This window comes from Curvibacter sp. GW821-FHT01G03 (assembly GCF_059422285.1).
In genome coordinates this window covers 111,830-169,118 of sequence record NZ_JBWKWP010000002.1, presented here as the reverse complement: position 1 = coordinate 169,118, position 57,289 = coordinate 111,830, and the positions used below count along the sequence as shown (strand labels likewise).

Here is a 57,289-nt window from a genome sequence, read left to right as displayed (position 1 = left end):
GCCACACGGCGCAAATCTTCGATGCAGGTGATTTTGGACAGATCGGTCACGAGGCGTTCTCCTTGGGATGCGAAATGGTAGCGATTCGGCCCGGCGGCGCACGTGAAGATTTTTGATCCGCACCTCAAATTCTCTCAAGCGGCCTCAGACCGGCGCTTGCTCCGTCGGGCGACAACGGGCCTGCAATTCCGCCCAGGACAGCTGCTGCTCGCCCCGGGCATCCCGCACCCCGATGCGCACCGGCCCCTGCAACTGGCGCAGGTCCTCCGCCAGGCTGGACAGCTCGGCCAAGGCCAACGCCCCCGCCGGGCTGTCCAGGGTCACCTGCAGCATCCAAGGCGCGGCCGCCTGCTCCAACACGCAGCGCCACTCGGCCGCCTTGGCGGGGGTGGGCAATGCTGCGGGGCGGATCACCAGCGCCAGCGGCCAGACGGCCGGGGCCTCACCGGAGGCCCCGGCCCCGGCGTTTGCCAGCCCCAGGGCCCAAGACCCGGTCGGACCGGCGTCGTGCTGCCCCAAGGCCGTCAGGGCCTCATGCAGTCGCTGGCCCGCCGCCTGCAGCCCTGCCGGCCAAGCCGCACCGCGGCGCGCAGCACCGGCGCACCAGCGCTGCAGCAACTCGGCCGGCTGCAGGCAGGCCAGCACCTGAGGCGCCTCCACCCAGTCGGCATGGCGCTGGGCCGGCCCCAGGCCCTGCAACTCGATCGGCACCGCCCCGGCCGGCTGCGGGCCCTGGCGCACCAGCCCCCAGGGCACGGCCTGCAAGGCCTCCGCCAGCCAGACCGGCCCGCTGCGCGCGAGTCTGGCACAGGCGGCAGGCGCCAGTTGCAGCAGATCGTGGCTGCGAGGCGGCCACCGATGATGATGGGGGCCCCAGACGGAAGTGGGGTTCGGCAGGGTCAACATGGGCGATCTCCGCATCAGGCCGTCATTGGCAGATGCGATGCTGACGCGCCGCCAGCGAAGGAGATGAGCGAAGCGAAATCAGATGTTCGCGCCGAAGCAGGCGACAAAGCGGGCTGCGGTGGCCGCCAAGCGGCGCCAGCCAAGCCAGGGGGCGCCCTGGGCCCGCCAAACAGCAAGCGCCTTGAGCCCCAAGCGCCCGCAAGCCTGCATGCAGGTCTTACAAACTTTATCGGGGTGGGTGAGGGCTGTCGCGCTTCAGGAGATGCTCTGTATAAGCCAGGAAGTCGCCCAGAGGGTGCTCGATGATGTTGAGCGTGATCGGCAACTGCAGCGCTTGATAGGCCTCACAAGCGCGTTGAAGGTTGAGGATGGCCGCATCCTGGCGCGTGAAATCGGCCCCGAAAGTGGCTGGGCCCTTCTCGTACTCCTGCCGAACCCGCGCCACACAGCGTTCGACGGTGGAGGCCTTGTTCAATAGCACGTCATCGGCCATGCAAACGCCCCTCACGCAATATGTCCTGGACATACCCGGCACGGGCCACATCCAGATCAAGCCTGTCGCTCAAGACAGCGGCCTCCCAGACGCCCACCAGGGGGTCAGCCACCCAAAGGCGCTGGCCCAGGGTCAGGATCTGGTACTGCAACACCGTGGAGGCGGCACGCATGTCCAGCAGATCGACATCGCAACCCACCTGGTCAGCCCCCTCACTGGCCAGGTGCCACAAGCCCGCCACATCGGCATAACCCGACACCAGAACGGCCAGGTCGAGATCGCTGTCCGGCCTGGCCTGCCCTGTGATGCGGCTGCCAAAGGCATCAACGGACAGCAGCCCAGGCAAGCGCCGCCTCAGCAAGGGCACAACCTGGGCGACAAGTTGGGCATGAAGTTCGGCCGACCTGGGTGAAAAAGCGACAAGCCCCGCACCAAGACGGCGCGGGAACCCTGCCATGCTAATAGCCGACCGGCGGCCCCACCTCAAGCGCGCTTGGCCACCAGGGTCAGGATGTCGTAGCTGGCCACCAGCTCGTCGTGCTGGTTGGTGACCTCCACATCCCAGGCCACCACGCCCTGGCCGACGCCGTTGGCGTCCTTCTTCTGGCGGTCGATCTTGCGCTTGGCGGTCAGGCGGGCACGGATGGTGTCGCCGATGCCCACCGGCTTGACGAAGCGCAGCGTGTCCAGCCCGTAGTTGGCCAGCACCGGGCCGGGGGCCGGCGAGACAAACAGGCCGGCCGCGGCCGACAGCACAAAGTAGCCATGGGCGATGCGCTTGCCGAAGGGGCTGTCCTTGGCGGCGATTTCATCGAAGTGCATGTAGAAGTAGTCGCCCGACAGGCCACCAAAGGCCACGATGTCGGCCTCGCCCACCGTGCGGCGATGCGTGAGCAGCGACTCGCCGATCTGCAGGTCTTCGAAATGGCGGCGGAAGGGGTGCACCTCGGTCTCGATGCGGCGGGCGCCGCGCACGTACTCGCCGGTGACTGCGGCCAGCATGCTGGGCGAGCCCTGCACCGCGGCGCGCTGCAGGTAATGCTTGACGGCGCGGATGCCGCCCAGCTCTTCACCGCCCCCGGCGCGGCCAGGGCCGCCGTGCTTGAGCATGGGCAGGGGCGAGCCATGGCCGGTGCTCTCGGCCGCGGCCTCGCGGTCCAGCACCAGCAGGCGGCCATGGTGGGCGGCGGCCACCGGGATCACGCGGGCGGCCGTGGCCGGGTCCTTGGTGACCAGCGAGCCCACCAGGCTGCCCTTGCCCCGGGCGGCCAATTGCAGAGCCTCGTCCAGGCCGTCGTAAGGCATCAGGGTGCTGACCGGGCCGAAGGCCTCGACATCGTGCACGGCATCGTGGCTCAGGGGCTGGCGGCTCAGCAGCAGCGTGGGCTGGAAGAACGCGCCCTGGGCCGTGCCCTCGCCCAACGGGGCGAAGTCGGCTGTACCGCCGCCATAGACCAGTTCGGCCCCTTGGCGCAGCAGGGCCACCCGTTCGGCCACGTCGGCCTGCTGGGCCTTGGAGGCCAGGGCGCCCATGCGCACGGCCTCCAGGGCGGGGTCCCCGACCACAGTCTTGGCCAGGCGGGCCTTCAGGCGCTCGGCCACCGCATCCAGGTGCTGGCGCGGCACGATGGCCCGGCGGATCGCAGTGCATTTCTGCCCGGCCTTGACGGTCATCTCGCGGGCCACTTCCTTGATGAACAGATCGAACTCTTCGTCATCGGGCGTGACATCGGGTGCCAGGATGCAGCAGTTCAGCGAGTCGGCTTCGGCATTGAAGGGGACGCTGTGGCGCACCAGGTTGGCGTTCACCCGCAGACGGGCCGCGGTATCGGCCGAGCCGGTGAAGGTGACGAAGTCCGGCCCTTCCAGGCGGTCCAGCAGGTCACCCGTGCCGCCGATCACCAGTTGCAGCGAGCCAGCCGGCAGGATGCCCGACTGGTCGATCAGGCGCACCACGGCCTCGGTCAGGTAGCTGGTGGCCGTGGCCGGCTTGCCGATGCAGGGCATGCCCGCCAGGAAGCTGGGGGCGAACTTTTCGAGCAAGCCCCAGATGGGAAAGTTGAAGGCATTGATGTGCACCGCCACGCCGCCGCGCGGCACCAGGATGTGGGTGCCTGCGAAGCTGCCTTTCTTGCCCAAGGGCAGGGCCGGGCCTTCGTGGATCAGGTTACCGCTGGGCAACTCGCCACTGCCCATCGAGGCGTAGGCAAACAGGGTGCCGGTACCGCCTTCGATGTCCACCCAGCTGTCGGCGCGGGTGGCGCCGGTGTGGGCCGAGATGGCGTAGAGCGATTCCTTGTGCTCGTTGAGGTACTTGGCCAGCGCCTTCAGGCGCGCGGCGCGCTCCTGGAAATCAAGCGCCATCAGGGCCGGCAGGCCGGTGCCGCGGGCAAAGTGCAGGGCCTCGCCAAAGTCCAGGGCCTCGGCATGGGTGTGGGCCACGGTGGCGCCGTTGACGGCGCTGTGCAGCGCTTGCGCCGCCTGTTGGCCGATCCAGCGGCCGCCGATGAAGCTTTGTAAGGTCATGATTGGATACTCCCGAAAAGTGAAAAGCTCAGCGCAGGCTCAGTGCTTGCCGCCCAGGCCCAGGTAGGTGTCGATGATCCGACGGTCGTGCAACAGGTCGGCCGCGGCGCCGCTCAAGGCCACGGCGCCCATTTCAAGCACGTAGGCGCGGTCGGCCACCTGCAGCGCGGCGCGGGCGTTCTGCTCGACCAACAACACCGACACGCCCAGATCGCGCAGCGATGACACCACTTGCAGCACCTCACGCACGATCAGCGGCGCCAGGCCCAGCGAGGGTTCGTCGAGCATCAGCAGACGCGGGCGGGCCATCAGGGCGCGGCCGATGGCCAGCATCTGGCGCTCACCGCCCGAGAGCGTGGCCGACAACTGGGCTCGCCGCTCTTTCAGGCGAGGGAAGATGGCGAACACCTCTTCCATGCGTTGCTTCTGGTCTTTCAGGCCCTTGCGCCAGCGCGAGAAGCCGCCCAGCAAGAGGTTGTCCTCGACCGACATCTCACCGAACAGTTCACGCTTTTCGGGCACCAGGGCCACGCCCCGCGCCACCATGGACTCGACGCTGAGGCGGTCGATGCGCTCGCCCGCCAGCGTCAGCACGCCTTGCGACGGCAGCAGGCCCATGGCCGCCGACAGCAGCGTGGTCTTGCCCGCGCCGTTGGGGCCGATCACGGTGACGATCTCGCCCTCGCCCACCGTCAGGTGAACCTGATGCACGGCCTCGACCTGGCCATACGAGACGCTGAACTGCTGCAAGTCGAGCAGCGTGGGTTTCACGGTCGCGCTGCTCACAGGCCACCTCCATTGAGTTCGCCGCCGAGGTAGGCCTCGAGCACGCGGGGGTTGGCCTGCACTTCGGCGGGCGTGCCTTCGGCGATCACTTCACCGAACTCCAGCACGGTGATGCGGTCGGCCAGGTTCATCACGAACTCCATGTCGTGCTCCACTACCAGAATGCCCAGGCCTTCGGAGCGCAGTTGGTCCAGCAAGGTGGCCAGGGCCTGCTTCTCAAGGTGGCGCAGGCCGGCGGCGGGCTCGTCCAGCAACAGGGCGGCCGGTTGACCGGCCAGGGCGCGGGCGATCTCGACCACGCGCTGCTGGCCCAGGGCCAGCGAAGCGGCCGGCCGTTCGGCAAATTCGGCCAGGCCGCAGCGCTCGATCTGGCGCCGCGCCTCGGCCAGGATGGCGGCCTCTTCGGCGCGGTCCAGGCGCAGCATGCTGGCGATCCAGCCCTTGCGGCCACGCCGGTGCGCGCCCAGGGCCACGTTCTCGAGCACGCTGCGCTGCCCCAGCAGGCGCACGTGCTGGAAGGTTCGGCCCAGGCCCAGCGCCGCAAAGTCGCGCGATGGCCGGCCCTGCATGGGCTGTTCCATCAAGCGCACCTCGCCTGAGGTGGGCTCGTCGACGCCGGAGATCATGTTGAAGAACGTGCTCTTGCCGGCGCCATTGGGACCGATCAGGGCATGCACCTCGTGCGACTTCAGGTTCATGTTGACGTTGTTGTTGGCCAGCAGGCCCCCAAAGCGGCGGCTCACCTGGCGGGCGTCCAGCAACACCTGTCCGGCGGGCGGCAGCACGCGCTGGTGCAGCGTCACGGCAGCGCTGGGCGCCACGGCACGGCGCGCCTCCGGTTTGAGCCAGCGGCCCGAGGCGGCCTGCAGGCGCGGCCACAGGCCGTCGGCAAAGCGCTGCAGCACAAACAGCATCAACAGCCCGAAGACGATCACCTCGAAATTGCCGCTGGCGCCCAGCAGCTTGGGCAGCCAGTCCTGCAATTGCTCCTTGAGCAGGGTGATCAGGGCCGCCCCCAACACGGCGCCCCACAGGTGGCCGGCGCCGCCGACCACGGCCATGAAGAGGTACTCGATGCCGATGTTGATGTTGAAAGGCGTGGGGTTCACAAAGCGCTGCAGGTGGGCATACAACCAACCCGAGATCGCGGCCAGCAGGGCCGCCAACACGAACAGCTTGATGCGGTAGTGCGCCGTGTCCACGCCCATCGACTCAGCCATCACCCGGCCGCCCTTGAGCGCCCGGATGGCCCGGCCTTCACGCGAGTCCAGCAGGTTGTGCAAGGCCCACAGGCAAAACAGCAACACGGCCCAGATCAGCGGCCCCAGGTACAGCGGCGAGGCCAGCGAGATGCCTGCCAACGTCAGCGGCGGCAGGCCGGACACGCCGGTGAACCCGCCCAGCACGTCGAGGTTGCCGAACACGTAATACAGGCTCAGGCCCCAGGCGATCGTGCCCAGCGGCAAATAGTGGCCGGACAGGCGCAGGGTCACCGCACCGAGGAAGCGGGCCACCGCATAAGTGGCGACCAGACCCAGCACCAGGCCCACGAAAGGCAGCAAGGCGGGCGGAAAGCCGGCCGGCAGCCAGGCCGCGGCCAGGGGCGAGGTGCACACCCAGGCCGTGGCGTAGGCGCCCAGGCCCACAAAGGCAGCCTGGCCGAAGGAGGTCATGCCACCCACGCCGGTCAGCATCACCAGGCCGGCAGCGACCATCGCGTACAGGCCGATGTAGCTCATCACCGTGAGCGTGAATTCAGGCAGGAAACCCCAGGCCAGCGCCAGCGCGGCGATGCAGGCCAGGGTGAGTTGACGCGCGCTCATTCTTCGTCCTCCACATGGCGGCTGTTGAGTGAGCGCCACCACAGCACGGGAATGATCAGGGTGAACACCAGCACCTCCTTGAAGGCACTGGCCCAGAACGATGAAAACGCTTCCAGCTGGCCCACCATCACGGCGCCGGCCAGGGCCAGCGGGTAACTGCCCAGGCCGCCCACGATGGCGGCGACAAAGCCTTTCAGGCCGATCAGGAAGCCGGTGTCGTAATACACCGTGGTCAGGGGCGCGATCAGCAGGCCCGACACGGCGCCGATCAGGCCGGCCAGGGCAAAGCTGAGGTCACCCGACAGTTCGGTCGGGATGCCCATCAGGCGGGCCCCGACCCGGTTCATGGCGGTGGCACGCAGCGCCTTGCCGATGATCGAGCGTTCAAAGAACACGAACATGGCCACCACCAGCACCGCGGCCATGGCCACCACCACCAGCGACTGGCCGGTGACGGGAATGCCGCCGAGGTCGAAGCGGGCCTCCGAGAAGGCCGGTGTGCGGTACCCCTCAGCGCCAAAGAACAGCAGACCCAGGCCGACCAGCACCCCGTGCAGGGCCACCGAGACGATCAACAGGATCAGCACGGTCGCGTGGGCCAGCGGGCGATAGGCCAGGCGGTACAGCAGCGGGCCCAGGGGCACGATCAGGGCCAGGGTGGCCACCGATTGCAACAACAGCGACTCCGGCTTGACCAGCAGCACCAGGGCCGCGGCCAGCGCCGGCAAGGCCAGCGTCCAGACCGCCGTGGCAGCCCATTCGACTGGCTGGCCGCGCTGATGACGCCATGCCTCGACCACCAGGGTGGCCACAGCCAGCGCAATCAGCAGCCACAACGTGGCCGGCACCTTGCCCGCCTGCATCATGGCCATCGACAGTGCGCCAAAAGCCACAAATTCGCCTTGCGGGATGAAGATCACCCGCGTGACCGAAAACACCAGCACCAGGGCCAGCGCAATCAGTCCGTACACCGCGCCATTGACGACGCCGTCCTGCCCCAGGATCAGGGCGATCTGAAGATCCATGTTGAAAATCCCGTTCAGGCCGACCCGAGGTCGGCGACAAAAAGGCAGGCTGGCGCCCCAGGTGTCATCCACCCGGGGGGCACACAAGCCCGCTCAGGGCAGGGTTCAGGGCTGGTATTTCCAGGCGCCGTTCTCGATCTTGACCATCACGCGACCGCGCTGGTCCAGGCCCAGGTGGTCGGCCGCCGAGGTGCTGAACACGCCGTGGGCACCGGCCACTTCCTTGACCTTCTCAAGTTCATCGCGCAGGGCGGTGCGGAAGGCCGGGGTGCCGGGCTGGCCCTTCTTGAGCGCGCCGGGCACGGCGGCATTGAGCACCAGGCCAGCATCCCAGGCGTGGCCGCCAAAGGTGGACACATTGGCCTGCCCGTAGGCGCCGGCATAGGCGCTCACGTAGGCCAGGGCCGATTTGCGCACCGGGTGGTCCGCAGGCAGTTGGTCCGCCACCAGCACCGGGCCGGCGGGCAGGAAGGTGCCCTCCACATCCTTGCCCCCCACGCGCAGGAAGTCGGCGTTGGCCACACCGTGGGTCTGGTAGAACTTGCCGGTGAAGCCACGCTCCTTGAGCGTCTTCTGGGGCAGCGCAGCGGGGGTGCCCGAGCCGGCGATCAGCACCGCATCAGGCTTGGCGGCCATGATCTTCAGGGCCTGGCCGGTCACCGAGGTGTCGGTGCGCGAGAAGCGCTCGTTGCTGATGATCTGCAGCTTCTTGAGTTCAGCGGCCTTGACGAACTCCTTGTACCAACCTTCGCCGTAGGCGTCGGAGAAGCCGATGAAGGCCACGGTCTTGATGCCGTGGTTGGCCATGTGCTCAGCCACCGCCAGCGACATCATGATGTCGTTCTGCGGGGTCTTGAAGACCCAGCGCTTCTTGGCGTCCTGCGGCTCGATCAGCATGGCCGAGGCCCCCAGGGTGATCATCGGGGTCTGGGCTTCAGACACGGCATCGATCATGGCCAGCGAGTTGGGCGTGGTGCTGGAGCCGATCACGATGTCGACCTTGCTCTCGGCGATCAGCTTCTTGGTGTTGCTGACGGCTGCGGTGGTGTCCGAGGCATCGTCAAGCACGATGTAGTTGACCTTCTGACCCGCCATGGTCTTGGGCAGCAGGGCAATGGTGTTCTTCTCGGGGATGCCCAGCGAAGCGGCCGGGCCGGTGGCCGACACGGTGACGCCCACATTGATGTCGGCATGGGCCATCAGGCTGGCCAGCAAGGCGGTGGCCAGGGCCACGGGTTTGAGCAGTTTCATGGTTTGTCTCCTTCAGTTTTTGGGGCCCTTGGCCCCGCTTGATCCGGCAGTTTGATCGGTTAGTTTCAGACCAGCGATAGGTTAGTCCGACGTACGGGCTACGGGAGGCTTGACAGCAGTCAATCCACCCATGAACAAATCCGCCACTATCGGAGCCATGGCATCGTAGTCGAGTTCCCCTTCGGGCTTCATCCAGGTAAACATCCAGTTGATCATGCCGAACAACAGCATGGTCAAAGGCTTGCTCAGCTCGGCCTGCAAGGACTCGCCACGCACCTCTGCAACGGCTCTGGCGAAGCCGCTGACCACGTCGCGTTCATGGTCCAGAACGCGCTCGCGATCGGCCTCGTCGAGAAACTTGACGTCTTCGGTGAGCACGCGATGGGCGTCCTGGGCGTCGGCGTATTCCTCGACGATGCGGCGGATCAGCTCACGCAGGCGCTGCTCGGGCGCCAGGGGCTCGGCTTCAACGTCGACCACCAGCGCCTGCAGACGCGACACATGGCCTTCGGCAATGCTCACGAGCAGGCTGTATTTGTCTTTGTAGTAGTGGTAGAGCGTGGCCTTGGACAGGCCACAGGCCTCGGCCACCTGATTCATCGAGGTCGAGGGGTAGCCCCGCCGCGCAAACAGGTGCGCTGCCTGCTCCAGAATCATCTCGCGCTGGTCGTTGTAACCAGCAGCCCGTCCTCGGCCCATCGGTGTGTCCTTGTGTCTTGTTCAGTTCAACGTTCGTCGAATGATAGGACGACCCGCGGGGTCAGCGGATGGGCCTGGCAGGACAGCACAAAGCCGGCCTCGACCTCCGCCTTGTCGAGGGCGAAATTGCGCTCCATGCGCACCTCACCTTCGAGCAGCTTGCAACGGCAGGTGCCGCACACGCCCGAGGTGCAGGAGAAGGGCACTTCGAGCCCGGCCGCCGACGCGGCATCGAGGATGCTGGGCTGGTCCTTGCTGAAGCTGATCTCGCGGTGCAGGCCGTCGCGCACGATGACCACACGGGCGGTCTCGGCGTCGCCCGGCTGGGCCTGGTGCACCACGGCCCCTGCGGCCGGGCCGGCGCTGGCCACGCCGAAGCGCTCGATGTGGATGCGCTCCTCGGGCACGCCAGCCGCCTTCAGGGCCACCTCGGCCTCGTCGTTCATCTGGAAGGGGCCACACACATACACATGGTCGATGCCCGCCGGGTCCAGCACCTTGCCCAGGAAGGTGCCCAGCTTGCCACTGTCCAGCCGCCCCGCGTACAGAGGCGCATCCACATGCTCCTGAGTGAACACGTGGTGCAAGGACAGCCGCGCCATGTAGCGGTTCTTCAGGTCCTCAATCTCTTCCTTGAACATGGTCGAGGCCGGGGTTCGGTTGCTGTAGATCAGGGTGAACTGGCTGTGCGGCTCCCGCGCCAGCACGGTCTTCATGATGGACAGGATGGGGGTGATGCCGCTGCCGCCCGCAATGCCCACGTGGTGGCGGCGGGAAGCCGGCTCGATGGGCACGAAGAATCGACCTTGCGGCGCCATCACCTGCACGCTGTCGCCCACTTTGAGGTGCTGGTGGATCCAGGTCGAGAAAGCCCCACCATTGACGCGGCGCACGGCCACGCGCAATTCGCCGTCGTCCACGCCGGCACAGATCGAATACGAGCGGCGCAGGTCCTTGCCGTCGATGGTGCTGCGCAGGGTCAGGTACTGGCCCTGGGTGAAGCCGAACGCTTCGCGCAGGCTGTCAGGTACAGAGAAGGAAACGATCAGGGACTCGGGCGTGTCTGCCTCGATGGCCTTGACCGGCAGGGGATGGAACATGACGCTCATGGCGATCTCGCTTGAATCTGGTTGTTGTAGGAATGGACGGCTGGAGGGCGGGTTCAGATCGGCTTGAAATGCTCGAAGGGTTCGCGGCAGCTCATGCAGCGGTAAAGCGACTTGCAGGCGGTCGAACCGAAAGCGCTCAGACGTTCGGTCTGCAAGCTGCCGCAGCGCGGGCAGGCCAGGCGTTGCCCCGAAGGCGAGCGCCCCACAAAGTGCATGGGCACCCCTTCGCTGAGATCCACCGGGCCCGGCGGGGCAATGCCGTAGTCGAGCAGTTTCTGCCGCCCTTGTTCGCTGATCCAGTCCGTGGTCCAGGCCGGGGCGCGGCGCATCGTGACACGCGCCGCGCCCAGGCCGGCCGCGGCCACCGCCGCCAGCACGTTCTGCTCGATCAGCTCGGTGGCAGGGCAGCCCGAGTAGGTGGGCGTGAGCACAATCTCCAGCCCATCCTCATGGGCCAGCACCTCGCGCACCAGGCCCAGGTCGACCACCGACAACGCGGGCACCTCGGGGTCGAGCACGGTGCCCAGCACCTGCCAGACCGGTGCCAAGATGCCGCTGGTGGGGACCACGGCAGCCTGGTTCACCACACGCCCCCGGGGAAGGCGCGCTGCAGGTACTGCATTTCAGCCAGGATGAAACCCATGTGCTCAGAGTGCACACCACGCCGGCCTGTGCTGCGGTACACCGAATCGGCGGGCACCGGCAGCTTCACAGCAGCCAGCAGCGCCGTCATCTCGGCACGCCAATCGGCCTGCAGCTCGGACCACTTCGGGCCCAGGCCACTGGCCGCGGCCTGCTCGTCAATGGCGTCGTCTTCAAACAGCTCGGCGCTGTAGCGCCACAGTTGGGCCAAAGCGGCCTTCAGGCGCCGGGCCGACTCGTCTGTGCCGTCACCCAGGCGCACCACCCAGTCGCAGGCGTGCTGCTGGTGGTAGCGCGATTCCTTCAGGGCCTTGCCGGCAATGGCGGCCAGCTCGGCATCGCTGGAGGCCGACAGGCGCTGCCACATCAGCTTCAAAAACGTGGCCACCATGGCATTGCGCAGCACGGTGAAGGCGAAGTCGCCGCGCGGCAGTTCGACCAGGGTGGGGTTGAGGTAATCGCGCTCGTCGCGCAAAAAGGCCAGTTGGTCTTCATCATGACCCAGGCCGCTGATCTGGCCCGCATGGGTCAGCAGCGCACGGGCCTGGCCGATCAGGTCGAGCGACATGTTGGTCAGCGCGATGTCTTCTTCGAGCACCGGCGCATGACCGCACCATTCGGCGATGCGCTGGCCCAGGATCAGGCAGGTGTCGCCCAGGCGCAGCACGTACTGGGTGGCCGCATCGCGGCCGGGTTGGATGGTGGCTTGCATGGCGCGGCTCACATGTGGTTCACGGATTCGGGCAACTGATAGAAGGTGGGGTGGCGGTACACCTTGTCTTCCATCGGGTCGAAGAACATGCCCTTGTCGCCGGGGTCGCTGGCCACGATCTGGTCCGAGCGCACCACCCACACGCTCGTGCCTTCCTGGCGCCGGGTGTAGACGTCGCGTGCCAGCTGGATCGCCATCTTGCTGTCGGCGGCGTGCAGGCTGCCGCAATGCTTGTGGTCCAGGCCGGCCTTGGCGCGGACAAACACTTCCCACAGGGGCCATTCGTTCTGGGTTGTCATGGAGGTCTCCTTGTCTTGCTTGAATCAGGCAGCCTGTTGCTGCGGGGTGTGCTTGGCGGCGTGTGCGAGGGCAGCTTCGCGCACCCAGGCACCGTCTTCCCAGGCCTTGACGCGGGCGCCCAGGCGCTCCTGGTTGCAGGGGCCGTCACCGCCCACCACACGCCAGAACTCGCTCCAGTCGATGGTGCCGAAGTCGTAGTGCTGGCGGGCTTCGTTCCACTTCAGGTCGGGGTCGGGCAGGGTCACGCCCAGCACCTTGGCCTGCTCGACGGTGGCGTCGACAAACTTCTGGCGCAGCTCGTCGTTGCTGACGCGTTTGATGCCCCAGCGCATCGACTGCGCGCTGTTGGGTGACTGGTCATCGGGCGGGCCGAACATCATCAGGCAGGGCCACCACCAGCGGTTGACCGAGTCCTGCACCATGGCGCGCTGGGCCTCGGTGCCGTTTTGCATCATGGTCAGCAGGGCGTCGTAGCCCTGACGCTGGTGAAAGCTCTCTTCGCGGCAGATGCGGATCATGGCGCGGGCGTAGGGGGCGAAGGAGCAGCGGCAGATCGGCACCTGGTTCATGATGGCCGCGCCATCGACCAGCCAGCCGATGGTGCCCATGTCGGCCCAGTTCAGCGTCGGGTAGTTGAAGATCGAGCTGTACTTGGCCTTGCCCGTGTGCAGGGCATCCAGCAGTTCGTCGCGCGACACGCCCAGGGTCTCGGCCGCCGCATACAGGTACAGGCCGTGCCCCCCCTCGTCCTGGATCTTGGCCAGCAGGATGGCCTTGCGCTTGAGTGTCGGCGCACGGGTGACCCAGTTGCCCTCGGGCAGCATGCCGACGATCTCGGAGTGAGCGTGCTGGCTGATCTGGCGCACCAGGGTCTTGCGGTAGTGCTCGGGCATCCAGTCTTTGGCCTCGATGAAGTCGCCATCATCGATGCGGGCCTCGAAGCGCTCTTCGAGCAGGGCCTCCTCGGCAGAGCGGACCACTTTGGGCCCGTCACCGGGCTCGCGGGCCATGGTGTCCATTGCTTGGGTGTACATGGTGGAGTTCCTCTTTTTGAAAGTGGCCTCAACGGGGCCGGGTATCGATCACACGCCGGGCCTTGCCGGTGAGCGTGCGTTCGATGGTTTCGGGTTCCTGCACCTGGACGCGGGTCGAGATGCCGACCAGGGTCTTGATGCGGTGCTTGAGCCAGTCGGCGATCTCCTTGAGCTCGACGGCGCTGAGCGGGCCAGCGGCGGGTTGCAGCTCGCAGCGCACCTCGACCTCATCGAGGTTGCCGTCGCGCTTGACCAGGATCTGGTACTGACCCGAGAGCTTGGCGTGCTGCAGCACGATCTCTTCGATCTGGGTCGGGAACACGTTGACGCCACGGATGATCAGCATGTCGTCGCTGCGGCCGACGATCTTGCCCATGCGGCGGAAGGCACGCGAGGTGGGCGGCAGCAGGCGGGTCAGGTCGCGGGTGCGGTAGCGGATGATGGGCAGCGCCTCTTTGCTCAGCGAGGTGAACACCAGTTCACCCTCGGCACCGTCGGGCAGCACCTCGCCGGTCAGCGGGTCGATGATCTCGGGGTAGAAATGGTCTTCCCAGATCACGGGGCCGTCCTTGCTCTCGATGCATTCGCAGGCCACGCCGGGGCCCATGACTTCGGACAGGCCATAGATGTCGACCGCGTCGATGCCGGCCTTGGTCTCGATGTCGCGGCGCATCGCCTCGGTCCAGGGTTCGGCCCCGAAGATACCCACCTTGAGCGAGCTGGCCGCGGCGTCCAGGCCCTGGCGCGCAAACTCTTCGACGATCACCTGCATGTAGCTGGGCGTGACCATGATGATGTCGGGCTTGAAATCGGTGATCAGTTGCACCTGCTTCTCGGTCTGACCACCCGACATCGGGATCACCGTGCAGCCCAGGCGCTCGGCGCCGTAATGAGCGCCCAGGCCGCCCGTGAACAGGCCATAGCCATAGGCCACATGCACCGTGTCCCCCCGGCGGCCGCCGGCCGCACGGATCGAGCGCGCCACCAGGTCAGCCCAGGTGTCGATGTCATTCTTGGTGTAGCCCACCACGGTCGGCTTGCCGGTGGTGCCCGACGACGCGTGAATGCGGGACACCTGCTCACGGGGCACGGCAAACAGGCCGAAGGGGTAGTTGTCGCGCAAATCGGTCTTGACCGTGAAGGGGAACTTGCTCAGGTCACTGAGTTGCTTCAGGTCATCGGGGTGCACGCCCTTGGCATCGAAGGCCTTTTTGTAATGCGGCACGTTGTCGTAGGCGCGCTGCAGCGTGGTGCGCAAGCGGCTCAGTTGCAGGGCAGCGATCTCGTCGCGGCTGGCGGTCTCGATCGGGTCGAGCTCTCCGGGGGCGGGGGTCTTGGCGGTCATGTGGGTCTCTCCTGATACTTCAGCCAGCGACAGCCGGCTTGCCTTTGAGGGTGTAGGAACGCCCGCGGAACACCGCGATGCGCTCACCGTTCTGGTTGCTCACTTCTACGTCGTAGACGCCGGTGCGGCCGGCCTTGGACACCTCGGTGGCTCGGGCCGTCAACACGTCGCCCGCGCGGGCCGGGGCCATGAAGTCGACGCTGAAGCCCGAAGCCACCGTGAGTTCGTTGTATGAATTGCAGGCAAACGCGAAGGTCGAGTCGGCCAGGGTGGAAATGAGCCCGCCGTGACAGGTCTTGTGGCCGTTGAGCATGTCTTCACGTACGGTCATGCTGAGCACGGCGCCACCGGGTGTCACTTCGTGGATCTGCATGCCAAAGCCCAGGGTGACGTTGTCGTTGGCCAGCATGCCCACGCGCACCAGGTCGGCCGTTTGTTGAGGGGTGAGTTCAGACATGGTGGGCTCAACGATCGGTGAAGACGGGGGCGCGGCGCTGGCCAAAGGCGGCCACACCTTCCAGGTAATCGTGGGCAGCGCCCAGCTGGCTTTGCAGGCGGGCCTCCAGGGCCAGTGCGCCATCGAGCGAAAGGCCTTGCGCCTCATCCAGGGCCTGACGGGTGGCCACCAGCGCGCGTGATGGCTGGACAGCCAGGCGCTCGGCCAGGGTCTGGGCCTCAGCGGCCAGAGCCTCATCGTCGACACAGCGCCAGATCAGGCCCATCTGCTCCGCCTCGGGGGCCGGCAGCTTGTCGCCCAGCAGGGTCAAGCCCAAGGCCTTGCCGCGGCCCACCAGGCGCGGCAACAGCCAGGTGCCCCCGGTGTCGGGCACCAGGCCGATCTTGCTGAAGGCCTGAATGAAGCTGGCCGAACGTGCGGCCAGCACCAGGTCGCAGTTCAGTGCCAGGTTGGCACCCGCACCGGCGGCCACGCCATTGACCGCCGCCACCACCGGCACCGGCAGACTGCGCAGGCGCTGCACCAGGGGACGGTAGAAGCGTTCAATCACCTGACCCAGGTCTTTGGGCGCCGCACCGGGCGTGGTGTCGGGGGCCACGCTGGGGTCGACCAGGTCCTGCCCGGCGCAGAAGCCTCGCCCCGCGCCCGTCAGCACCACACAACGCACACTGGCGTCGGCGGCCACTGCATCGAGGGCGGACAGCAACTGGGCATGCATTTCGCCAGTGAAGCTGTTCAGAGCCTGCGGGCGGTTCAGCGTCAGGGTCCGGACCGCACCGCTCTGGTGGGTCAGGATCAGGTCGTCGCTCATCGTGTCTCCTTGGGTGGGGGTGAGCCCCGTCTTGGCGCGGGCGTCCAGTCATTGCTTGCGCTGGCTCAAATCTATGTTTGACCGTCCAGTCGGTCGATAATACTATCGGGACTCTTTCTGATGCAAGTCAAAACCCCCGGTGGAAACCCTAGGCCCTGCCCAGACGAACCGCCCAGATTCCAAGGAGACCCTTTCATGCCCTGCTACGCGATCGACGGTGTTGTCCCTGTCATCCACCCCAGTGCCTATGTGCACCCCACGGCCGTACTGATCGGCGATGTGATCGTGGGCCCCGACTGCTATGTGGGGCCCTGTGCCGCGTTGCGTGGTGACTTCGGGCGCATCGTGTTGCACCGCGGCGCCAACGTCCAGGACACCTGCGTGGTCCATGGCTTTCCCAATCAGGACACTGTCGTCGAGGAAAACGGCCACATCGGCCACGGTGCCGTGCTGCACAGCTGTGTGGTGCGACGCGACGCCCTGGTGGGCATGAACGCGGTGGTGATGGACGAGGCCGAGATCGGCGAACAATCCATCGTGGCGGCCAGTGCCTTCGTGCCGGCTGGCACCAAGGTGCCTGCGCGCACCCTGATGGCAGGTGTGCCAGCCAAGGCCCTGCGCCCCTTGCGTGACGAAGAGATCGCCTGGAAGCTCGAAGGCACGCGCACCTACCAGGCCTTGACCCGCCGCTGCCTGGCCTCGATGGTCGAGGTCAGCCCTCTGACGGAACCCGAGGCCCAGCGCCCTCGCCTGCCGGCCACCGACGTGCACTCGCTGATCGCTACCCGGCGCCAGGAGGCCCCACCGGCTGTCTGATTCAAAGGGGCTTGAGCCCTGCCCTTTCAAGCCCCAGAACGAGCACATACGGTGCCTAGATGCCGATGATCGGCTCAGTGAATACCGTCTAACACTGATCATCAACCGATCATCAAAGTCATCGCCACTCGTCGCCCAACGGCGGCTGACAAGCCCGCGACAGCGGCTTGCAAACACTTACAGACCCGTCTGCACCGCTCCCGTGATGCTAGGCGGCGCCTCGCCCGCACGGCCCCGATGTTGGGCCGGGGGCCGCGCCGCGACGACATCACAACAAGGAGACAAGCATGACCCCTGCCCCCAACCGGCCTCCCTTGACAGGCTCAGCCCCCGCTGCCGAGCTTCCAGCCGCCACAGCGGCCTTCACCCAGGCGGTGTTCCGAAAAATCAATTGGCGACTCATGCCGCTGCTGCTGATCTGCTATGCCGTGGCCTACCTCGACCGCATCAACATCGGCTATGCCCAGTTGCAGATGCGGCAGACCCTCGACTTCAGCGATGCGGTGTACGGCCTGGGCGCCGGCATCTTCTTCATCGGCTACCTGCTGTTCGAGGTGCCCAGCAACCTGATTCTCGAAAAGATCGGCGCCCGCAAGACCCTGCTGCGCATCATGGTGTGCTGGGGCGTGGTGGCCGCGGCCATGGCCTTTGTCAGCACGCCAACCCAGTTCTACGTGGCGCGTTTTCTGCTGGGGGCATTCGAGGCCGGCTTCTTTCCCGGCATCATCCTGTACCTCACCTACTGGTATCCGGCCGACCGCCGCGCACGCATGATCGCGATCTTCATGTGCGCGACCACGCTGGCCGCCCTCAGCGCCGGCCCCTTGAGCGGCGCCATCATGAAATACCTCAACGGACACGGCGGACTGGCTGGCTGGCAATGGCTGTTCCTGGTCGAGGGCCTGCCCGCCGCGGTGCTCGGGGTGGTGGCCTTTGTGGTGCTGCGCGACACACCCGAGCAGGCGCCCTGGCTCAGCGAGGCTGAAAAGCGCTGTGTGCGTGAGGCCATGGCCCGCTCGTCCAGCACCGTGGGCAGCGCCGCGCACGGCTCGCTGCGCCACATGTTGGCCGACCCGCGCATTTACCTGCTGTCGCTCGCCTACACCTGCCTGCTGGCCAGCACCATGGGCCTGACCTTCATGGCCCCCTCGCTGATCCGCTCCTGGGGCGTGCAAGACCTCGTGGAGATCGGTTGGTACACCGGGCTGCCCAACCTGCTGGGCCTGGTCGGCATGATCGTGATCGGCGGGCACAGCGACCGCCACGGCGAAAGGCGCTGGCACTATGCCTTCTGCATCGCGCTGGCCATGCTGGGGGTCGGCCTGAGCACCCTGGTGGAGGGCTCGCCCCTGCTCAAGATGTCGGTGATGGCGGTCAGCTACATCGGCATCGCCGGCGCCACGCCGCTGTTCTTCACCAGCGTGACCGAGTACCTGCCCAAATCAGTGGCCGCTGGCGGCATCGCGCTGATCAGCAGCCTGGGCAACCTGGGCCCGGCCGCCAGCCCCAGTGTGATGGCCTACCTCAACACGCAGTCCGGAGGCATGACCCACAGCCTGTACTTCGTGATCCTGAGTTGGCTGGCCTCGGGGGTGCTGCTGACACTCACCCTGCGCGCACCGGGCGCCAAGGCACCGGTGCCAGCCACGGCCTGACCGAGGCCCTCAGGCCACGCTGTCAGCGCCTTGACACTGGCACGCCGCGCCGCAGCGCAGCTCGTCGGCGACGTGTTCTTCGGGCACGGCCTCCGGCGGAGCCGCAGAAGCGGCAAGCGGCAGCGCTGCGGGTGCAGCAGCCGAGGCGGGTGCGGCGGCCGCCGCCTGGGGCCCAAAACGCTCCAGCGCCCAATCCACCAGCGCGGCCAGGGCCGGCGACTCGGTTTCGTCGCAACGCAGCAGCAGACCCAGCGGCTCCACCCCCAGGTTCAGGCCGGGCAGCACGGCCACCAGGCGCCCTGCCGCCAGGTCATCGGCCACCAGGGCCTGCGGCAGCACCGCAATGCCTGCCCCGTGGAGAGCCAGTGCATGCAGGGCCAGCGCATTGTTGGCCTGCACCACCACACGCGGCGCCAAGGGGGCCTCTACATCGGCATCGGCATCGGCCTCTGTCTCGAAACAGTCTTCGTGCCCACTGAAGGGGCCATCCCAGTCCTCGTCCTCGTCCTCCTGCCAGCAGGCCGGTGCCTCGGACAAGTGCGCGTCATCCCGTTCGTCTTCGCTCAGCTCATCGGAGGTCAGGAAGCCCAGGCATTGATGCCGCACCAGTTCCTCGGCACGCTCGGGGCAGCCCTGGCGTTCCAGATAAACCGGTGAAGCCACCATGCTGAGTACCTGCTCACTCAGAGGTAAGCATTCGATACGCGAATGGTCCAGGGGCTCGCCACGGTGAAAGACCAGATCAAAGTCATCGTCCACCGGATTGGCGGCACGATCGTCCAACACCAGCGACAGCTGTACCTTGGGATAGGCCTGCAGGAAGCCGGCCAGGGCCGGCGCCAGGTCACGGGTGCCGAACAGCACCGGAGCGTGCACGCGCAATGACCCGCTGGCCTGCCGGGCCGTGGCCTGCAAGCCAGCCTCGGCACCCCGAACCATTTCGAGGATGCTGCGGCATTGCTGGTGGTAGGCAGCGCCCGCCGCGGTCAGGCGCTGCCAACGGCCATGGCGCTCGAACAGGGGCGTGCCCAGTTGTTCTTCCAAAGACTGGATCTGTTGGCCGATCAAGGCCGGCTGGAGCTCAAGGGCTCTTGCAGCGGCCGCCATGCTGCCGGTCTCCACCGTGGCAACAAAGACGGCCATGCTCTGAAATCGATCCATGTGTGCAATGCGTCATTTTTTTGTGAGGCGCTGATGGTAGGCGATTTGAGCGGCACAGCCGCGGGCCCCAAGGGACCGTAAACCGGCCTCGGCGACAAGAAAACTTACACACGAGCGGTTTTGAATCTGATTTGTTTCATTTTTTATCATTAAATTGATAAAAAATATCATTTTATAAATCAAATAAAGCCGTCATCATGCTCCCGACCCCGCGCACCACCGCCTTCAGGTCCGTGGTCGCTGACCACATCCGCCCCCTTCCCCACTTTCGCAAGCGCGGCCCCCCCTCGCACGCCCGCACGCTCCGGCACCGGGCTGGCCTGGGCCTGATCGGGATGCTGTGCCTGTGCTCAAGCTGGGCCTCGGCCCAGATCATCGGTCTCACGCGCTATCCCCTGGGGCCCGACACCCTGCCCCGGCAGATCGTTGCGGGGCCCGACGGCCACATGTGGTTCACCCAGGACCAGGCGATGCAGAACAAGACCAGCGTGGTGCAGATGAGCCTCGATGGGGACATCCGCGCCACGCACGAGACCGCGTCCTGGGGCGCCGTTCCGTCCCGGCTCGGTTCAGACGCCGACGGCAACATCTGGGTCACCGTCTGGGACGCCTCCGTGATCCGGGTGGCGCCCGACGGCACGCAGACCGCTTTCATGGCCCCCTCCTCCATCTGGGGGCAGTATGGCGGGGCCAGCGGGATCACGGCAGGCCCCGATGGTCACATGTGGGTGGTGATGCAAGGGGGCGTAGCCCGCATCGCGCCCGATGGCAGCATGACGGCTTACCCCATCGCCAGCAGTTCCTACTTCGGCCTCTATGGATCCATCGTCCTTGGACCGGATGGCCAGTTTTGGATTGCCGATGGCGGCACGGCCCGGATCATCCACCTCGACCCCGACACGGGCAACAGCGTGTCGTACCCCCTGCCCGACCCCTATTCCTACCCCGGCGGGCTCACAATGGGCCCCGACGGGCAGGTGTGGTTCACCGTGCCCGCGGCGCAGCAGATCGGGCGCATCAACCCGGTCGACGGCAGTTCGCAGTTCTTCACCACGCCGACCACCCACCCTCGCTCGATCACTGTGGGCCCGGACGGCAACCTCTGGTACGTGACCGGCAATCCCTACGGGACCAACGTGATCGGCCGCATCACCCCGCTGGGGCGCATCACAGAATACCCCGTGCTCAGGGGCAGCAAGGGTGAGGGCATCACCTTGGGGCCCAACGGCAAGCTGTGGCTCATCGAAAACTTGATCGACCCCGCCACCGGCGGCATCTCCACCAGCAACATCGCCAGCTTTGCCCTGCTGGCCCGGGTGATCGGCCTGGCCACCGGCCCGGGTGGCACGGTCACCCCCGCTTCGCAAGACCTGCACATGGGCACGTCGGCCACGCTGACGATCAACCCCGACCCGGGTTACCTGGTCGACACCGTGGAGGCCGACCGTTGCGGCCCCGTCAGCCTCAGCGACCAGGGCACGGTCAGCACGGCCGTGTTGAGCAGCGACTGCACTGTAAGCGCCCGCTTCACGGCCCCGCAGTGCAGCGCCAGCCCGCCGCGCGGCTTTGCGGGCGACACGGTGAGTCTGCTCTGCCAAGGCCTGCCGGCCGTGGGGCAGTTGGACATCCCCGGCGCCACCTGCGGCGACACCACAGACGGCCAGGCCACCTGCCTGGGCACGATCGGCCAGACCGACGGCAGCGGGAACGCGGGCGACATGATGGGCCATGGCGTCGACCTGCCTTCGCTTTTCTCCCCTTTGGTACCCGCAAGCTGCCTGGCCGTGCCCGACATGGGCTTTGCGAATACCCCGGTGGAACTGGTGTGCAGCGGCTTGCCGCCACAGGCATCACTGACAGTGAACGGTGCCCTCTGTACAGCGCCTGAGCCCGATGGCAGCCTGCGCTGCCAAGGACTGCTGATGGGCGGCGACATTCCCGCCCCAGATGCCGTCACCGCCCTGGTCGAAGGCAGCGAAGCCCGCCAGCCCATCCACTTTCAGACCTTGCCTGGCCCGATCTGCCATGCTGAGCCCAACCCGGCACGCAGCGGCACCCCAATCGACATCCTCTGCAGCGGCGTTCCCGAAGACACCACGGCCACACTCGCCAACGGTCTGTGCCAACTCGACAGCGACGGGCAAGCCCATTGCCAGGGCATGGCCGGGCTGGGGCCTGGTGAACTGGGGCTGAACCCCGCGCTCACGTTTGAACTGAACGGCGCCACGGCGCGAATCGTCACCCCGTTGGCGCTGCTCAGCGACCCGCCTCCCCCCGACGGCGACGGCACGCTGGCCCCTGTGCCGACCCTGGGCACGGCTGGCCTGGGCGGACTGATCACGTTGCTGCTGTTCGGCACCCGTCGCCACAGCCGTCGCGGACAGCGCCGGGCCCAACGCTGAGACGCCAGGCTGAGCCCCTGGGCTGAAGGGCCACGTGCTCATGGCCGCGCAGGCCGCACTGCGTCAGGGTTCGTCCGCAGTCCGGCGCCGCGTACTTCCAGCCGGATCTCATCGAGCACCTGCCCCTGTGCATTGGTGAGTTGCATCCGATGCCGTCCGGGCCAGGGCAACCAGGACCACACCGGGCCCCGCCCAACGGGCTGGTCATCCAGGCGCCAGCGCAGGTCGGCTTCGGCGCCGTCCGCCGATGCGACGGCGGTGGCACGAAAGTTCAGCCGTTGATGGGCCGGCGGAATGTCCGGGTCCAAGGCCACGATGGTGCCCGTGGCCGGCTCGGCAATGCGGGCCTCCAGCACAGGGAGCGCCGCCGCGGGGCTGCGCCGCCGACGCTCGGCGGTCTGCCCAGAGACCGTCGGGTGGCCAGCAGGCCGGTCCACTGCCGAAGGCGCCCGCGCCTGGAACACCGCCTGCTCGGTGCCGGCCAGAAACCATTCGCGGCGTGGCGCCTCCAGCCAGGCCGACGAGCCGCCCCAGACCGCGTCGTCGCGCCCCTCGGCCCGGACCTGGGCAAAACGCACCTCGACCTGCACCAGGCCGGGCGGCGGCTTGGCCGGCAGGCTGGACTGGCGGGCGTGCAGAAAGTTCATCACCTCGGCCCACACCGGCGCGGCGCCGGTGGTGCCGCTGACATCATGCATGGGCTTGCCGCTGGCATTGCCCACCCACACCCCCACGGTGTAGCGCTGCGACCAGCCCACAGCCCAGTTGTCGCGCATGTCCTTGCTGGTGCCGGTCTTGACCGCGCTCCAGAAGCGGGTGGCCAGCACGCTGTCGGTACCGAAGGTGCGGGCCCGGGCGTTGGGATCGCTCAGGATGTCGCCCACCAGCCAGGCCGCCGCGGGGTCCAGCGCGCGGCGCGAGGGCCTGCTGACGGGTGCGACGGGTAAGCCCGGCAGCACAGGCGATGCCAGCTCGCCGGCCTGGCCCGCGTTGGCCAAGGTGCGGTAGGCATTGCTCAGATCCAGCAGGGGCAGTTCCGGGCTGCCCAGGGCCAGGCTGTAGCCGTAGTAATCGCCGCTTTCACGCAGCGGCAGGCCGGCTGCGCGCAATTGGCGGTGCAGCGCATCGGGCGACACCAGGGCCAGCACGCGCACCGCCGGGACGTTGAGCGAGGCGGCCAGCGCGCTGCGCGCCGAGACCCAGCCCTTGAAGTGGTGATCGTAGTTCTGCGGGATGTACAGCCCGCCCGGCGTGGGGATGTAGGCCGGCGAATCATCGAGCAGCGAGGCCGCAGTCAAACGCCGTTCGGCCAGGGCCTGGGCATACAGAAAAGGCTTGAGGGTGGAGCCCACCTGGCGCCGAGCCAGCACACCGTCCACCTCACGGGCCCGGCTCAGCGCCCCCGACGAGCCCACCCAGGCCAGCATCTCGCCACTGGCGTTGTCCAGCACCACCAGGGCGCCGTCTTCGACATGGCGGCCAGCCAACTCGCTCAGATGGCGTTGCAGGGTCTGCACCGCAAAGCGCTGCAAGGGGGCCCGCACGGTGCTGCGCACGCTGGCCAGGCCGCGCCCGCCCGCGGGCAGACGCTTCAGTACCTGGCGCGCCCAGTGCGGGGCCACGCCGCTGCTGCCCTCCAACGCGCGGCGCTGCAAGGCCCCGGCCACCAGCAGGTCAAGGGCCTCGCAATCTGGCTTGTCTGGCTTGAGCGCTGCCTGCACCGCCCCCAACACACCGCAGGCGCGGCGGGCCACCTGGGCCTCGGGCGCATTGGGGGCGCGCACCAACGCCGTGGCGATGGCGGCTTCGCGCAGGTCCAGGCCCTGCGCGGCCTTGCCGAACAGGGTGCGCGACAGGGCGTCGATGCCCACCAACTCGCCCCGAAACGGCAGCAGGTTCAGGTAGGCCTCCAGGATCTGGTCTTTGCGCCAACGCCGCTCCAGCACCTGGGCGGCCACCGTCTGCCCCAACTTCTGCACCACGCTGCGCCCACCGCTGCGCTGCCGCCAATCACCATCGAGCAGGCCGGCCAGTTGCATGGTCACGGTGGAGGCCCCGCGGGTGCGGCCGTGCCACAGCTGCCCCCAGGCGGCCGCCGAAACGGCCGGCCAGTCCACCCCGCTGTGCTCGTAAAAACGCTTGTCTTCGCTGAGCAACAGGGCCGTGCGCAGCGCAGGCGACACATCTTCCAGGGCGATCCAGGGGCCCCGGCGCACCGAGGGGTCGGTGCGCACGGTCTGCAAGGGCTCACCGTCGCGGTCCAGCACCAGCAGGTCGCTGGGGCGATGGCTTTGCCGCACCTCCTCAAAGCTGGGCAAGGCCAGGGCGGCCGTCGTGGTCAGCAGCAAGACCCCGCTCAGGGCCCGGCGCAGCAGGCCCCTCATGGGGTGGGTTCCACCTTCAGCACCTCGTTCGGAGCCTCGCCAAACATCTCGGGCGCGTACAGGGCCTCCACGCGGCTGGGCGGCAGGGCAAAGCGCCCCACGTTGTTCAGGCGCAGCGTGTAGTCCAGCTTGATCGTGCCCTTGGGCAGGTACTCGTAATAGCTGCGGAAGGCCTCGAAGCTGCGCTCTTCAAAGGCCGGCCAGGCATTGCCCTGCCGCCTTTCACCCTGGGTGGCGATCTCGGAATCGCGCCCCAGACCGCTGCCCAGCACGGTGGCCCCAGCGGGCACCGGGTCGCTCAGCACCACCCAGCTCATGTCGGCGCTGGCCGTCACCTCCAGCGTGACCCGCAGCACATCGCCGCGGCTGTAACGGCCTTTGACGGCCTGCTCCAGGGGCGTGACGGTCTTGCGGATCTGGTAGCCGGCGTTGACCGGGGCCTTGAGCGGCACGGCCGCCAGGGCTTGCACCGTGAGCCAGGGCTTGCCGCTGCCCACCTGGCTGACCGCCAGCGCAGCCTGGGCGCCCTTGGTGCCCTCTGCCGGCCAGGGCAGCTCCAGGGTGTTGTTGCGCCAGCCGCCCGGCGCCGCGGGGGCCCCGAAGGCCGTGGTCTGGTGGGGCGCACCGGCGCTGTCAGCAGGCTTGGCCCGTTCGACCCGGGCCCAGTCCACGTTGCCGCTGGCGGGGCCCAGGCTGGCCCGGGTGCTGCCGGTGACCGGAGCGGTCTCGAATCGGGCCGAGAACTTCTCCAGCGCCAGGCCGCCCCACAGATTGGCGGTGGTGGTGCGCCAGGCGCCGTTCTGCTGACGGCCGATGAAGCCGGCGGCCAGACGCCCTAGATCGTCCTTCCAGGCCGGGTCGTCCTGCACGGCCAGCAAGAGCCGGGCAGCGTTCACGTCGCCGTTTTGCATCATCCACCACCAGGCATCGTCGGCCTCCGTGCTGAACACCACCTTGCTGCCCTGGTAGGACAGGCGGGCACGCAACACCTGGCTGGCCTCGGCCAGGCGCTGCTCGCGCTGCGGGATGTCTTTCACGCGACGCAGGATGTTGAACCAATCGATGACGGTGTGGGTGGGCCACTGGTTGGGGGCCACGGTCACGCTGCCCAGCAGCCGTGCCGGGGCCAGGCCGTAGCGCGACAAGGCCTCGATGGCGGCGATCTTGCGCATGTCCAGGTCCTTGCGCGGGCTCCAGAAATCACGGCTGATGCGCCCCTCGACAAAGGCGGTCAGACCGCGGGCCAGGGCGTCGCGCAGCGCGTCGGGCAGCGCAAAGGCGGGGTTCAGCCCGGCGGCCTCATCGGTGGCTGCCAGCAGGTAGGCGCTCAGCACATCGCTGCCACGCTGGGCATCGCCATCGCGCGGCGGAAAGTAGCTGGCCAGGCCGTCGCTGTCGAGGTAGCCAGGCATCTGGGCCAGCACGGTCTGCCACAGGCGGGCATCACGCAGGCCCACGGCCTTGCTGGTCTTCTGCTCCAGGCAGATGAAGGGGTAGTTCGCAAACCAGTCCCGCACACCGGGCAAGCCGTCGGCCAGCCGTGGCTGCAAGGCCAGCTTGAGGCCGCCGCGGCCCGGCAGGGCCCCGGCCGGCAAGGCCACGTCCAGGCTGTAGGGCCCGTCGAGTTGCACCAGGGTGGCCTGGCGCACCGTGAGCGGGGTGACCGGGATCAGGCGCTGGCTGGCCTTCAAGGCGTCTCGGGCGCCGCTGAGGCTGTCCTTGACCTCGATCTCCCACAGCAGGGCCTGGGCGCGGGTCTGGCCCAGTTGTGCAGGGGCCGTCACCGTCCAGGCCACTTCGCGCGCCTCGCCAGGCGGGATGTCCAGGGACTGAGGCGGCGGTGCCAGCAAGGTGGCGCGTGCGCTGACCTGCACCTTCATGGGCTTGGCCGTGGTGTTGCGCAGGGTGAACTGGGCGCGGAACTGGTCGTCCTCACGCACCAGCGGCGGCAGGCCACTGATGATCTGCAGGTCTTGCGTGACGCGGATCGCCGCCTGGCCAGTGCCGAACAGGCCAGCGCCAGCATCGGCCACCGCCACCACCTGGAAGGTGGTGATGGCGTCGTTCAGCGGTACCTTGAGCGTGGCCTGGCCCTGCGCATCGAGCTGCACCCGCGGCTGCCACAGCAGCAGGGTGTCCAGCAGTTCGCGCGTGTTGCTGCGCCCCCCACCGCCGCCCGCCGCCACCGCCTTGCGGCCGTAGTGGCGCCGGCCCACGATCTCCATCTGGGCAGTGGACGTCTCCACCCCCCAGGCGCGACGCTGCAGCATGGCGTCCAGCACGTTCCAGCTGGTGTTGGGCATCAGCTCCAGCAGGGCCTGGTCCACCACGGCCACGGCGACTTCGGCGTTGGCGGCGGGCCGGCCATCCGGCAACGTGGCGCGCAGCGTCACCTGGGCCTGGCCACGCACCCCGTAGCCGGCCTTGTCGGTGCTCACCTTCACATCGATGCGATGGGCCGCCGTGCCCACCCGCAGTTCGGCCAGGCCCAGGCGGAAGGCGGGTTTGCTGAGATCGACCAGGGCCGAAGGGGCCACGTACTCGCGGCCCTCGAACCAGAACGCAGTCCACCACTCGCGCGGGGCCTTGTAGCCCCAGGAGAAAAAGCTGTACCAGGGCACCTCGCGCAGGCGCCCGCGCAGGGCCAGCACGCTCACATAGACATTCGGGCCCCAGCCCGGCTGCACTTTGAGCTGCACCGTCGGGTCCTGCCCATTGAGCTGCACCACCTCGGAGTGCAAGACCCCCTCACGCTCGACCGACACCAGGGCGGTGGCATAGCGGAAGGGCATGCGCACTTGCAAGCGTGCGGTCTCGCCGGGCTGGTAGCTCTTCTTTTCGGGCAGCACATCGATGCGGTCGTGGTTGTCGCCACCAAACCACAACTCGCCCTGGCGCGTGATCCACACCGTGCCGGCGGCCTGGGCCTCGTGGCCCTGGCCGTCCTTGGCGGTCACCACCAGCTCGATCTCGCCCCCCTCGCGCAGCGTGGTCTCGCACAACAGCAGGCCCCGCCCGTCACTGCGCCCACTGCATACCGTGCCCAGCTCCTGGCGGCTGCTCTGGTTGTCATAGGCATAAAAGCCACCCACCATGCGTTTGCGGCTGGTGGTGGTGCGGCGCGCCACGGCACGCACCTCCAGTGGCACATCGGCCTGGGCCCGGCCGGCCGTGTTCAGTGCCAGGGCCTGGAAGCGCAGGGTCTGGCCGCTGGCCACCCAGCCTTCGGTCTTGAGGCCCGGCACCACCGCCGCCGGCCACAGCACCTGCTGGCTGCGCAGGGTCTGCACCTCGCCGTTGGGGTCGGCGTAGCGCGCCTCCAGCAGCAGGTCCTGGGCCTGGCGCGAGGCAGGCAGCTCGGGCAGGGTCAATCGCCCACTGCCCTGGCGATCCAGCAACAGCGGCAGCTTGTCGGCCACCACCCGCTGGTCCTGGGCGGCTTGGGGTTGTTCTTCGTCCGCCTGCTCGCTGGCCACCTGGGGCCCGCGCGGCGGGTTGAAGCTGAAATCGTCGTAATCGGCAAAGGCCGTGGCGTGCGGGCGCACCAGCGCCGACACCCGCACCGGCAACTGGGCCGCCGGCCCGCCCGAAACGTAGCTGATCTGTACCTGTGTGGGCAGGCTGTCCAGGTGGACCAGCGGGCCCTTGCCCACGGGGCCGATCTGGCCTTGCAATACCGGCAGCCGGAACTCTTCCACCCGGAACTGCCCACTTGGCTGACCATTGAGGCTCACGCTGTAGACCCCCAACTTGGCCGCGGGGGGAATGGCGAACTCGCTCTCGGCACTGAAGCCGCCGCTGGCTGTCTGGCGCCAATGCAGCGGCAGGCTGAACTGCTGGCCACTGCCCTCATGGGTGATGACCACGGTGGCCGGCCCCTGGGGGGGCAAGCCCAGGCCCTGGCGGGTCTCCGTGCGCAGGAAATGCTTCATGGCCACGGTCTCGCCGGCCCGCAACAGCATGCGGTCGAACACGGTGTGGGCCCGCACGTCGGCCTTCGCCTCCTGGCTGGTGGGCACATTGAAGCGCCAGGATTCGATGCCCCGGTTCCAGTCGCTCCAGGTAAAGGCCAGGTCTTCCACACCGTCGGGGCCCTTGGCACGGGCGCTGACGAAGTAGGCCTCGCGGTAGTCGGCGTCATCCGACTCTTCGCCGTCCCGGGTGCGGGGGCCGCGTTGTGGACAGGCCGGGGGCTTGGGCGCCAGGTTGCCAAAGTCGATCAGCCCCTGGGCATTGGTGCGGCCCTGGGCCAGCTCACGGCCCGCGCAGTCCGACACCCGCACCAGCGCACCGGCCACCACCGTGCCTTTGTCGAGGGTGGTGACCCAGGCCTGGGCGTTCTCACGCCCCAGCTTGAAATGCACCCCCAGGTTGGTGACCAGGGCAGAGGTGCGCACCACCATGCTGCGCCCAGGCCCATAGCCTTCGGCCAGCAGCTTTTCGCCCAACCGGCGGGACTGGATCTCGACCACGTGGAAGCCCGGGCTCAGCGGAATGCCCACCACCTCGAAGGGGCGCGGATCGGGGCCCTCGGTCTTGGGCAGGTCCAGCGCCTTCACGCCCGCAAGGCCGTCGATCAGCGACAGCATGCGCGACTCGACCTGGCCACGGGTGTCGGGCAAGACCTCTTTGGGCAAGGGGCCCTTCACGTCGCGGGCCGCCCGGCTGCGGGGCACCCAGAAGGCGTCGTAGGCCTGCACCTTGCGGTACCAGGCAATGATGTCAGCGTCGTTCTTCGGCTGCAGATCACGCACCTGGCCCGGGCTCAGGCCCTTCACTTGCAAAGCGGGTTCGACCTGGCGCAGCGTGACCGGCAGCAAGGCCGGGCCGCCGGGCTCGGCGAGGCGCTCGATCACCCCAAACGGGGCGGCAGCAAACTTGGCCAGCGGCGGCATGGCACCGGTGGCCACCGCCAGCGGAAAGGTGGCGGCATTGCTCAGCGGCCGCCCCGAGACATCGGCAAAGCCACCGGGCAGGGTCAATCGGTAATTCTTGCGCTCCGGGAACAGCCCGTTGAAGCTCAGTGAGGTGACCGCGCCGTCGGCGCCGTCCTCGGCCGGGTCCAGGCTGGGGCTCAGGCTGCCGCCGTCGTGCTGCAGACGCACCCCCTCGGCCAGGCGCCGCGGCACCGCCGCATTGAAGCGCAGCGTCATGGGCCGGATCGGCAGGCAGGCGGCCTGCGCGTTTTCGCGCTCACAGCTGAAACTGGCGGTGAAGGCTTCACGCACCTGGTAGCGCCAGCGTTTGCCCTGACTGCTGAGCACCCCCCCCGGGGTGGCCACGCCTTGACCGACGACCAGATCCAGCGTCGAACCGGAGGCCATCTGGCGCGGGCAACGCACCGTGTGGTATCGCAAGGGCTCGGCGGCAGCCGCCTTGCTGAGGCCCAGTGCCTGCAACAAGGCCGTGCGATCCGGCGCGTCCAGCGGCTTCACGGGCATGCGCTCACCCAGGCCTTGCATCTCACAGCTCACCCGGGCCTGCACACTGGCCGCTGTGGCCGGGCCATTGAATTGCAAAAGGAAAAACTGCCCCTCATCGATGGGCGCATAGTTCCCGGGCCGGATGCTCTGCACAAACGGTCCACCCGTGTTGAAGCGGAAGCGGTTGCGCCCACTCAGGGCCACGCCCTTGGGCGAGGTGAAACCGGCCCGGGCCTGCAGCTCACAAGCCACGCCGGGCGGCAGGTCGCGCTCGAAATCAAACGCCCATTCGCGCTCACTGAGCCAGCGTCCGCTGCCCTTGCTGGTGGCGCTGTCGTCACAGACCAGGCTCAGGGGGGCCGACGCAGCCGGGTCACCAAAGGTGACGGCAGGCTCATCAAAGCGCGCCAGCACCTGGCGCACCTGGGCCACCTCGCCCTGGGGTGAAAGCTGGCTGATCTGCAGCGCCTGGGCGCCGCTGGCCAGCAAGGCCATGCCGGCCCACAGCGCAACTCGCGCCTGTCGCAAGGCCTTCTGTATGGGGGATTTCTTGTTCATACGCACCTCCTCGACCGGCTCTGGAGGACAAAAGCATCCCCCCGAGCCAGCTCCGGATCGCATCGTATGAGAAACAGGTGGCCATCGGCCAGTGCATGGATCACGATCCATCCGATCAGGGCCTCAATGCAACAAGCCCCCGCGCTGCGGGGGCTTGTGTTCAAGGGCGTGGGGGCACCCAGGCCCCTGGCCGGTCAACCCAGCCGGATCGGCACAAAGATGCGCTGCTCACCGCGCTGGATCAGCAGGGCCACCGACTTGTCGGATTTGGCCACCGCCTCACGCACCTGATCCACCGAGCGGACGTTGGTGCCATTGACGGCCAGCAGCACGTCGCCTTGCTGCACGCCGGCCCGCGCCGCAGCACCCCGGGCGTCCTGCACCAGCAGACCGCTTTCAGCGCCGATCTGTTCGCGCTCCTGCGGTTGCAGTGGGCGCAGGGCCAGGCCCAGCTTGCCCTGGTCCGCAGACTTGTCGCCCTCGGCCTTGGCGGTCTTGTCGCCCACCTTCACCAACTGGGCCTGCAGCTTTTCGGTGCTGCCCTTGCGCCAGACCTCGATGCTGACCTTGTCGCCCGGCGAAGCCAGGGCAATCAGAGCCGGCAGATCCCCCGAAGAGACGATGCGCTGGCCATTCACCTGACGGATCACGTCTCCGGGTTGCAGGCCGGCGCGCTCCGCCGGGCCCCCCTTCTCAATGCTGGACACCAGCGCACCCTCAGGCCGGTCGAGCTTGAACGAATCGGCCAGGGTCTGGTTGACCTCTTGCACCACCACGCCGAGGCGAGCATGTTCAACCTTGCCAGTGGCCACGATCTGGTCGCGGATGCGGATCGCCACATCCACCGGAATCGCGAAGGACACGCCCTGGTAGCCGCCGGTGCGGCTGTAGATCTGCGAATTGATGCCGACCACCTCGCCTCGGGCATTGAACAGCGGCCCGCCGGAGTTGCCGGGGTTGATGGCCACGTCGGTCTGGATGAAGGGCACGGCCGTGTCGTCCGGCAGCGAGCGGCCCTTGGCGCTGACCACGCCAGCCGTCACGGTGTTCTCGAAACCGAAGGGCGAGCCGATGGCCAACACCCATTCGCCCACCTTCAGATCGGCCATGCGGCCGAACTTGACCACCGGCAGGTTCTTGGCATCAACCTTGATCACCGCCACGTCGGTGCGCGGGTCAGAGCCCAGCACCTTGGCGCGAAACTCACGCCGGTCGGTCAGCTTGACCGTGACCTCTTTGGCGCCCTTGACCACGTGGGCATTGGTCAGGATCACACCATCCTCACTGACGATGAAGCCCGAGCCCTGGCCCCGGGTGGGGGTTTCCTGGGCACGCGGACCCTGACGTTGGCCGGGCATGGGGCCACCGAAGCGGCGGAAGAACTCGGCAATCGCCGGGGGCATGTCCTGGGGCATCCCCTGGGCGTTGGCCTCGTCGTCATCGTCATTGGATTCATTGCTGACGCGGGTGGTGCCCACGACGCTGATGTTGACCACGGCCGGGCCGTAACGCTCGGTGATGACCGAAAAGTCGGGCGCCTGCACCGCGCCGACCGGCGCAGTGGCCGCAGGGCCGGCAGCGGCCACCAGCGCCGGGGGCGTCTGGGCATGGGCCAAGCCCATCTGCACGGCCGAAACGCCAGCGCCCCCAAGGGCGCCCGCCACCAGCAGGGCCATGACCAGGCGGGATGCGGGCCATTGAACGGTGTTTTTCATCGAAGACTCCTGACCAAAACGGTGTTGCGATGAAAGCACTGTGCCCGGCCAGTCTTAGCGCTGTCTTAAACCGCCCGCCTTGAAGCCGTCCGGCCTCATCTGAAGCCAATCAATGCAAGCGCGAAGGGTGTTGTAAGCCACGTCATCAATGGTTTCAAACAGGCCTTCTGGCTACCCATTCGCCACGTCCAGCCAGTACATCCGCGCCGGATTGCAGGCCCCCTCCTCCACTGCAGTCCCCTTGGACCGCCCTGCACGACATGAAACTCCAGACCCGCCTGATTGACCTTGAAATCCGTGACCAGGGGCCCGCCAAGGCCCCGGTGGTGCTGTTGATCATGGGCCTGGGCATGCAGCTGATCTCCTGGCCCTCGCGCCTGGTGGACACCTTGCTGGCCGAGGGCTACCGAGTGATCCGCTTCGACAATCGCGATGCAGGCTTGTCGCAGCGCTTTCCGGAACTGGGCGTGCCCGGGCTGCCGTGGGCCTGGCTGCGCCGCTCGGTGGGCCTGCCGATCCGCCCCCCGTACTCGCTGCAGGACATGGCCCAGGACACCGTGTCGCTGCTGGATGCACTGGACATCGAGCGCGCCCATGTGCTGGGGGTGGACCTGGGAGGCATGATCGGCCAGCACATGGCCTTGTTGGCCCCGGGCCGGGTGCGCAGCCTTTGCAGCGTGATGAGCAGCAGCGGCGCCCGTCACCTGCCAGGCCCCGAACGGGCCGTGCGCACCGCGCTGCTGCGCCCCCCCGCCAGCCTTGACACGGCCAGCCTGCTGGCGCACCAGCAGGCGCTGTTCCACCTGCTGCGCAGCCCCAACTTTCCGCAAGACCTGGAGGACCAGCGCAAGCGGCTGCTGGCCGGCATTCACCGGGCCGTGTACCCCGAAGGCGTGGTACGGCAACTGGCGGCAGTGCTGGCCGACACCCAGCGGGCTCGCGCGCTGGCCCAGTTGCATGTGCCAACGCTGGTGGTGCATGGTCGGCAAGACCCGTTGCTGCCGGTGGCCTGCGGCGAAGACACCGCCCGCCGCATACCGGGGGCCAGGTTGCTCACCATCGAGGGCATGGGCCACGATCTGCCACCGGGCGTGGTGCAGGCCTTGCTGGCGGCCCTGCTGCCGCACCTGAAGATGCACTGAGCGCGCTCAGAACAAACTCAGACCAGGCCGGCGTCAGCCGGCCATGGCCCCGAAGGCCACGGTCACCTTCAAGCCGCCCAGGCGCTCCGACTCATCCAGGTTGACCCGGGCGCCGTGCTGACGCGCCACCGCCTCGACGATGGCCAGCCCCAGGCCGCTGCCTGGCACCTCGGCCACGCCCTCGCCACGCTTGAAGCGGTCAAACACCCGGGCACGATCGGCTGCCGGGATGCCAGGCCCACTGTCCTCAACCACCCAGGCGACCGTGCCATCCGCCTGGCGCAGCAGCGAGACGTCAATCGTGCCCGGGCCCGGCGTGTATTTGATCGCGTTGTCCACCAGGTTGCGCAGCAGCACGCGCAAGGCCTCGGCCTGGCCGGGGACTGTCAGCGCATCGGCCTGATCGACCCCCAGGTCCAGACCCCGCGCACCCGCCAGCGGCAGGCATTCGGCCAGTACCTCGCGGGTCAGGGCCAGCAGGTCAACCGGCTGGGCCTGGGCCTCGGGGGCCGACTCCTGGCGCGCCAGCAACAGCAACTGGCCAACCAGGTCGATGGCCCGCTCGATGCCCTGGCGCAGACGCTGGGCCGCCAGCTCGCGCGTGGGTTCGTCGGCCGCGCGCTGCAGGGCCTGCATCTGCAGCCGCAACGCCGTCAGGGGTGAACGGAGTTCATGCGCGGCATCGGCCACAAAGTGCCGCTGGGCCTGCAGCGTGCTCTGCACACGCGCGAACAGCGCGTTGAGCTCGCCCACCAGCGGGCGCACCTCGTCGGGCAGGCCCTGCTCGGGCAGGGGCGACAGGTCGTCGGCGCTGCGCCTGGCCACCTGGCGCTGCATGCGCTGCACCGGGCGCAGGGCGCGCCCGATGATCCAGCCCACCACCAGCATCAGCATCGGGGTGATGCCCAGCAAGGGCAGCACGGCCCGGAAAGCCAGGGCCCGGGCCCGCGCATCGCGCGCACTCATGTCCTGCGCGATCTGCACCGTCTGCAAGGCCGTCTGCAAAGTGTAGACACGGTAGCGCACACCGCCACTCTGGATGTCTGAGAACCCCAGCACGGCTCGCCCCGGCAGCACCGAGCGTGGTGAGCGGAACAGTGAATCGCCATCGGCCCCCCAGATCTGTACCTCGATGCCCGCGTCTTCGCTGGCTTCTTCGGGGTTGATCCAACCCAATGGCACGCCTTGCTGCACCGCCTGGGCCATCTGGCGCAAGTGCTCGTCAAACAGGGCATCGGCCTCGAACAAGGCATTGCGGTAAGCGGTGGCGGCCAGCACGGCACAGGCCAGCAAGATGGTGCCGAGCACCAGTGCCTGCAGGCGCGCCCGCAGCGAATGCCGCGCCGAAACCCGCCAGCGCCACCTCATTCGCGCGGCACCAGGTAGCCCAGGCCGCGCACGGTCTGGATCAGGCCGGCGCCGAGCTTTTTGCGCACGCCATGGATGTAGACCTCGACCGCGTTGCTGCTGATGTCTTCCTTCCAGCTGAAGAGCTTTTCTTCGAGCTGGGCACGCGAAAAGATCACCCCGGGGCGCGAGATCAGCGGCTCCAGCACGGCCCACTCGCGGGCCGACAGGGTCACCGGCTGGCCATTGAGTCGGGCTTCATGGGTGGCCGGGTTCAGGCTGACCCCGTGCTGTTCAAACACCGGGCCGGCCTGCCCGGCCTGGCGCCGCAGCAGGGCCCGCACGCGGGCCAGCAGCTCATCGGTGTCAAAGGGTTTGACCACATAGTCGTCAGCACCCGCATCCAGCCCCGCCACGCGGTCGCTGACCGCATCGCGGGCCGTGGCCACCAGCACCGGCAGAGTGCTGCGCCGCGCGCGCAGGTCGCGCAGCACCTGCAGCCCGTCGCGCCGCGGCAGGCCCAGGTCGAGCAACAACAGGTCGTAGCTGGCGCTGCGCAGGGCCGTGTCGGCCATCTCGCCATCGCGCACCCAGTCAACCGCGTAGTGCTCGGCGCGCAGCACGTCGAGCACGGCCTGGCCGATCATGGGGTCGTCTTCAACCAGCAACAGACGCATCTCGGAGCCCTCCGTTCACTTGGACCCACCCAGCATGGCCGGGCTGGCTTAGACCAGGCTGAAACCGCCGACGGTCGCTCAGGCCAGGCGGGCGCGATGGCGCTCGATCTGGGCGCGAACCTGATCCGGGGCGGTGCCACCCAGGGTACTGCGGGCGTTCAGCGAGCCGCGCAGGCTGAGCACCTCGTACACGTCCTTCTCGATGCTGGGGTTGAACTGCTGCAGCACGGCCAGCGGCAGTTCGGACAGGTCCACGTTGTGCGAGATGGCCGCCTTCACGGCATGGGCCACCGTCTCGTGGGCGTCACGGAAAGGCAGGCCCTTCTTGACCAGGTAGTCGGCCAGATCGGTGGCGGTGGCGTAGCCGCGCTTGGCCGCGTCTTCCATGGCCTGCGGGCGCACGGTGATGCCTTCGACCATCTCGGCAAAGATGCGCAGCGTGTCTTTCAGGGTGTCCACCGTGTCGAACAACGGCTCTTTGTCTTCCTGGTTGTCCTTGTTGTAGGCCAGCGGCTGGCCCTTCATCAGCGTGATCAGGCCCATCAGGTGCCCCACCACGCGGCCGGTCTTGCCCCGGGCCAGTTCGGGCACGTCGGGGTTCTTCTTCTGCGGCATGATCGAGCTGCCGGTGGTGAAGCGGTCGGCGATCTGGATGAAGCCGAAATTCTGGCTCATCCACAGGATCAGCTCTTCAGACAGGCGGCTGATGTGCACCATGGCCAACGAGGCGGCGGCGGTGAACTCGATGGCGAAATCGCGGTCGCTCACGGCGTCCAGGCTGTTCTGGCACACGCCATCCATGCCCAGCGTCGCAGCCACGCGGGCGCGGTCCAGCGGGTAGCTGGTGCCAGCCAGGGCGGCGGCACCCAGGGGCAGGCGGTTGGTGCGGCGGCGCACATCGGCCATGCGCTCAGCGTCGCGGCTGAACATCTCCACATAGGCCAGCATGTGGTGGCCAAAACTCACCGGCTGGGCCACCTGCAGGTGGGTGAAGCCCGGCAGGATCACTTCGACATTGCGCGCGGCGATGTCGAGCAGGGCTTTTTGCAGGTCCACCAGCAAACCGCTGATCAAGTCGATTTCACCGCGCAACCACAGGCGCACATCGGTGGCCACCTGGTCGTTGCGGCTGCGGCCGGTGTGCAGGCGCTTGCCGGCATCACCCACCAGTTGGGTCAGGCGGGCCTCGATGTTCAGGTGAACGTCTTCCAGGTCCAGCTTCCAGTCAAACGTGCCGGCTTCGATCTCGGCCCGGATCTGGGCCATGCCGCGCTGGATGGCGGCCAGGTCGTCCGCGCCGATGATGCCCTGGGTGGCCAGCATGTCGGCATGGGCCAGCGAGCCCGTGATGTCCGCCAGCCAAAGGCGCTTGTCGAAAAACACGCTGGAGGTGTAGCGCTTGACCAGATCGCTCATCGGCTCGGAAAACAGCGCCGACCACCCTTCCGACTTGTTGTCGAGTTGGTTGACGGCGGTTTGGGGGGCTTGGGGGGCTTGGGCAGCCGGGTTGGCACCTGGGTTGGCGTTGGAGCTGGTGGTCATGAAAAGCAATAATCCGTGTCGAGGGGGCCACTGGGCCGCTGCCCAGGAGGTCGCCGAATAGGCGAAAGGCCATGAAAGATTCGCAAATTTTATCGACCTTCGGTCCGACCGCGGCGCAAACCGCTCCCAAGCCCCCCGCCAGCACCGCTGCGCTGGTGTTCGACGCCTGTCATCTGGGGGTGGTTCTGCGCGCCGTGATGTTCGTCGAAACCGTGATGGGTGTGGCCGCGTTGTACGCGGTCGACTCCTTCATGGCCTGGGTCGGCCTGACGGGGGTGCTCACCTGCGCCGCCTTGCCCGGAACCCTGGCCTGGCTGGTTTCGGCCTGCCTGCTCAAGCACCTGCTGGCCCGGCTGCCGGCACCCGCCCAGTACGCGGTTGGCAGCCTGCTGGGCGCCGCCACCGGCCTGTATGGCTGCGGCTTGCTGGCCCTGACCGGTTTCATCGAGCATTCGCCCTGGCTGGCCAGCGCCTGCACCGGCGCCCTGCTGGCCGGGCTGCTGGTGGCCAGCCTGGTATGGCGTGCCCGCGCACGCACCCCGGCCGCGACCACCGCCCGCCTGGCCGAGCTGCAGTCGCGCATCCGGCCGCACTTTCTGTTCAACACCCTCAACAGCGCCATTGCCCTGGTGCGCGCCGAGCCCGCCCGTGCCGAAACCCTGCTGGAAGACCTGAGCGACCTGTTCCGCGCCGCCCTGATCGAACACGGCGAGACCGCCACCCTTGACGAGGAGGTGGCGCTGGCCCAGCGCTACCTGGCCATCGAGCAGGTGCGCTTCGGCGAGCGCCTGAGCGTGCAGTGGGAGCTCGACCCCGAGGCCGGGCAGGCCCGGCTGCCGCCTCTGTTGTTGCAACCCCTGGTGGAGAACGCCATCAAGCACGGCGTGGAACCCAGCGCAGTGGGCGGCGAGCTGATCGTGCGAACCCGCATTCAGGGGACGCGAGTGCGTCTGGATATCATTAACTCACTACCACCGGAAGCCCAAAAAACGACCGCTCAGACAGCTGGTCACGGGATAGCGCTCGCCAATGTAAGCGACCGCTTGCGTTTGTTGCACGACGTCGAAATTGAGTTCAGTGCTGGCGTGAGGGACGACCGCTACCATGTCCGAATCACGTTTCCGACGTGAGTCGAGGCATGGAGACAACCTTGCCGCATGGATTCAATCAACGTCTAGAAAGCACCATGGAGCTTCACCTTCTGATCGTTGACGACGAAGCATTGGCACGCTCCCGTCTGCGAACGCTGCTCAGCGACCTGCACGCAGCCCACCCCTTCACCGTCCAAGAGGCCACCAACGCCGTCACGGCCATGGCCGTGCTCGATCGAGAGCCGATCGATGTGGTCTTGCTCGACATCCACATGCCCGGCACCGACGGCCTGGGCCTGGCCAACCACCTGCGCACCCTGAGGCGGCCGCCGGTGGTGATCTTCGTCACGGCCTATGCCGAGCATGCAGTGCAGGCCTTCGACCTCGACGCGGTCGACTACCTCACCAAGCCGGTGCGCGCCGACCGCCTGAGCGAAGCCCTGCTGAAGGCCCAGCGCCGACTGCAGACCCAGCGCAGCCAGCCGCAGGCCGACAACAACCCCTCCGAGCACTTGATCATCCAGGACCGGGGGCGCACCGAGCGGGTGCCGCTGGCCGAGGTGCTGTACTTCAAGGCCGAACTCAAGTACGTGACCGTGCGCACAGCAGTGCGCAGCTACATCCTCGACGGCTCGCTGAGCGACCTCGAAACCCGCTACCCCAACCGCTTCATGCGCATCCACCGCAACGCGCTGGTGGCCCGCCAGGCGGTGCGTGCCCTCGAAAAGCACTACGACAGCGAAGAGGGCGATGGCTGGGCCGTGCGCCTGCAAGGCCTCGATGAACGCCTGTCCGTGTCTCGCCGTCAACTGACCTCGGTGCGCGAGGCGATTGCCGCCAGCAGGTAGAACTGAGCCGCACGGGATGCCCTGGCCCACACAAGCCGGGGCAACACCTCTCCAGCGCCTCAACGACGGGGCAGATCGATGGGCTCAGGCTGCGGACGCGGGCCCAACCAGGGCCACGATTCACAAAAGCAATCGGCGGCGTTCTTTTTCGAATTGGACCCGCAGGCCATCCCTCTCCAAGATGGCGCACCAGGGCCTGTCGACAGGCCCTGGCAGCCGGCACAGACCGGTGCCCCCTCCTGGAGACAACACCATGAACCGATTGCATGCCTGCGCGGCCCTGTTCGCCCTGGCCCTGGGCGGCCCACTGGCCACCCGTGCCCAAGGCCTGAGCACGGCCCCGGCCGCGCCCAACCCCTACCCCACAGGGCCCATCACCCTGGTCGTGCCTTTTGCGGCCGGCAGCGGCACCGACTCGGTGGCCCGCACCCTGGGCCAAAAGCTGGCCGAACGACTGCGACAACCCGTGCTGATCGACAACCGCCCCGGTGCCAGCGCGCAGCTGGGCGCGCAGTACGTGGCCAAGGCCAAGCCCGACGGCTACACGCTGTTCATGACCACCAACACCTCGCACTCGGCCAACCCCAGCCTGTTCGCCCAACTGCGCTACGACCCGATCAAAGACTTCACCCCCGTGGCCGGCGTCGGTGAACTGCCGTTTGCGCTGGCGATTCACCCCTCTGTACCGGCCCGCAGCCTGAGCGAGTTCATCACCTACGCCAAAGCCCACCCCGGCCAGCTCAGCTATGCCACGCCCAACAGCACCTCGCTGGTGGCCAGCGAAACCCTCAAGCGCATCGCCGGCCTGGACATCGTGGGCGTGCCCTACAAATCCAGCCCCCAGGCCATGACCGACCTGGTCGGCGGGCAGGTGCAGATGTATGTGGCCGACCTGGGCTCGGGCATGAGCATGCTCAAGAGCGACAAGGTGCGCACCCTGGGCATCACCACGGCCGAGGCCTCGCGCCTGTTGCCCGGCGTGCCCCCGATCGGCAAGACCGTGGCGGGCTTCGACCTGACCTCGTGGAACGGGGTGTTCGGTCCGGCCGGCCTGCCGCCGCCCGTGGTCGAGCGGCTCAACCGCGAGATCAACGCCGTGCTGGCCGACACCGACGTGCAAGACAAGCTGGCCCAGATCGGCTTTCAGGTGTGGCCGGGCGCCACCCCCGAAGCCTTTGCCCAGTATGTGGCCGAGCAACTGCGGCACTGGGGGCAGCTGATCCGCCAGGCCGGCATCCGCCCCGAATGAGCCCCCCCACCCGAAAGACCGACATGTCTGAAGCCCCCCGATACGACTACTGCGTTCGCGCCGGCAGCGTGCCCAGCTACCAGCCAGCCAACCACGCCCACACCCAGAACCAGCGCCTGATCGGCCCCGACAACGTGGGCGCGCGCCACCTGGAGGTGGTGCTGGGCACCCTGGCCCCAGGCGGTGGCGCCCTGCCCCACGCGCACCCCGGCATGGAGCAGGCCTGCTACCTGCTGGAAGGCACGGCCCACGCCGAGGTGGCCGGCCAGTCTTTTGAGCTCGGGCCGGGCGATGCCTGCTTTTTTCCGGCCGACGAGATGCATGTGTTCCAGGTCACCAGCGTCACACCGGTGAAGTTGCTGGTGATCTACAGCCCGCCCTACGGCGAGAACCCCGAGCGCGTGCGCCGGGCCGGCCCGGTCGGAGGTGCGGCATGAATTTCGGCTGGACCGAGCAACAGCAGCAGATCCGTGACGCGGTCGAGCGCGTCTGCGCCCCCTTTGATGCCGACTACTGGCTGCGTCACGACCGCGAAGGCGGCTTTCCGGACGACTTCCACCGGGCCCTGGCCGACGCGGGCTGGCTGGGCATCGCCATGCCCGAGGCCTATGGCGGCGCGGGGCTGGGCATCAGCGAGGCCGCGCTGATGATGCACACCATCGCGGCCACCGGCGCCGGCCTGTCGGGTGCCTCGGCGGTGCACATGAACATCTTTGGCCTGCACCCGGTGGTGGTGTTCGGCAGCGACGAGCAGAAGCAGCGCTGGCTGCCGCCCCTGATCGCCGGCCGCGACAAGGCCTGCTTCGGCGTGACCGAGCCCAACACCGGGCTGAACACCCTCAAGCTCAAGACCCGCGCCGTGCGCCAGGGCGACCACTATGTGGTGACCGGCCAGAAGGTGTGGATCTCGACCGCCCAGGTGGCCAACAAGATCCTGCTGCTGGCCCGCACCACCCCGGTCGAAGAGTGCCGCGGCACCGAAGGCCTGAGCCTGTTCTACACCGACCTGGACCGCCGCCAGATCGAGGTGCGCGAGATCGAGAAGATGGGCCGCAAGGCCGTCGACTCGAACCAGGTCTTCATCGATGGCCTGCGCATCCCGGTGGCAGACCGCGTCGGCGAAGAAGGCCAGGGCTTCAGCTACATCCTGCACGGCCTGAACCCCGAACGCATCCTGATCGCCGCCGAGGCCGTGGGCCTGGGCCGCGCCGCCCTGGCACGCGGCGCGCTGTACGCCAAGGAACGCGTGGTGTTCGACCGCCCCATCGGCATGAACCAGGGCATCCAGCACCCGCTGGCCAAATCCTGGATGGAACTGGAGGCCGCCCACCTGATGGTGCACAAGGCCGCCTGGCTGTACGACCAGCACCAACCCTGCGGTGCCGAGGCCAACAGCGCCAAGTACCTGGCCGCCGAAGCCTGCTACCACGCCTGCGAAAACGCCATCCTCACCCACGGCGGCATGGGCTACGCCAAGGAATACCACGTGGAGCGCTACCTGCGTGAAGCCTGGATCCCGCGCCTGGCCCCGGTCAGCCCGCAACTGATCCTGTGCTTCATTGCCGAGAAGGTGCTGGGGCTGCCGAAGTCGTATTGAGGGGGCTGGTCGAGTGACCTGCTTGCGATGACACCACCTCCTGTTCGGCCATTCAGGTCAGGCGCACATCGGGATCACTCCGTCCTTGCGTGCTCCCAAAGAAGCAGATCACTGAAATCACACAGGCAATCGCAGCCAGATACGCCCTGAGCATCAGGGCCCTGCTGAACCAGGGCGGTGTGAATGGTGCCCGCCCACAACACAGACGTTCCAACAAGCAAGCCCTGAGGCGCGCTACGTCGGCCTCGTTGGGGCTACTTGCTGTTCAGCCCATATCGACGACACGCCGATACGGCGGTCTCACAAGTTACCACGCCACCGCAGCAGGGCGCCTCAAACCACCGCCGCGACAAACTGTAGATGCGCAGCACGGCCGCAACAGTGGCAAGTTGGCGCAGCCCCCGTCTTTATTGGCAACCGCGCGCATACGGGTGGACCTTAGCGGGCAATGCAATTGCCATACCTTTTTCAGAGGATTTACTTGGCATTCATTTGACAATTGACGACCGCTTCACCCCCCCAAAAAACACCTCACTGATGCGCACTTGCCAATTCGTACATCAAACATGCCACCAGGATTCCAGCCCAAAAATCAATACAAGCGGATTATTTCAAAATTTGCAAAACAAATCAACAAAGATCACGCCAATTTCAAAAACTCACAAATCCGAGAATCACTCAACAACAACCACGCATCAGATACCCGTTGAGCACAACCACAAGCCAACTTAATCTAAAAATAGTACATCAAACATGAACTCGAAAATACCCCCAATTCCTCAACACAAAAATTCACAAATCATCTCATGCATACCCAAATCACCCTGCAAAAAAACAAAACCCCCAACAAACGTCAATTGCTATTGGCCACCTTATCGATCACCAGTGTTTTATCAGCATGCGGGGGCGGGGGCTCTATGGCAAACCAAGATGGAACAGGCACACCCACAGCGCCGCCATCCTCCGGAAGCGCGACAACCGCCACATCAAAACTGCAATGGAAAATCGAGACACCTCTAAAAATAAGTTTAAAAAGCTCTGAGGGAGTCGTTCTCAGCGAACCTTTGAATTGTGTCGCCGTGGATTCCAATGCCATTACCATCAAGCCTGACTGCAGTACCGTCATGGCAAATCGCCTGGGCAACCAAGAGATCATCGTCAGTAAAGATCAAGTTTCTGCAAGATTACAAATAGCAGTCACCCCACAACGACACATCATGGCCCAAGCAGTTAGAGCGGGGAGCTTTGGCAATGGAACTGCCTATGCGATAACACCAGCTTCTGGCACCCCATTATTTTGGGGAGACAACTCAAACTATACCCTGGCCCAAGCAGAAAGGTCTGCCAAAATAACAGGCTTTCCAATGCCAGGAAAAATAGCCATCGACAGCTACATGGCAGGCATCACAACAGTTTCAATCGGCGAGCAAAGTGCGTTGGCGGTGACGGAGGAGGGGCAGGTTCTTTCATGGGGCATCGACCACTCTTACAGATTGGGCCGTCAAGTTTCTGCTAGTGATCGTGGTGATCCGATACCAGGATTTGTGCGCAACAGCGCCGATAATGGAGTATTGACAAACATTGTGCAAAGCGGCGTAGGTACCTGGAATGCAACAGCGCTACGAGATGATGGGCATGTCTACACTTGGGGTTGGGGTTACACAACCGGACAAGGAGATAAAAATCAGAGCCTTTACCCAAACATCGTTGTACTGGACGATGACTCTGCACTGAGTGATGTAGTACAAATCAGTGTCGGGGGCAATTTCTCTCTGGCACTAACCAAAAATGGACAGGTGTACGGCTGGGGGAACAATGGTGAAAATCAAACAGGCACCAGCGACTCCCCATCCAAACCAGAGAAGTATGTATTTAAAGCACGCCCGGTCATTTACGGAAGCGATCGAAAGATACTTTCCGATATTGTGAGCATCAGCGCAGGAGGCACCCATAGTTTGGCTCTCACCAGCTCAGGCCAAGTTTACGCATGGGGAAGCAATGAATCGAAAGCACTGGGTAGAGGAAGAAACGCGAATTCCACATCTGGAGGCTACGCACCAGCCTTGGTAATGTCAAATGTGGATGGCGTCCCTCTCAGCAACATCACCGCCATTTCTGCATCCCACACTTCTTCATTAGCACTTGAAAAAAGCGGCAAAGTGCTTTCCTGGGGCCATGCATACATGGGTGCACTGGGAGAAGGGCTTAACTCCACCGTTGGTAATGAAAGACCATTTGCAGATTACGTTGTGGCAGAAGATGGAATTGGCTTATTAAACAATGCGATCGCCATCGGCGTCAACCACTCAGCCAGCTATGCGCTCATCTCCGATGGATCCGTCTTGGCCTGGGGCAGCAATTACGGAAACGAACTCGGTCAGAATTTATCACCCAAAGATTTATTCAAGTCAAAAATGCCACTCAAGGTTAAAAATACCACCGGCACTGGGCCGCTCTCAGCGGGAGACTTGTCCGAATTCAAAAACCTGAAACAAAACTACCGCTGATGAAAAGCTGATTTGTCGCAAAACACTGCGACGATGCCCATCGTCGGGCAGAGAAAATGAGGGGGTTCGTCAAAAAATGAGCCCCCTCAAATCAATGATTGGCGGAGATGTTCAGGCGCAGCCCTCAAGCGCCAAAACCCCGGCCTCGTCACCGTGCACAGCGAGGTGGACCTGAACCTGCGCGTCAGCCCGCAGGTGTTTGCGCCCCATGCTCAGGGTGGTTTCACCGTGACCGGCCGGCGGCCCTGAGCCGGGCCCTTGCGCCTGGGCCTGCAGCCCGGGCGGGCGCGGCCAGGGTCATGGGGGCGGCGGTGGCCGCTAAGCCGGCGGCTCGGGGTCGGCCAGGGCCTGGTTCCAGGCCTGTTCGCCCGCCACCGCCTGCTGCACCACTTCGCGGATCAGGGTCAGGGCGCGCTTGTGGGTTTCGGTGGAGGGGCGGCGTGAGGACCACACCAGGTTCAGCTCGCTCATGATGCGCGGCGAGTGGATGCCGTGCAGCACAAACGGGGTGGCGTTGCTGAAACTGCTCAGAGTGTAGGCCGGCAGCACGGCGTGGCCCAGGCCTTCTCGCACCAGGTTGAGGATGGCGTTCAGGCCGTCCACCTCCAGGGTGACCTGGGGCTTGAGGCCGAAACGGGCCATTTCGGCATCGATCAGGATGCGGAACACATTGGGCCGGCTGGGCAGGATCAACGGCAGGGCCGCCACTTCGCGCAGGCTCAGCGTGGCCGGCAGCGGCGTGTCCTGGCGCAGGGGGTGGTCGCGGGCGGCGATCAGCACCAGTTGCTCTTCGTGCAGGGTGCTCATCTCCAGGTCGGGCGAGCGCACCGGGTTGTACAGCACGGCCATGTCGAGGTTGCCCACGCGCAGGCCCTCGTACATCTGCACCGAAAAGCCCTCGGTGAGCGTGAGCCGTGCCTGCGGCAGGTGCTGCATGAAGGCGCGCGCCAGCGGCACGGTGATCAGGCGCGACAGGCTGGGCGGCAGGCCCACCGACACCCGGCCAGCCAGGGCGCCGCGGGCGCTGCCCATTTCCTCACGCGCCACGGCCACCTGGTGCAGGATGCCGCGGCCATGTTCCAGCAGCAGCTTGCCGCTTTCGGTCAGCTTGACACCGCGCCCGTTGCGGTCGAGCAGGTTCTGGCGCAACTCCACCTCCAGCATGCGAACCTGGCGGCTGAGCGCAGGCTGGGCAATGTTGAGGGCGATCGAGGCGCGGGTGAAGCTGCCCAGTTCGGCCACGCGAACGAAGTATTCGAGCTGTTTGAGGTCCATGACACGTGATTTTGAATACCTTTGATCGAACTATATCAATTCGGTATACCAGCTAGTGTGGGGGGCGGCTGGCAAGGCCGGCCGGCGCTGTCGAGAATCAGCGCCAACACGAATTGCGCGCCCGGGCGGCCCTTGTCCATCCGGAGACAGCGCCAGCCTGATTTGGCGAGGGAGGGAATCACCCCGATGGATCAACCAGAGACAAGCCATGAAGCCCAATAACACGGACGTCAATGTCCAGACCCTGCTCAACGAGCACCCGTTTTCGCCCTTTCAGTGGGTGATTTTTGCGCTGTGCTTTTTCATTGTGCTGCTGGACGGTTTTGACACCGCCGCCATCGGCTACATCGCCCCCTCGCTGATCAAGGAATGGGGCGTCAGCAAACCCGCACTGGCCCCGGTGTTGAGTGCCGCCCTGTTCGGCCTGGCCGCGGGCGCCCTGCTGGCCGGGCCGCTGGCTGACCGCCTGGGCCGCAAGACGGTGCTGGTGGGATCGGTGCTGATCTTTGCCGTGGCCTGCCTGGCCTCGGGCTTTGCCCCCGACCTCACCACGCTGAGCGTGCTGCGCTTTGTGACCGGCCTGGGCCTGGGTGCCGCCATGCCCAATGCCGTGACCCTGATGAGCGAATACTGCCCGGACAGCCGGCGCGCCACCCTGACCAACGCCATGTTCTGCGGCTTTCCACTGGGCGCGGCCTTCGGCGGCTTTCTGGCCGCCTGGATGATCCCGAACTTCGGCTGGCGCAGTGTGCTGATCCTGGGCGGCGGCGTGCCTTTGCTGCTGGTGCTGCTGCTGGTGGTCTTGCTGCCTGAATCGGTGCGCTACATGGTGGCCAATGGCCAGCCGGTGGAGCGCATCCGCGCGGTGCTGGCCCGCATTGCCGGCCCCGCCGTGCAGGGTGCCAAGCGCTTTGTGCTGACTGAGACGGCCGCCCACTCCGATGCCAAGAGCGGCATCGGCGTGGTGCTGTCGGCGCCCTACCGCGTGGGCTCGCTCATGCTTTGGCTGGCCTATTTCATGGGCCTGGTGATCTTCTATGCGCTGATCAACTGGATGCCTGTGTTGTTCAAGGATGCCGGCATCGACCCCAAGACCGGTACGCTGATCGCGGCCCTGTTTCCGCTGGGCGGCGTGGGTGCCGTGTTCTTTGGCTGGCTGATGGACCGTTTCAACGCCAACCGCATCATTGCCGCCGGTTACGCCCTCACCGCGGTGTCGATCTGGGCCATCGGCCAGGCTGCTGGCCAGGTGGGCTGGCTGGTGGTGGTGGTGTTTGTCGCCGGCACCATCATGAACACGGCGCAATCGTCGATGCCGGCCCTGGCCGCGGCTTATTACCCGACGCGTGGCCGTGCCACCGGCGTGGCCTGGATGCTGGGCATCGGCCGCTTTGGCGGCATTGCCGGCTCTTTCCTGGTGGCTGAGCTGTCGGCCCGACATTTGAGCTTTGGTGACATCTTTGCCGTAGTGGCCATCCCCGGCATCATTGCCACCGCCGCCCTGATGCTGAAAGAATTCAAGCGCCCCAAGGGGGGCGATGACGGCAGCGCCCGCCTCGTGCCGGTGGCGGCGCACTGAGCCTTGCGAACCCTTTTTGTTTTCGACCCTCTGGAGAATCCCCGATGATCATCGACGTTCACGGCCACTACACCACCGCCCCGGCTGCCCTGGGCGCCTGGCGCGACCTGCAGATCGCCGCCCTGAAAGACCCCAGCAAGGCCCCCAAGGCCTCTGAGCTGAAGATCAGCGACGACGAGCTGCGCGAGTCCATCGAGACCAACCAGCTCAAGCTGATGAAAGAGCGCGGCAGCGACCTGACCATCTTCAGCCCGCGCGCCAGCTTCATGGCGCACCACATCGGCGACTTCGAAACCTCGTCCACCTGGGCCGCCATCTGCAACGAGCTGTGCTTCCGCGTCAGCGAGCTGTTTCCGGAGCACTTCATCCCGGCCGCCATGCTGCCGCAATCACCCGGCGTGGACCCGGCCACCTGCATCCCCGAACTGGTCAAGTGCGTGGAGCAGTACGGCAACGTGGGCATCAACCTGAACCCCGATCCCTCGGGCGGCCACTGGACCAGCCCGCCCCTGAGCGATCGCCATTGGTACCCCATCTACGAAAAGATGGTCGAGTACGACATCCCGGCGATGATCCACGTGAGCACCAGCTGCAACAGCTGCTTCCACACCACCGGCGCCCACTACCTGAACGCCGACACCACGGCCTTCATGCAGTGCCTGACCAGCGACCTGTTCAAGGACTTCCCCACGCTGAAGTTCCTGATCCCGCACGGCGGCGGCGCGGTGCCCTACCACTGGGGCCGTTTCCGTGGCCTGGCGCAAGAGCTGAAGAAGCCCCTGCTGAAGGACCACCTGCTCAACAACATCTTCTTTGACACCTGCGTGTACCACCAGCCGGGCATCGACCTGCTGACCAAGGTGATCCCGGTGGACAACATCCTGTTCGCCAGCGAGATGATTGGCGCCGTGCGCGGCATCGACCCCGAAACCGGCCACTACTACGACGACACCAAGCGCTACGTGGCCGCCACGCCCAACCTGAGCGACGAAGATCGCTACAAGGTCTACGAAGGCAACGCCCGCCGCGTGTTCCCGCGCCTGGACAAGGCACTCAAGGCCAAGGGCCTGTAACCCCACACCGATCAGGAGCCAACACCATGTACGAACTCGGAGTCGTCTACCGCAACATCACCCGCGCCGACCGCGCGGCCGCCGACGGCCTGGCCGCCCTGGGCTCGGCCACCGTGCACGAGGCCATGGGCCGCGTCGGCCTGCTCAAGCCCTACATGCGCCCCATCTACGCCGGCCAGAAAGTGTCTGGCACCGCGGTCACCGTGCTGTTGCAGCCCGGCGACAACTGGATGATGCACGTGGCCGCTGAACAGATCCAGCCGGGCGACATCGTGGTGGCCACCGTCACCGCCGAATGCACCGACGGCTACTTTGGCGACCTGCTGGCCACCAGCTTCCAGGCCCGCGGCGCCCGTGCGCTGATCATCGACGCCGGCGTGCGCGATGTGGCCACGCTGCAGGAGATGAACTTCCCGGTCTGGAGCAAGGCCATCAGCAGCAAGGGCACCATCAAGGCCACCCTGGGCTCGGTGAACATTCCCATCGTGTGTGCCGGCATGCTGGTCACCCCGGGCGACGTGATCGTGGCCGACGACGACGGCGTGGTGTGCGTGCCCGCGGCCCGGGCGGCCGAAACCCTGGCCGCCGCCATCAAGCGTGAATCGTTTGAAGGCGAGAAGCGCGCCAAGCTGGCTTCGGGCGTGCTGGGCCTGGACATGTACAAGATGCGAGAGCCGCTGGCGGCCGCCGGCCTCAAGTACATCGACTGATACATCGACTGATGCCCCCGCAGGCGGCCTGCTGCTGGCCGCCTCTTTGGCCTACCCACCCCCACAGAGATTGACATGAGCAAACCCACCACAGGTGATTTCACCAAGACCCCCGGCTGGCTGGACTGGTATGAAGGCCCGGCCAAGCCGCGCTTCCAGCTGCCGGCCGGCGCGGTTGACGCGCACTGCCACGTGTTCGGCCCGGGGGCCGAGTTCCCCTACGCCCCCGAGCGCAAATACACCCCCTGCGACGCCAGCAAGCAACAGCTGTACGCGCTGCGCGACCACCTGGGCTTTGCCCGCAACGTGGTGGTGCAGGCCACCTGCCACGGCGCCGACAACCGCGCCATGGTCGATGCCTGCCTGTCCAGCGGCGGCAAGGCCCGCGGCGTGGCCACCGTCAAGCGCTCGGTCACCGATGAAGAGCTGCAGGCCCTGCACGCCGCCGGCGTGCGCGGCGTGCGCTTCAACTTCGTCAAGCGCCTGGTCGATTTCACGCCCAAGGACGAGCTGCTGGAAATCGCTGGCCGCATCGGCAAGCTGGGCTGGCATGTGGTGATCTACTTCGAGGCGGTGGACCTGCCCGAGCTGTGGGACTTCTTCACCGCCCTGCCCACCACCGTGGTGGTCGACCACATGGGCCGCCCGGACGTGAGCAAGCCCATCGACGGCCCCGAGTTCCAGCTGTTCCTGAAGTTCATGCGCGAACACCAGAACGTGTGGAGCAAGGTCAGCTGCCCCGAGCGCCTGAGCGTGACCGGCCCCAAGGCCCTGAACGGTGAACAGAACGCCTACACCGACGTGATCCCCTTCGCCCGCGCCGTGGTGCAAGAGTTCCCGGACCGCGTGCTGTGGGGCACCGACTGGCCCCACCCCAACCTGAAGGACCACATGCCCGACGACGGCCTGCTGGTCGACTTCATCCCGCACATCGCGCCCACGGCCGAGTTGCAGCAAAAACTGCTGGTCGAAAACCCCATGCGCCTTTACTGGCCCGAGGAAGTCTGACATGGCCCTCAACAAACCCTACCTGGACGTGCCCGGCACGACCATCTTTGACGCCGAGCAATCGCGCAAGGGCTACTGGCTCAACCAGTTCTGCATGAGCCTGATGAAAGCCGAGAACCGCGAACGCTTCAAGGCCGACGAACGCGCCTACCTCGACGAATGGGCCATGACCGAAGAGCAGAAGCAGGGCGTGCTCACGCGAGACCTGAACCGCTGCATGGCCGCAGGCGGCAACATCTACTTCCTGGCCAAGATCGGCGCCACCGATGGCAAGAGCTTCCAGCAGATGGCGGGCTCGATGACCGGCATGACCGAAGAGGAATACCGCAACATGATGATCAGCGGCGGCCGCTCCGTCGAGGGCAACCGCTTCATCGGCGAAGACGGCGACGCCCAGGCGCATCGACAACCCCAGGGCAGCGCCCACAAGAAAGCCTGACATGGCCAAGATCACCGCTTCCGTATTCACCTCACACGTGCCGGCCATCGGCGCCGCCATCGATCTCGGCAAGACCGAAGAGGCCTACTGGCAACCGCTGTTCAAGGGCTATGAGTTCTCCAAGCAATGGATGAAGGACAACCAGCCTGACGTGGTATTTCTGGTCTACAACGACCACGCCACGGCCTTCAGCCTGGAGATGATCCCCACCTTTGCCATCGGCACCGCGGCCGAGTTCCAGCCCGCCGACGAGGGCTGGGGCCCACGCCCCGTGCCCAAGGTGATCGGACACCCCGACCTGGCCAGCCACATCGCGCAAAGCGTGATCCAGGACGACTTCGACCTCACCATCGTCAACAAGATGGACGTGGACCACGGCCTGACGGTGCCGCTGTCGCTGATGTGCGGTGAGCTGGACCCGAAGAAGGACGCCTGGCCCTGCCCCGTCATCCCCTTCGCCGTCAACGTGGTGCAGTACCCCGTGCCCTCGGGCCGGCGCTGCTACAACCTGGGCAAGGCCATCCGCAAGGCGGTCGACAGCTTCGATGAAAACCTCAATGTGCACATCTGGGGCACCGGCGGCATGAGCCACCAGCTGCAAGGCCCGCGCGCCGGCCTGATCAACAAGGAATGGGACAACGCCTTCCTGGATCAGCTGATCGCCGACCCCGAAGCCCTGTCGCACAAGCCCCATGTCGACTACGTGCGCGAAGCCGGCTCGGAAGGCATCGAGCTGGTGATGTGGCTGATCGCCCGCGGCGCCATGGACGACGTCAACGGTCAGGGCCCGGCGCCCAAGGTGACGCACCGCTTCTACCACGTCCCTGCATCCAACACGGCCGTCGGCCACCTGATTCTGGAGAACCAAGCATGAGCAACAAAACCATCAAAGTCGCCCTGGCCGGTGCCGGTGCCTTTGGCATCAAGCACCTGGACGGCATCAAGAACATCGATGGCGTCGAAGTGGTGTCGCTGATCAGCCGCGACCTCGAAAAAACCCGTGAAGTGGCGGCCAAGTACGGCATCGGCCACGTCACCACCGACCTGGCCGACAGCCTGGCCCTGCCCGAAGTCGACGCCGTGATCCTGTGCACCCCCACACAGATGCACGCCTCGCAAAGCCTGGCCTGCCTGAAGGCCGGCAAGCATGTGCAGGTCGAAATCCCGCTGGCCGACAGCTGGAAGGACGCGCAAGAGGTGGTGGAGCTGGCCAAGAGCAGTGGCCTGGTGGCCATGTGCGGCCACACCCGTCGCTTCAACCCCAGCCACCAGTACGTGCACAAGAAGATCCAGGCCGGCGAATTCAACATCCAGCAGATGGATGTGCAGACCTACTTCTTCCGCCGCACCAACATGAACGCCTTGGGCCAGGCGCGCAGCTGGACCGACCACCTGCTGTGGCACCACGCTGCCCACACCGTGGACCTGTTCGCCTACCAGTGCGGCAGCCCCATCGTGAAGGCCAACGCCGTGCAGGGCCCGATCCACCCGACCCTGGGCATCGCCATGGACATGTCGATCCAGCTCAAGGCCGCCAACGGCGCCATCTGCACCCTGAGCCTGTCGTTCAACAACGACGGCCCGTTGGGCACCTTCTTCCGCTACATCGGTGACACCAGCACCTACATTGCCCGTTACGACGACCTGGTCAATGGCAAGGAAGAAAAGATCGATGTGTCGCAGGTGGACGTGTCCATGAACGGCATCGAACTGCAAGACCGCGAGTTCTTCGCCGCCATCAAAGAAGGCCGTGAGCCCAACTCGAGCGTGGCCCAGGTGCTGCCCTGCTACCAGGTGCTGCACGATCTGGAGCAGCAACTGAACGCGGGCTGAGGTCGGTCAAGGGGTGCCAACGAACTGGACTGGCACCCCTGCCCCACCCATAATGACCATATCGATCAGCATGGTCAGGAGCCCTTCATGATCACCGAAGTCAGCGCCGTCAACTTCCGTCAAAACCTGGGCGAGATGCTCAACCAGGTTCAGTACCGCCACGACAGCATCATCATCAACAAAGACGGCAAACCAGTCGCGGCCCTGATCGATGCCGAACTGTTCAAGCGCATACGGCAGATGCAGGACCGGTTTGAGGCCTTGAGCCAGCGACTGGCCGACAACTTTGCCCATTTGAGCGAAGAAGACGGCATGGCCGAGATCGATGCCGTGGTGGCGCAAGCGCGTCGGGCATCGTGAACCGCTTGCGCGTCGTGATCGACACCCATGTGCTGGTGTCGGGTGTGGCCTATCCGCACAGCGTGCCGGGGCGCATCCTGCAGGCTTGGCATTTGGGATCGGTTGAGGTCTTACTTTCCAGATTCATCCTTGACGAGGTGGCCCGTGTCCTGCCACGCATGCCTACCGCTGGTTTCGCACCGTACGAGGCCCGTGACCTGGCCGATACCTTGGCGCTGCAGGCCCAGATCGTCGAACCGGCGAACCTCCAGGAACCCGCCTTGCGCGACACCTGTGACCTGCCTGTGCTGGGCACCCTGCTGGCTGCCGAAGCCCAGTACCTGATCACCGGCGACAAAGACCTGTTGGTGCTGGCCGACCGCTATCCCATCGTCACGCCAGCCCAGTTCTGGGCCCGGCATGGCTTTTGAATTCTTCCTTCCGGCATCACCACCATGACCCTCACAAGCACCCGCTCCATCGGCCCCTTCCAGGTCAGCCCCATCGGCCTGGGCTGCATGAACCTCAGCCACGCCTACGGCCAGCCGCCCGCCTTTGAAGATGCGGAGCGCCTGCTGCTGCGCGCACTCGATCTGGGTGTGAATCTGTTCGACACCGCCGCCCTGTACGGCTTTGGCGCCAATGAAACGCTGGTCGGTCAGGTGCTGGCCAAGCACCGCAGCCGGTTCATCCTGGCCAGCAAGTGCGGCATGCAGGGCGTGCAGTTCCCCGACGGCATGAAGCGTGTCATCGACGGCCGCCCCGAGACCCTGCGCGCCAGTTGCGAAGCCAGCCTGAAGCGCCTGAACACCGAGGTGATCGACCTGTACTACCTGCACCGCTGGGACAAGCAGGTGCCCATCGAAGACTCAGTGGGCGCGCTGGCCGACCTGGTGCGCGCCGGCAAGGTGCGCGCCATCGGCCTGAGCGAAGTCTCGGCCACCACGCTGCGCAAGGCGCATGCGGTGCACCCGATCAGCGCCGTGCAGACCGAGTACTCGCTGTGGACACGCAACCCCGAGATCGCCGTGCTGCAGGCCTGCCGCGAGATTGGCGCCGCCTTTGTCGCCTTCAGCCCCGTGGCGCGCGGCTACCTGACCGGCCAGGTGCGCAACGTGGCGGCCTTTGACGCCAAGGACATCCGCCGCGCCATGCCACGCTTTGCCCCCGACAACTACGCCGCCAACCTGGCCCTGCTCGACGGCGTGGCCGAGGTGGCGCAGGCCGCCGGCTGCACCCTGGCACAACTGGCCCTGGCCTGGCTGCTGCAGCGCGGCGAGCACATCATCCCGATCCCGGGCACCACCCGCATCGATCACCTCGAAGAAGACCTGGGCGCCCTGCAAGTCACCCTGGGCCCGGCCCAGATGGCCCGGCTGGACGAGCTGATCAACCGCCACACGGTGAAAGGCCCACGCTACAACGCGGGCAACCAGGTCGAGATCGACACCGAAGAGTTTTCGGCATGAAGACCACCCGACGCCAGGGCCTGCAACACCTGGCCGCCCTGCCGGCCCTGGCCCTGCTGGGCGCCACCGGCGTCCGTGCCGAGGGCGCGGCCTTTCCGCAGCGCCCCATCACGCTGCTGGTGCCCTTTGCCGCCGGCGGCGTGGCCGACCTCACTGCGCGCATCGTGGGCCAGGCCATGGGCGCGCTGCTCAAGCAGCCGGTGGTGATCGACAACCGCCCGGGCGCCGGTGGCGTGGTGGCCACCAGCCTGGTGGTGAATGCACAGCCCGACGGCCACACCCTGCTGCTGATGAGCAATGCCAGCGCCGTCAGTGTGCACCTGTTCAAGAAGCTGCCTTACGACGTGACGCGCCAGTTGGCGCCCATCAGCACGCTGGGCTTTTTTGACCTGGGGCTGGCGGTGCCGGCCCACTCGCGCTTCAAGACCCTGGGCGATGTGCTGAACTACGCCAAAGCCCAGCCCGGGCGCCTGACCCTGGGCAGCATCGCCCCCGGCAGCACCCAGCACCTGGCTGCCGAGCTGTTCAAGTGGCGCGCCGGCATCGAGGCCACCGTGGTGCCTTACAAGGGCTCGCCCGCGCTGATGAATGCGCTGCGCGCCGGCGAGGTGGATGTGGGCTTCGAGATCCTCAGCCCCCTGCTGCCCCAGCTGAGCGGCCAGGCGCTGCGCCTGCTGGCCGTGACCGGGCCGAAACGCTTTGCCAGCCTGCCCCAGGTGCCCACAGTCAAGGAACTGGGGCTGACGAACTACGAGGTGGACAGCTGGAACGCGCTGGCCGCCCCCGCCGGCACCCCCGAGAGCGTGATCGCCCGCGTGGCCTGGGCCGCCAAAGAGGCCCTGGCCCAAACCGCGGTGCAGGATGGTCTGCGCAAGCTGGGCGTCACCCCTCAGGCCGGCTCGCCGGCCGAGCTGGCCCAGTTGCTGGCGCAAGAGATCACGCACTGGGGCGAGGTGGTGCGCAAGGCAGGCATCACGCCAGAGTAAGGCCCCCGGGGCCCACCCAATGGCCACCTAGGCCCTCAGCATGGTCCCAAAGCGCTCGATGCTGCGGGTGATGATGGCCTGGGCCGCCGGCGACCAACGGCCCATGTCGAAAAAGCCGTGGATCATGCCGGGGCCTTCGATCAGTTCGGCCTGGCCGCCGGCCTTGCGCAGGGCCTGCGCATAGGCCACGGCCTGGTCGCGCAGCGGATCGAACTCGGCATTCACGATCAGGGCGGGCGGCAGGTCGGCCAGGCTGGCCGCCTGAAGTGGGGCCAGGCGGGGGTCCAGCGTGTTGAGTACATGGCCGGCGTAGTGCTGGTAGAACCAAGCCATGGTCTCTGCCTCCAGAAAATAGCCCTTCGCGTTTTGTTCGGCACTGGCATACACCGCGGCCACGTGGTCCACCGAGGGGTAGATCAAGAACTGCGCCACCAGCGGCAGGCCGGCATCACGCAGCTGCTGGGCAACCACGGCGCTGAAGTTCCCCCCCGCGCTGTCCCCCGCCACGGCCACGCGCTCATTGCCGCCCAGTTCGAGGGCATGGGCCACCACCCATTGGGCGCCGGCCACGGCATCGTCGATGCCCGCAGGAAAGGGGTGTTCAGGCGCCAGGCGGTAATCCAGAGACACCACCACGGCCTGCGCCCCACGGCAGATCTCGCGGCACATGTTGTCATGCGTGTCGAGGTTGCCAATGACATAGCCGCCGCCATGAAAAAAGACCACGGTGGGGAAGGTGCCTGTGGCCTGCGGGCGGTAGATGCGGGCCGGAATGGGGCCCGCCCCGCCGGGGACAGTGGTGTCCTGCACGCTGGCCACAGGCACACGCTGCTCAGGCGTGAGGGTGCCCGCCGTCAGCGCCAGGTAGCCGGCACGGCCTTGCTCGGGCGTGCCCTGGGCGACAGGGTGGGCACCGGAGGTAGCCATCATCTGCAGAACACCGGTAAGGTGAGGATCGAGGGGCATGCAATGTCTCCTGGGGGCTGTTGGAATGTTTGAAACGGTTCAGCGGTAACGCAGAGCCTCATCCTGCAGCGATGCGGCGGGCAGGGTGACGCGCTCCTCAGCGTACTCCAGGCCGTGCCGCCACGGATGGCGATCCCCCTGGCCGAAGAGTTGGGACTGTGTGCGCATCACATAGCCGGCATTGAAGTTGTCGGCCTCGCTCCAGGGCCGGCGGGACATGTCGGCATCCGCCGCAGGCACGGTGGCTTGCACCATGGTGCAGCCCTGTTCGCGCAGGTGGGTGAGCAGGCGGCACACCCAGTCGCACACCAGATCGGAGCGCAAGGTCCAGCTGGAGCGGAAATAGCCTTGCGTGTAAGCCATGTTGGGCACCCCCTCCACCATCAGGCCCCGGTAGGTGATGCGCTCGGGCCAGGCCACCGGCACCCCGTCGACCTCGAAGCGGATGCCGCCGAACAGCTTGAGCTTGAAGCCCGTCGCGGTGACGATGATGTCGGCCTCCAGATGCTGACCGCTGGCCAGCTGAATGCCTTGCGCATCGAAGCATTCAATGGTGTCGGTGACCACCGAGGCCCGCCCCGAGCGGATGGCCTGGAACAGATCCCCATCCGGAACTTTGGCGATGCGTTGCTGCCAGGGCCGGTAGCGCGGGTTGAAGTGCCGATCCAGGTCGTAGCCCTCGGGCAGTTGGGGTCGGACCTCGTCGATCAGCAGGGCCCGCAAGGCCTCGGGCTGCTCAAAAGACAGTCGGATGACCTCGTCCGATCGGGCCACGAAGGCCCGGCGCATGATCTCGTGAAACCAGGCATCGGGCAGATTGAGCGGGCGCAGCTGAGCCGCCAACGGATGCTCCCAGGGCTCGGCCGCAAAGAACGTGGGGGAGCGCTGCAGCATCGTGACGTGCGCCGCCTCACCCGCCAGGCTGGGGATCAGGGTGGCCGCCGTGGCCCCCGACCCGATGACCACCACGCGCTGGTCTGCGCAGGACAACTCTGCTGGCCAATGCTGGGGGTGCACCACCTGCCCCTGGAAGTCCTTGAGCGTCGGCCATTCCGGGGTGTAGCCCTGATCATGGTCGTAATAGCCCGCACAGATCCAGAGAAAGGCGGTGGTGAAGGTCTGGCTTTCGTCAGACCCCTCGCGGGTCACGGTGAGCGTCCAGCGCCTGCGCTCGGAGGACCAGCTGGCCGACCGCACCTGATGGCCATAACGGATCCGCGGGGCCAGCTCGTTTTCTGCGATCACCTCGTCCAGGTAGGCGCGGATCTCCTCGGCGGTCGCGATGGCGCGCCCTTTCCAGGGTTTGAAGCCGTAGCCATAGGTGAAAAGGTCGCTGTCCGAGCGCGCACCCGGGTAACGGTGGGTCCACCAGGTGCCGCCAAAGCCTGGCATGGACTCAAGTAGGCAGACGGAACGATCGGGGAGGCGCTGGCGCAGATGGCAGGCCGCGCCGAGGCCGGAGATGCCGGCGCCGATGATGAGAACGTCGAAGTCTTGCGTCATGACCGAGGCCTCCTGGTTGGCTGACCAAGGTCATCCTAGGGCCCAGACCAAAACCCGCACTCACCCACGCGACAGA

General features: G+C 66.5%; 49 protein-coding genes (1 of these 49 only partly in view). 21 read left to right on the top strand and 28 right to left on the bottom strand.

Going from position 1 to position 57,289, the window contains the following annotated elements:
* The 18 genes from AC07VS_RS02950 to AC07VS_RS02865 form a co-directional block, all read right to left on the bottom strand.
* Positions 1-50, bottom strand: partial view of an alpha-hydroxy acid oxidase gene (locus tag AC07VS_RS02950; RefSeq protein WP_492346778.1) — the 5' end (the start) only. 1,108 nt of this gene lie to the left of the window's left edge; 50 of the gene's 1,158 nt are visible here — the first part of the coding sequence; the start codon lies at positions 48-50; its stop codon lies beyond the left edge, outside the window.
* Positions 51-144: 94 nt separating this feature from the next.
* The gene (locus AC07VS_RS02945; RefSeq protein WP_494750197.1) at positions 145-906 is read right to left on the bottom strand and encodes a hypothetical protein; all 762 of its coding nucleotides are present in this window, start codon (positions 904-906) and stop codon (positions 145-147) included.
* 226 nt (positions 907-1,132) lie between these two features.
* Complete coding sequence (locus AC07VS_RS02940; RefSeq protein WP_494656349.1) at positions 1,133-1,399, bottom strand: hypothetical protein; 267 nt, start codon at positions 1,397-1,399, stop codon at positions 1,133-1,135.
* Positions 1,389-1,745 (bottom strand): type VII toxin-antitoxin system MntA family adenylyltransferase antitoxin, encoded by a 357-nt coding sequence (gene mntA, locus AC07VS_RS02935; RefSeq protein ID WP_494750196.1) that lies wholly within the window; start codon positions 1,743-1,745, stop codon positions 1,389-1,391. The genes AC07VS_RS02940 and mntA overlap by 11 nt, the downstream gene beginning before the upstream one ends.
* A 137-nt stretch (positions 1,746-1,882) precedes the next feature.
* Positions 1,883-3,925, bottom strand: a complete 2,043-nt coding sequence (gene paaZ / locus AC07VS_RS02930; RefSeq protein WP_492346774.1) for a phenylacetic acid degradation bifunctional protein PaaZ — start codon at positions 3,923-3,925, stop codon at positions 1,883-1,885.
* A gap of 39 nt (positions 3,926-3,964) precedes the next feature.
* On the bottom strand, positions 3,965-4,696 hold the full coding sequence (locus AC07VS_RS02925; RefSeq protein WP_494656521.1) for an ABC transporter ATP-binding protein: 732 nt from the start codon (positions 4,694-4,696) through the stop codon (positions 3,965-3,967).
* Positions 4,697-4,707: 11 nt separating this feature from the next.
* Positions 4,708-6,534 (bottom strand): branched-chain amino acid ABC transporter ATP-binding protein/permease, encoded by a 1,827-nt coding sequence (locus AC07VS_RS02920; RefSeq protein ID WP_494750195.1) that lies wholly within the window; start codon positions 6,532-6,534, stop codon positions 4,708-4,710.
* Entirely contained in the window at positions 6,531-7,559 is a 1,029-nt protein-coding gene (locus tag AC07VS_RS02915; RefSeq protein ID WP_492346772.1) for a branched-chain amino acid ABC transporter permease, read from the bottom strand. The genes AC07VS_RS02920 and AC07VS_RS02915 overlap by 4 nt, the downstream gene beginning before the upstream one ends.
* A gap of 105 nt (positions 7,560-7,664) precedes the next feature.
* Positions 7,665-8,810, bottom strand: a complete 1,146-nt coding sequence (locus tag AC07VS_RS02910; protein WP_492346771.1) for an ABC transporter substrate-binding protein — start codon at positions 8,808-8,810, stop codon at positions 7,665-7,667.
* An 81-nt stretch (positions 8,811-8,891) separates the two neighbouring features.
* On the bottom strand, positions 8,892-9,509 hold the full coding sequence (locus AC07VS_RS02905) for a TetR/AcrR family transcriptional regulator (protein ID WP_492346770.1): 618 nt from the start codon (positions 9,507-9,509) through the stop codon (positions 8,892-8,894).
* 26 nt (positions 9,510-9,535) lie between these two features.
* Positions 9,536-10,618: a 1,2-phenylacetyl-CoA epoxidase subunit PaaE gene (paaE, locus tag AC07VS_RS02900; protein WP_492346769.1), complete on the bottom strand. Its 1,083-nt coding sequence runs from the start codon at positions 10,616-10,618 to the stop codon at positions 9,536-9,538.
* 53 nt (positions 10,619-10,671) lie between these two features.
* Complete coding sequence (gene paaD, locus AC07VS_RS02895) at positions 10,672-11,205, bottom strand: 1,2-phenylacetyl-CoA epoxidase subunit PaaD (protein ID WP_494750194.1); 534 nt, start codon at positions 11,203-11,205, stop codon at positions 10,672-10,674.
* Positions 11,199-11,972, bottom strand: a complete 774-nt coding sequence (gene paaC / locus AC07VS_RS02890; protein ID WP_492346767.1) for a 1,2-phenylacetyl-CoA epoxidase subunit PaaC — start codon at positions 11,970-11,972, stop codon at positions 11,199-11,201. The genes paaD and paaC overlap by 7 nt, the downstream gene beginning before the upstream one ends.
* A gap of 8 nt (positions 11,973-11,980) precedes the next feature.
* Positions 11,981-12,271, bottom strand: coding sequence for a 1,2-phenylacetyl-CoA epoxidase subunit PaaB (gene paaB, locus AC07VS_RS02885; protein ID WP_019575056.1), 291 nt, complete (start codon positions 12,269-12,271; stop codon positions 11,981-11,983).
* 24 nt (positions 12,272-12,295) lie between these two features.
* The gene (paaA, locus tag AC07VS_RS02880) at positions 12,296-13,306 is read right to left on the bottom strand and encodes a 1,2-phenylacetyl-CoA epoxidase subunit PaaA (protein ID WP_492346766.1); all 1,011 of its coding nucleotides are present in this window, start codon (positions 13,304-13,306) and stop codon (positions 12,296-12,298) included.
* A gap of 28 nt (positions 13,307-13,334) precedes the next feature.
* Entirely contained in the window at positions 13,335-14,651 is a 1,317-nt protein-coding gene (paaK, locus tag AC07VS_RS02875; protein ID WP_494750193.1) for a phenylacetate--CoA ligase PaaK, read from the bottom strand.
* A 19-nt stretch (positions 14,652-14,670) separates the two neighbouring features.
* Positions 14,671-15,108 carry a hydroxyphenylacetyl-CoA thioesterase PaaI gene (gene paaI, locus AC07VS_RS02870; protein WP_019575059.1) on the bottom strand — a complete coding sequence of 146 codons (438 nt, stop codon included), beginning with the start codon at positions 15,106-15,108 and terminating at the stop codon, positions 14,671-14,673.
* 7 nt (positions 15,109-15,115) lie between these two features.
* On the bottom strand, positions 15,116-15,919 hold the full coding sequence (locus AC07VS_RS02865; RefSeq protein WP_494750192.1) for an enoyl-CoA hydratase-related protein: 804 nt from the start codon (positions 15,917-15,919) through the stop codon (positions 15,116-15,118).
* 195 nt (positions 15,920-16,114) lie between these two features.
* On the opposite strand from AC07VS_RS02865, the gene AC07VS_RS02860 reads away from it, so the two are divergent.
* Positions 16,115-16,735 carry a phenylacetic acid degradation protein PaaY gene (locus tag AC07VS_RS02860; protein ID WP_492346763.1) on the top strand — a complete coding sequence of 207 codons (621 nt, stop codon included), beginning with the start codon at positions 16,115-16,117 and terminating at the stop codon, positions 16,733-16,735.
* 287 nt (positions 16,736-17,022) lie between these two features.
* Positions 17,023-18,390: an MFS transporter gene (locus tag AC07VS_RS02855; protein WP_494750191.1), complete on the top strand. Its 1,368-nt coding sequence runs from the start codon at positions 17,023-17,025 to the stop codon at positions 18,388-18,390.
* A gap of 9 nt (positions 18,391-18,399) precedes the next feature.
* On the opposite strand, the gene AC07VS_RS02850 is transcribed toward AC07VS_RS02855, so the two are convergent.
* Entirely contained in the window at positions 18,400-19,533 is a 1,134-nt protein-coding gene (locus AC07VS_RS02850) for a LysR family transcriptional regulator (RefSeq protein WP_494750190.1), read from the bottom strand.
* A 215-nt stretch (positions 19,534-19,748) separates the two neighbouring features.
* Between AC07VS_RS02850 and AC07VS_RS02845 the strand changes: the two genes are divergently transcribed.
* Positions 19,749-21,953, top strand: a complete 2,205-nt coding sequence (locus tag AC07VS_RS02845; RefSeq protein WP_494750189.1) for a virginiamycin B lyase family protein — start codon at positions 19,749-19,751, stop codon at positions 21,951-21,953.
* 38 nt (positions 21,954-21,991) lie between these two features.
* Here the strand turns inward: AC07VS_RS02845 and pbpC are convergent, their stop codons facing one another.
* The 3 genes from pbpC to AC07VS_RS02830 form a co-directional block, all read right to left on the bottom strand.
* A complete protein-coding gene (pbpC, locus tag AC07VS_RS02840) occupies positions 21,992-24,337 on the bottom strand; it encodes a penicillin-binding protein 1C (RefSeq protein ID WP_494750188.1) in 2,346 nt (781 codons plus the stop codon).
* Positions 24,334-30,318 (bottom strand): alpha-2-macroglobulin family protein, encoded by a 5,985-nt coding sequence (locus AC07VS_RS02835; RefSeq protein WP_494750187.1) that lies wholly within the window; start codon positions 30,316-30,318, stop codon positions 24,334-24,336. The genes pbpC and AC07VS_RS02835 overlap by 4 nt, the downstream gene beginning before the upstream one ends.
* A gap of 194 nt (positions 30,319-30,512) precedes the next feature.
* Positions 30,513-32,033: a Do family serine endopeptidase gene (locus tag AC07VS_RS02830; protein WP_494656340.1), complete on the bottom strand. Its 1,521-nt coding sequence runs from the start codon at positions 32,031-32,033 to the stop codon at positions 30,513-30,515.
* 260 nt (positions 32,034-32,293) lie between these two features.
* Between AC07VS_RS02830 and AC07VS_RS02825 the strand changes: the two genes are divergently transcribed.
* The gene (locus AC07VS_RS02825; protein WP_494656339.1) at positions 32,294-33,175 is read left to right on the top strand and encodes an alpha/beta fold hydrolase; all 882 of its coding nucleotides are present in this window, start codon (positions 32,294-32,296) and stop codon (positions 33,173-33,175) included.
* Between the two features lie 33 nt (positions 33,176-33,208).
* On the opposite strand, the gene AC07VS_RS02820 is transcribed toward AC07VS_RS02825, so the two are convergent.
* From AC07VS_RS02820 to argH, 3 genes are all read right to left on the bottom strand, one after another.
* Entirely contained in the window at positions 33,209-34,543 is a 1,335-nt protein-coding gene (locus AC07VS_RS02820; RefSeq protein ID WP_494656338.1) for an ATP-binding protein, read from the bottom strand.
* Positions 34,540-35,199, bottom strand: a complete 660-nt coding sequence (locus AC07VS_RS02815; RefSeq protein ID WP_492346755.1) for a response regulator — start codon at positions 35,197-35,199, stop codon at positions 34,540-34,542. The genes AC07VS_RS02820 and AC07VS_RS02815 overlap by 4 nt, the downstream gene beginning before the upstream one ends.
* 78 nt (positions 35,200-35,277) lie before the next feature.
* A complete protein-coding gene (argH, locus tag AC07VS_RS02810) occupies positions 35,278-36,741 on the bottom strand; it encodes an argininosuccinate lyase (RefSeq protein ID WP_494750186.1) in 1,464 nt (487 codons plus the stop codon).
* A 71-nt stretch (positions 36,742-36,812) separates the two neighbouring features.
* On the opposite strand from argH, the gene AC07VS_RS02805 reads away from it, so the two are divergent.
* From AC07VS_RS02805 to AC07VS_RS02780, 6 genes are all read left to right on the top strand, one after another.
* Positions 36,813-37,871, top strand: coding sequence for a sensor histidine kinase (locus tag AC07VS_RS02805; RefSeq protein WP_494656337.1), 1,059 nt, complete (start codon positions 36,813-36,815; stop codon positions 37,869-37,871).
* Between the two features lie 56 nt (positions 37,872-37,927).
* On the top strand, positions 37,928-38,680 hold the full coding sequence (locus AC07VS_RS02800) for a LytR/AlgR family response regulator transcription factor (protein WP_492346752.1): 753 nt from the start codon (positions 37,928-37,930) through the stop codon (positions 38,678-38,680).
* Between the two features lie 253 nt (positions 38,681-38,933).
* A complete protein-coding gene (locus tag AC07VS_RS02795; RefSeq protein WP_492346751.1) occupies positions 38,934-39,929 on the top strand; it encodes a Bug family tripartite tricarboxylate transporter substrate binding protein in 996 nt (331 codons plus the stop codon).
* 23 nt (positions 39,930-39,952) lie between these two features.
* Positions 39,953-40,366 (top strand): cupin domain-containing protein, encoded by a 414-nt coding sequence (locus AC07VS_RS02790; protein ID WP_494750185.1) that lies wholly within the window; start codon positions 39,953-39,955, stop codon positions 40,364-40,366.
* Entirely contained in the window at positions 40,363-41,526 is a 1,164-nt protein-coding gene (locus tag AC07VS_RS02785; RefSeq protein WP_492346749.1) for an acyl-CoA dehydrogenase family protein, read from the top strand. The genes AC07VS_RS02790 and AC07VS_RS02785 overlap by 4 nt, the downstream gene beginning before the upstream one ends.
* Before the next feature lie 806 nt (positions 41,527-42,332).
* Positions 42,333-44,033, top strand: coding sequence for an RCC1 domain-containing protein (locus AC07VS_RS02780; protein WP_494750184.1), 1,701 nt, complete (start codon positions 42,333-42,335; stop codon positions 44,031-44,033).
* 318 nt (positions 44,034-44,351) lie between these two features.
* Here the strand turns inward: AC07VS_RS02780 and AC07VS_RS02775 are convergent, their stop codons facing one another.
* Positions 44,352-45,308, bottom strand: a complete 957-nt coding sequence (locus AC07VS_RS02775) for a LysR family transcriptional regulator (RefSeq protein ID WP_494750183.1) — start codon at positions 45,306-45,308, stop codon at positions 44,352-44,354.
* 208 nt (positions 45,309-45,516) lie between these two features.
* On the opposite strand from AC07VS_RS02775, the gene AC07VS_RS02770 reads away from it, so the two are divergent.
* From AC07VS_RS02770 to AC07VS_RS02720, 11 genes are all read left to right on the top strand, one after another.
* Positions 45,517-46,887, top strand: a complete 1,371-nt coding sequence (locus tag AC07VS_RS02770) for an MFS transporter (RefSeq protein ID WP_494656334.1) — start codon at positions 45,517-45,519, stop codon at positions 46,885-46,887.
* Between the two features lie 44 nt (positions 46,888-46,931).
* On the top strand, positions 46,932-47,960 hold the full coding sequence (locus AC07VS_RS02765) for an amidohydrolase family protein (RefSeq protein WP_492346746.1): 1,029 nt from the start codon (positions 46,932-46,934) through the stop codon (positions 47,958-47,960).
* Between the two features lie 26 nt (positions 47,961-47,986).
* Entirely contained in the window at positions 47,987-48,670 is a 684-nt protein-coding gene (gene ligK, locus AC07VS_RS02760) for a 4-carboxy-4-hydroxy-2-oxoadipate aldolase/oxaloacetate decarboxylase (RefSeq protein ID WP_492346745.1), read from the top strand.
* 75 nt (positions 48,671-48,745) lie between these two features.
* Complete coding sequence (locus AC07VS_RS02755; protein WP_492346744.1) at positions 48,746-49,678, top strand: amidohydrolase family protein; 933 nt, start codon at positions 48,746-48,748, stop codon at positions 49,676-49,678.
* A gap of 1 nt (position 49,679) precedes the next feature.
* Positions 49,680-50,117: a protocatechuate 4,5-dioxygenase subunit alpha gene (ligA, locus tag AC07VS_RS02750; RefSeq protein ID WP_492346743.1), complete on the top strand. Its 438-nt coding sequence runs from the start codon at positions 49,680-49,682 to the stop codon at positions 50,115-50,117.
* Between the two features lies 1 nt (position 50,118).
* Positions 50,119-50,991 (top strand): class III extradiol dioxygenase subunit beta, encoded by an 873-nt coding sequence (locus AC07VS_RS02745; protein WP_494750182.1) that lies wholly within the window; start codon positions 50,119-50,121, stop codon positions 50,989-50,991.
* Positions 50,988-51,950 carry a Gfo/Idh/MocA family oxidoreductase gene (locus tag AC07VS_RS02740; RefSeq protein WP_492346741.1) on the top strand — a complete coding sequence of 321 codons (963 nt, stop codon included), beginning with the start codon at positions 50,988-50,990 and terminating at the stop codon, positions 51,948-51,950. The genes AC07VS_RS02745 and AC07VS_RS02740 overlap by 4 nt, the downstream gene beginning before the upstream one ends.
* 87 nt (positions 51,951-52,037) lie before the next feature.
* Positions 52,038-52,310: a type II toxin-antitoxin system Phd/YefM family antitoxin gene (locus AC07VS_RS02735; protein WP_492346740.1), complete on the top strand. Its 273-nt coding sequence runs from the start codon at positions 52,038-52,040 to the stop codon at positions 52,308-52,310.
* Positions 52,307-52,720 carry a putative toxin-antitoxin system toxin component, PIN family gene (locus AC07VS_RS02730; protein WP_494750181.1) on the top strand — a complete coding sequence of 138 codons (414 nt, stop codon included), beginning with the start codon at positions 52,307-52,309 and terminating at the stop codon, positions 52,718-52,720. The genes AC07VS_RS02735 and AC07VS_RS02730 overlap by 4 nt, the downstream gene beginning before the upstream one ends.
* Positions 52,721-52,744: 24 nt before the next feature.
* The gene (locus AC07VS_RS02725) at positions 52,745-53,758 is read left to right on the top strand and encodes an aldo/keto reductase (RefSeq protein WP_494750180.1); all 1,014 of its coding nucleotides are present in this window, start codon (positions 52,745-52,747) and stop codon (positions 53,756-53,758) included.
* The gene (locus AC07VS_RS02720; protein WP_494750179.1) at positions 53,755-54,744 is read left to right on the top strand and encodes a Bug family tripartite tricarboxylate transporter substrate binding protein; all 990 of its coding nucleotides are present in this window, start codon (positions 53,755-53,757) and stop codon (positions 54,742-54,744) included. The genes AC07VS_RS02725 and AC07VS_RS02720 overlap by 4 nt, the downstream gene beginning before the upstream one ends.
* Before the next feature lie 27 nt (positions 54,745-54,771).
* Here the strand turns inward: AC07VS_RS02720 and AC07VS_RS02715 are convergent, their stop codons facing one another.
* Together AC07VS_RS02715 and AC07VS_RS02710 are read right to left on the bottom strand one after the other, a co-directional pair.
* On the bottom strand, positions 54,772-55,710 hold the full coding sequence (locus tag AC07VS_RS02715) for an alpha/beta hydrolase (protein ID WP_494750178.1): 939 nt from the start codon (positions 55,708-55,710) through the stop codon (positions 54,772-54,774).
* 39 nt (positions 55,711-55,749) lie between these two features.
* Entirely contained in the window at positions 55,750-57,213 is a 1,464-nt protein-coding gene (locus AC07VS_RS02710) for a flavin-containing monooxygenase (protein ID WP_494750177.1), read from the bottom strand.
* Between the last annotated feature and the right edge of the window lie 76 nt (positions 57,214-57,289).

Excerpts from the sequence above, each read along its gene's own strand:
- AC07VS_RS02945 (WP_494750197.1), bottom strand. The coding sequence starts at position 906 with ATGTTGACCCTGCCGAACCCCACTTCCGTCTGGGGCCCCCATCATCAT.
- AC07VS_RS02940 (WP_494656349.1), bottom strand. The coding sequence starts at position 1,399 with ATGGCCGATGACGTGCTATTGAACAAGGCCTCCACCGTCGAACGCTGT.
- paaZ (WP_492346774.1), bottom strand. The coding sequence starts at position 3,925 with ATGACCTTACAAAGCTTCATCGGCGGCCGCTGGATCGGCCAACAGGCG.
- AC07VS_RS02920 (WP_494750195.1), bottom strand. The coding sequence starts at position 6,534 with ATGAGCGCGCGTCAACTCACCCTGGCCTGCATCGCCGCGCTGGCGCTG.
- AC07VS_RS02915 (WP_492346772.1), bottom strand. The coding sequence starts at position 7,559 with ATGGATCTTCAGATCGCCCTGATCCTGGGGCAGGACGGCGTCGTCAAT.
- AC07VS_RS02910 (WP_492346771.1), bottom strand. The coding sequence starts at position 8,810 with ATGAAACTGCTCAAACCCGTGGCCCTGGCCACCGCCTTGCTGGCCAGC.
- AC07VS_RS02905 (WP_492346770.1), bottom strand. The coding sequence starts at position 9,509 with ATGGGCCGAGGACGGGCTGCTGGTTACAACGACCAGCGCGAGATGATT.
- paaE (WP_492346769.1), bottom strand. The coding sequence starts at position 10,618 with ATGAGCGTCATGTTCCATCCCCTGCCGGTCAAGGCCATCGAGGCAGAC.
- paaC (WP_492346767.1), bottom strand. The coding sequence starts at position 11,972 with ATGCAAGCCACCATCCAACCCGGCCGCGATGCGGCCACCCAGTACGTG.
- paaB (WP_019575056.1), bottom strand. The coding sequence starts at position 12,271 with ATGACAACCCAGAACGAATGGCCCCTGTGGGAAGTGTTTGTCCGCGCC.
- paaA (WP_492346766.1), bottom strand. The coding sequence starts at position 13,306 with ATGTACACCCAAGCAATGGACACCATGGCCCGCGAGCCCGGTGACGGG.
- paaK (WP_494750193.1), bottom strand. The coding sequence starts at position 14,651 with ATGACCGCCAAGACCCCCGCCCCCGGAGAGCTCGACCCGATCGAGACC.
- paaI (WP_019575059.1), bottom strand. The coding sequence starts at position 15,108 with ATGTCTGAACTCACCCCTCAACAAACGGCCGACCTGGTGCGCGTGGGC.
- AC07VS_RS02865 (WP_494750192.1), bottom strand. The coding sequence starts at position 15,919 with ATGAGCGACGACCTGATCCTGACCCACCAGAGCGGTGCGGTCCGGACC.
- AC07VS_RS02860 (WP_492346763.1), top strand. The coding sequence starts at position 16,115 with ATGCCCTGCTACGCGATCGACGGTGTTGTCCCTGTCATCCACCCCAGT.
- AC07VS_RS02855 (WP_494750191.1), top strand. The coding sequence starts at position 17,023 with ATGACCCCTGCCCCCAACCGGCCTCCCTTGACAGGCTCAGCCCCCGCT.
- AC07VS_RS02850 (WP_494750190.1), bottom strand. The coding sequence starts at position 19,533 with ATGGCCGTCTTTGTTGCCACGGTGGAGACCGGCAGCATGGCGGCCGCT.
- AC07VS_RS02845 (WP_494750189.1), top strand. The coding sequence starts at position 19,749 with ATGCTCCCGACCCCGCGCACCACCGCCTTCAGGTCCGTGGTCGCTGAC.
- pbpC (WP_494750188.1), bottom strand. The coding sequence starts at position 24,337 with ATGAGGGGCCTGCTGCGCCGGGCCCTGAGCGGGGTCTTGCTGCTGACC.
- AC07VS_RS02835 (WP_494750187.1), bottom strand. The coding sequence starts at position 30,318 with ATGAACAAGAAATCCCCCATACAGAAGGCCTTGCGACAGGCGCGAGTT.
- AC07VS_RS02830 (WP_494656340.1), bottom strand. The coding sequence starts at position 32,033 with ATGAAAAACACCGTTCAATGGCCCGCATCCCGCCTGGTCATGGCCCTG.
- AC07VS_RS02825 (WP_494656339.1), top strand. The coding sequence starts at position 32,294 with ATGAAACTCCAGACCCGCCTGATTGACCTTGAAATCCGTGACCAGGGG.
- AC07VS_RS02820 (WP_494656338.1), bottom strand. The coding sequence starts at position 34,543 with ATGAGGTGGCGCTGGCGGGTTTCGGCGCGGCATTCGCTGCGGGCGCGC.
- AC07VS_RS02815 (WP_492346755.1), bottom strand. The coding sequence starts at position 35,199 with ATGCGTCTGTTGCTGGTTGAAGACGACCCCATGATCGGCCAGGCCGTG.
- argH (WP_494750186.1), bottom strand. The coding sequence starts at position 36,741 with ATGACCACCAGCTCCAACGCCAACCCAGGTGCCAACCCGGCTGCCCAA.
- AC07VS_RS02805 (WP_494656337.1), top strand. The coding sequence starts at position 36,813 with ATGAAAGATTCGCAAATTTTATCGACCTTCGGTCCGACCGCGGCGCAA.
- AC07VS_RS02800 (WP_492346752.1), top strand. The coding sequence starts at position 37,928 with ATGGAGCTTCACCTTCTGATCGTTGACGACGAAGCATTGGCACGCTCC.
- AC07VS_RS02795 (WP_492346751.1), top strand. The coding sequence starts at position 38,934 with ATGAACCGATTGCATGCCTGCGCGGCCCTGTTCGCCCTGGCCCTGGGC.
- AC07VS_RS02790 (WP_494750185.1), top strand. The coding sequence starts at position 39,953 with ATGTCTGAAGCCCCCCGATACGACTACTGCGTTCGCGCCGGCAGCGTG.
- AC07VS_RS02785 (WP_492346749.1), top strand. The coding sequence starts at position 40,363 with ATGAATTTCGGCTGGACCGAGCAACAGCAGCAGATCCGTGACGCGGTC.
- AC07VS_RS02780 (WP_494750184.1), top strand. The coding sequence starts at position 42,333 with ATGCATACCCAAATCACCCTGCAAAAAAACAAAACCCCCAACAAACGT.
- AC07VS_RS02775 (WP_494750183.1), bottom strand. The coding sequence starts at position 45,308 with ATGGACCTCAAACAGCTCGAATACTTCGTTCGCGTGGCCGAACTGGGC.
- AC07VS_RS02770 (WP_494656334.1), top strand. The coding sequence starts at position 45,517 with ATGAAGCCCAATAACACGGACGTCAATGTCCAGACCCTGCTCAACGAG.
- AC07VS_RS02765 (WP_492346746.1), top strand. The coding sequence starts at position 46,932 with ATGATCATCGACGTTCACGGCCACTACACCACCGCCCCGGCTGCCCTG.
- ligK (WP_492346745.1), top strand. The coding sequence starts at position 47,987 with ATGTACGAACTCGGAGTCGTCTACCGCAACATCACCCGCGCCGACCGC.
- AC07VS_RS02755 (WP_492346744.1), top strand. The coding sequence starts at position 48,746 with ATGAGCAAACCCACCACAGGTGATTTCACCAAGACCCCCGGCTGGCTG.
- ligA (WP_492346743.1), top strand. The coding sequence starts at position 49,680 with ATGGCCCTCAACAAACCCTACCTGGACGTGCCCGGCACGACCATCTTT.
- AC07VS_RS02745 (WP_494750182.1), top strand. The coding sequence starts at position 50,119 with ATGGCCAAGATCACCGCTTCCGTATTCACCTCACACGTGCCGGCCATC.
- AC07VS_RS02740 (WP_492346741.1), top strand. The coding sequence starts at position 50,988 with ATGAGCAACAAAACCATCAAAGTCGCCCTGGCCGGTGCCGGTGCCTTT.
- AC07VS_RS02735 (WP_492346740.1), top strand. The coding sequence starts at position 52,038 with ATGATCACCGAAGTCAGCGCCGTCAACTTCCGTCAAAACCTGGGCGAG.
- AC07VS_RS02725 (WP_494750180.1), top strand. The coding sequence starts at position 52,745 with ATGACCCTCACAAGCACCCGCTCCATCGGCCCCTTCCAGGTCAGCCCC.
- AC07VS_RS02720 (WP_494750179.1), top strand. The coding sequence starts at position 53,755 with ATGAAGACCACCCGACGCCAGGGCCTGCAACACCTGGCCGCCCTGCCG.
- AC07VS_RS02715 (WP_494750178.1), bottom strand. The coding sequence starts at position 55,710 with ATGCCCCTCGATCCTCACCTTACCGGTGTTCTGCAGATGATGGCTACC.
- AC07VS_RS02710 (WP_494750177.1), bottom strand. The coding sequence starts at position 57,213 with ATGACGCAAGACTTCGACGTTCTCATCATCGGCGCCGGCATCTCCGGC.